A 56785-nucleotide genomic window follows, 5' to 3' on the forward strand; every position below is an offset into this window, starting at 1 on the left:
GGTTTCCTGGCCGGCGATCAGCAGGAAGTAGCCAAGCGAACACATCTCAGGCGTGGACAGGCCGTGTTCGGACAGCGATTTGAACAGGTTGCGTCCGGGGGCAGCCACGGATTCGGCGACGAGTTGGCGCAGCCAGACGTAGAAATCAGCAGCGCTGCGGGCCAGTTCCAGTTGCCGGTCCTCGCCGGGCCAGCCCCAGAACAGTTCCATGGAGTCAAGGCCCCACGTCTTGAGGGCTGGCAGGTCCCGGACGGGCAGCCCGAGGAGCTCAAGCATGATGACGGCTGGCGGGAAGGCCGCCACCGCCTGCACGAGGTCCACGTTGCCGGAATGGGTGAGCTGGTCGGCTGCGTTCCCTGCCGCTTCCCGTACGAGTTCCCGGATGCGCGGCTCCATGGCGGCGACCTTCGCCGGGGTGAAATAGCCCGCCACGATCTTCCGGATCCCGGCATGCGTGTCTGTGTCGTTGCTGGCGAGCACCGGAGGCAACGCGAAGCCCACGCGCTGCAGCACGCGCAGGGCCGGCCCCGCTAGAGGCGTTACGGCAATCAGGGCATTCGCGGGGCTGAAATCGGACGGTCGGTGCAGGGCTTCCCGGACAACCTCCGGGTCGCGGACCATCAGGTACGGGCACCGGGCCCGGCCGGTGCGTTCCGCCGCCTCCGGGCTATCAGCCAGCAGCTCCGCAGGTTCTGCGGTCGGGAAGGCCCGGCTCATGCGGACAGCCCGTTCAGCCATGTGCCTGCTGCGGTACGGAACGTGGCCGGGGAGAGCGCCGCGGCCCGCTCGGGAATGGCGCCGAGGAAGGGCACGCGCAGCGATCCGAGCACCTGCCGGTTGCTGATGTGTACAAAATCCGGGTCGACCGGCCAGCTGCCGAGCACGACGCCCAAGACCTGAAGGCTCCTGGACTCCAGCGCTTCGAGGGTCAGGTCGGTGTGGTTCAGCGTGCCAAGAGCCGGCCGGGCGACGAGCACGAAGGCCGCTGCAAGCAGCGCCCCGAGGTCCGTCAGGGTGCCGCCGTCGCTGTCCAGCTTCACCAGCAGGCCGCCCGCGCCCTCAACCAGGACGTGGTCGTGGCATGTGGCGAGGTCACGGACCTTCTCAGCGTGCGCAGCCACGCGGGGGAGCGGCGTTCCGTCGACGGCGGCAGCCGCCACGGGGGCCAGCGGCTCCTGCAGGACGACTCCGGTTTCCGCCGTCACGGCGCCGGCGAGGCGGACGATTTCGGCAGCGTCGGAATCGCCGTCAGCGGCGCCCGACTGGCACGGTTTGTAAACCGCGACGCTGCGCCCCGTGCCCTGGAGGACGGCGGCGAGGGCCGCCGTCGTCATGGTCTTGCCGACGCCGGTGTCCGTTCCGGTGACCAGCATGATGCGGGGCAGGTTCATGGAAGTTCCTCCAAAATGCTGCGCAGCACCGCGCAGCTGTCGTCGATTTCCCGAGGTGTTTGGGTGGCGCGGGCGGTCAGCCGCAGGCGCGAGACCCCGTCCGGAACGGACGGCGGACGGAAACAGCCGATGCGGACGCCGGCCGCTCGGGCGGCTTCGGCTGCTGCCAGGGCAGATTCGGCGGACGGCATGGCGATGGACTGGACGGCGCCCGCGGTCGGGAAGACGGTGGCGCCGAGGGCTGCCAGGGCCGGGGCGAGTCCGGCGGCAAGCGCCGCAGCGTTGCTGTGGACTGTTCCGGCCCTCCAGGGCTCGTCGCGGACGATCCGCACCGCGGCGAGGGCTGCCGCTGCGGAGGCGGGCGCCAGGCCGGTATCGAAAATGAAGCTCCGGGCACGGTTGATGAGGTGCTCCCGCAGCAGGGGGGACCCCAGGACGGCTCCGCCCTGGCTGCCCAGGGCCTTGGACAGCGTCGCGGTCACGATCACGTTCGGATGCCCGGCCAAGGCTGTCCCGGCCACCGAACCGCGCCCCTGAAAGTCACCGGTGCCGGTGACGCCAAGGCTGTGTGCCTCGTCCACCAGCAGCACCGCGTCATGCTGCTCGGCCAGTGCCAGCAGGTCCACGAGCGGGGCTTCGTCGCCCAGCACGCTGTACAGGGATTCGACGGCGATCAGCGCCCGAGGCTCCGTCCGGTCAGCCAGCAGGCGGCTGGCTTCCTCGAGGTCGTTGTGCGTGAACGATTCCATGCGTGAGCGGCTGAGCCGGAATCCGTCGATCATCGAGGCATGGCACTGTTCATCCGCCACGATCAGCGTCCCCGGGCCGCCGAGCGCGGTAATCACACCGATATTTGCCAGGTACCCGGAGGAGAACACCAGCGCCGTCTCCATGCCGGCCAGGCTGGCGAGCTCCTGCTCGAGGTCCAGGTGCAGCTGGGTGGTCCCGGCCACCAGCCGGGAGGAGGTGGCGCCACTGCCCCACCGCGACGCGGCCGCCGCGGCAGCATCCGTGAGCCGCGGGTCTGCGGACAGGCCAAGGTAGTCGTTGCTGGCCAGATCGATGAACTGTTCATCCGCGGCGCGGGGGAGCGGGCGGCGGACCAGGCCCCCGCGGTCCCGGACTGCGGCCTGCCGCTGGAGCCAGTGGGTCATCGAGGCGCTCATGCCGCACCTCCCAATCTTGTTGGGACGCACGTGCGTGCCGGGACGCGGTCATGGACTTCGGCGACGGCCGCCGTCATGCCTGCCGTGATCTGTTCAACGTCAGCCGCGGTGCTGATGTACGGGGGCATGGTGTAGACGAGGTTCCGGAAGGGGCGGACCCAGACACCCTGCCGGATGGCAGCGGCGGTGACCGCCGTGACGTCGACGGCGTCGTGCAGTTCAATGACCCCGACGGCGCCGATGGTGCGGACATCACGGACAGCCTCGAGTTCCCGGGCGGGGGCGAGCCCAGATTCCAGGCCGGCAGCGATCCGGCCGACGTCGGCACGCCAGCCGCCGCCGTTGATGATGCCGAGGCTGGCGTTGGCCACCGCACACGCCAGCGGGTTGCCCATGAACGTGGGGCCGTGCAGCAGCGCACCCGCTTGGCCGCCGGACACGGCCGCGGCTATGTCCTCGGTGCAGAGCATGGCGGCGAGGGTCAGGTACCCGCCGGTCAGGGCCTTGCCCACGCACATGATGTCCGGCACGACGCCGGCGTGATCGGCAGCGAACAGCTCGCCCGTGCGTCCAAAACCGGTGGCAATCTCATCGAAAATGAGCAGCAGGCCGTGCCGGTCCGCTTCCTGCCGCAGCACTGCCAGGCATTCGGCGGGGTAGGCGTGCATGCCGCCGGCGCCCTGGAGGAGCGGCTCGACGATGATCGCGGCCAGCTCACCGGAATGCGCCGCCGTGATGTCACGGAGCTCAGCTGCCCACGCTTGCACCGTTTCGGGAGTCGCGGAAGCAGCGGCCGGGGGACGGGGGGCAAATACGTTGCCGGCCAGCAGTCCTGGGAAGGCGGAGTGCATGCCGTCCACGGGATCGCAAACGCCCATCGCTGCAAAGGTGTCGCCGTGGTACCCGCCGCGAAGGCTGAGGAACCGCTGCCTTTGTGGGTGCCCGGACGCGGTCTGGAACTGCACCGCCAGCTTCAGGGCAACCTCCACGGCCACCGAACCGGAGTCTGCGAGGAACACCCGCTCCAGGCGGGACCGGCCGGGCGCGGAGGGCGCCATGTCGACCAGGCGCTCGGCGAGTTCCACGGCCGGGCCATGGGTGAGGCCGCCGAACATCACATGGCTGAAGCTGTCCAGTTGGCGCTTCGCGGCGGCGTCCAGCACAGGGTGGCGGTAGCCGTGGATCACCGACCACCACGAGGACATCGCGTCCACCACCTCGTGCTGCCTGCCGTCGTCACCGCGGAGCAGCAGCCGCACGCCGTCGGCCGACTCCACTTCCCACAGCGGAAGGTCCGGGGAAGCCGGCGCGTACGGGTGCCACAGCCGTGCGCGGTCGCGCTGGGTGAGGCCCCTCGGTGTCACGCCCGTCATGGGACAAGCACCCCGTGGCGGGAGCATTGCGCCGTCCAGCCAAGCGGCGTGACCTGGACCTTCATGCGGCGTCGGCAGGCGGCGCAGTAGCGCGGCGGCTCCATTGCGAGGCGCTCGCCGCAGCAGCGGTGAGCGTCCGACGTCGGGCCGGCGCCGCCGTCGGACGGTTCGCCGCAGTGCCCGCAAAACTCGCCGGCCGTTGAGTGCGTGGAAGCCCCGGTGGGTGGCTGCCTCCTCGATACCCCGGTGGTTGAGCTTGTCGAAACCCCGTTCACAGCGACTTCTGGAATTCCTTGATGGGCATGTTCAGCTCGACCAGCAGGTTGAGGTCGGCCGTGGCGGGGCGGCCCAGGGTGGTGAGGTAGTTGCCCACGATGACCGCATTGATGCCGCCGAGGAGGCCTTCGCGGGTGCCGAGATCGCCGAGTGTCAGTTCGCGCCCGCCCGCATAGCGGAGGACGGTGCGCGGCATGGCGAGCCGGAAGGCGGCGATGGCGCGGAGGGCATCCTTGCCGTCCATGATGCCCTGGTTCTCGAGCGGGGTCCCGGGCCGCGGGTTCAGGAAGTTCAGCGGAACCTCGTGCGGCTCGAGCGCGGCAAGCTGGACCGCGAGTTCGGCCCGCTGTTCCAGGGATTCGCCCATGCCGATCAGCGCGCCGCAGCACAGCTCCATGCCCGCGGCCTTGACCATGTTGCAGGTCTCGAGGCGCTCCTCGTAGGTGTGGGTGGTCACCACCTCCGGGAAGTAGCTGCGCGCCGTTTCCAGGTTGTGGTTGTAGCGGTGCACGCCCCACTCTGCCAGCTGGTCCACCTGGCGCTGGGTGAGCATGCCCAGTGAGCAGGCGATGTTGATGTCCACGGCTTCGTTGATGCGGTCGATCGCGAACTTGATCTGGTTCATGAGCTTGATGTCGGGGCCACGGACCGCTGCGACGATGCAGAACTCCGTGGCACCGGTGGCGGCCGTTTCCTTCGCCGCCTTGACCAGTTCGGGGATGTCCAGCCAGACCCCGCGGACGGGGGAGTCGAAGAGCCCGGACTGGCTGCAGAAGTGGCAGTCCTCGGGACAGCCGCCGGTCTTGATGGAGATGATGCCTTCCACCTCGACGTCCTCGCCGCAGTGGCGCAGCCGGACCTCGTGGGCGAGCTGCAGCGCCGCGGGGATGGCTTCATCCGGTAGGCGCAGGACGTCCACCAGCTGGTCCTGCGTCAGGCCCCGGCCCTCCTCGAGGACCTGTCTGCGGGCGGTTTCGAGGATTTCGTAATGTGCGGGGAGTGCTGCCTGAATCGTCATTGATGGTCCTTTGCGCTGGCTGGCTGCGGATATGCCTCACAGCAGACGCTAGTTTCCCCACGACGACGGGATTTTGTGGAGTGTCTACAAATGGGCGGCCCGGGCTTTGGCGGCGGCCGGGGCGCGTCCTCACGGCCCGCCTTATGTTGGCAGCCGATTCGGGCCGCCGAGCCAGTAGAGCGCGACGTCGACATCTCTGGCAGTCCAGGTGTGCCCCTGTCGCTTCGCGATCAACCGCAGATCTTCCACGAACTCCATGTAGCGCTTGTACCTGCCGGGCGCCGCGGAGAGCGTACGACCCAAAGACTCCAGCCCGGCGTTGGCGCGCCGATCATACACTGCCATCCGCAAAGGCGCTGCGGCCAGCAGAAGGGCTGACGCGTAGGCGTCTCCCTTTTCGAAGCCAGGCAAGGGCGACAGCGCGCCCCGACCGGCAGAGGCCGCTTTGGGTACGGAGAGCGAGAGGTCGTTCACGGCAGACACAGCCCCCGCCGTCACCGCCCGCACTTCCAGATCCTGCATTTTCATCAGGTCTCGGACCCACGGCGTATCCGCACGGAGCCGTTTCCAGAAAAGCAAGGCCCCCATGTCGGCCTTGCCGATGCTGGCGGTCGCCTGAATCCGATCAGCGACTTCGGTGAGCACCTCGTCGTATGCCGGCGAGGTTGCTGCCATATAGGCGGTGTGGGCTGCGCGTAGCTGTTCCCAGACCTGCGAGTCGTCCATAGCGCGAGGTGTTTCGTCCTGCATATCCATAGTTTGAAGCATGCCAGCCGGACCAAGACCTCTGGTGAAGCTATGGTGAACAGTTCAGCCGAGACAAGGGTCGGTGCGGCTGACGCTTGCGGGACCGATCGCCGTTGAGGTTTCGGCAGACGTGCCGTGGTCGGACAGTCTTTCCGCCGTGCCGGGGCGCCGTGTTCACTTCCGCGACGCCTTAGCTTCCCGTGCGTGTGGCCTGCTGCGGCTAGCTTCGCCCTCATCACCCCAACAAGATGTGACGGAGCATGCCATGCCACTGCCTACACCTGCCCGAATTCTGGGTGCCGCTGCTGCACTTTCTCTCCTGTCCTCCTCCGCTTTCGCCGGCGCTGCCGTTGCCGACGATCAGGGCCGCCAGCCGAACCCGGACTCCTTCTCCTTCGCCGTAATCGGCGATGTACCTTACGGTTCCGAGCAGGTTGACCGCTTTCCACAGATGGTCACCGAACTGAACACCCAGGACGAGCTGAGCTTCGTGGCACATTTGGGCGACATCAAGGCAGGATCGGCCGAGTGCAGCAACGACTACTTCGCCGCCATCAAGGCGCAGTTTGATCGCTTCGAGGCTCCGCTCGTCTACACGCCGGGCGACAACGAATGGGTTGACTGCCACCGCGTCAACAACGGTTCCTACAACCCCTTGGAGCGCCTGAATGAGCTGCGCGAGCTGTTCTTTGCCGAGCCTGGCAAAACGCTCGGCGGAAACATGCCCGTGAAAGCGGCTGACGCGGCGGGGCTGCCCGAGAATGTCACCTTTGCGGAGCAGCGTGTGGCCTTCTCCGTCGTCAATGTCCAGGGGTCGAACAACTCGCGGCTGCCGTGGACCGGGCTTGGACTTGCCGAACCCACCACCGAGCAGCTCGCGGAAGTCCAGTCCCGGACTGCGGCGGACGTCGCGCAGCTGAAGCAGACGTTTGCCGACGCCCAGCGGACCAACGCCCGTGCCGTCGTCGTGATGACGCAGGCCGACATGTTCGATCCCTACATGCTCTCCCAGGGAGTAACGGAAAATCCCGAGCTGGTCAGCGGCTTCCGGCCGATCGTCGAAGCCATCGTGCAAGGTTCCCGGCAGTTCGGCGGCCACGTCTACCTCTTCAACGGTGACTCCCATATCTACAATGACGACTCGCCCTTGGCTGCAGGATCGCCCTGGCTGGAGGTCTACGGCCAGGAAACCGTAGGCAACCTGCGCCGCGTGACGGTGGAAGGCGCGGCCACGTCCAACGAATGGCTGCGCGTCACCGTCGCTCCCAACGCGTCCACCGGAGAGGCGCTCAGCTGGGAGCGCGTGCCGTACAGCTCCTGAACGGAGCCGCCCTATAACGGCAAGCACACCACCAATTCGGGTGGGCCGGCCCGCGCATTTGGCGGCTACTCCAAGGTTTTCAGAAGCCCGCTGGCGCACTATGGGCTCTGTTCGACGGACAGCTAGTCGTGCAGGCTTGGAGGAAGACATGGCCGCCCGGACACTCTGGTACTACAGCCACATCATCGCCGCCGAGGGTATCTTTCAGCTCGAACCGTCAAAGATCACCCACTCCGTGGGGGCTGAACAATGAAAAATGGATCAAACCCGACTCTGCGTGATGTTGCCGTCAGGGCCAGGGTCTCGCTGACCGCGGTGTCCTACGTGCTCTCCGGAAGGCACGGCGGCACCACCAGGATCAGCCAAACTACCCACGACCGGGTGCTCGCTGCCGCTGCCGAGCTCGGCTACGTGCCGAACCAGGCGGCCCGCGGGATGCGCCTGGGCCGGACAGACCGGGTTGCCATTGCCATCGGCGACCTGGAATGGCCGCCGGACCGTGCGCTTGCCGCGGCGGCCGCGGCCATCCTTCCGAAGCACGGCTACCAGGCAGTCATCATCCTGGGCAGCGCATGGCGGCAGTTCATGCTTTCCGGCGGCGCGGACGGAATCATTGTGGGCGCACTGCCGCCCCATGCGGCGGACGACGGAACCGTCAGCGAACTCGCCAAGCGCGGGGTCGCGCAAGTAATCATTTCAGCGGTCATGCAGCCCGCCGGCTTTGACGTCCTGGTTCCCGGCGTTGCTGATCCCGCGGCATCTGCGGCGGGGGCGGAGTCGATTTCCGAACTGGCCGTGGGCATGCTCGTGGACCGGCTGGTCGGAAATGCGCCCGCACACGGTGTGCGCGTGGCCGCGCCAAGGAGGCTGACGATGCGTGGCGCCTCGCTCGACGCTTACCGTGAGGCGCCTTCCGGAAGTGGTGCCTTCTCACGGATTGCCCGCACCTAAGCGCGGACGGTTTTTCGGCCGCGGCCCGGCGTAACAATCGGAAGGCCGGCGCGGATTTTCCTGCCCGGCACCTTGCCGGGATGCCTTGTGACGTCTGCAGTCACACGCCGTAGCGTTCATTAACACCCGCGACCCAATGGCCCGGCACACGGCAGGAAATCGCCTTCTGATTCCCCTTTTGGGCGCTGCAGACGTCGCCATGTGAACCTCCTCTTACGGTCCGTTGCGCCGTGTGACCGGCCGGCGCACGCACGGTAGGGACGGCGCCCGGCCCGGCGCATTACGCCCGGTTTCCCCTCGTGACCAGGCCCTTCAGGCCCGGATTCAACTCTGCTCTGATGGTGGACACGAGCCAACCACCGGCAATACGACGAATCCAGACGACCTGCTGAAGGGAACCCCAGCCATGACCTCCGGTACCGGCCCCACACCGAAAATCAGCCTGCAGAACATCACCAAGAAATTCACCGTCAGGCCAACGAAAGAGATTCCGGAAGGCTCAGTGCTGACGGCCCTGGACGGAATTTCCCTGGACGTTTCCGCCGGGGAATTCATCACCCTCGTTGGCCCGAGCGGCTCAGGCAAAACCACGCTCCTCGACCTCCTTGCCGGGCTGACCAAACCGGACACCGGCAGGGTCCTCGTGGATGGCAGTGAGGTCACCGGACCGGGCCGGGACCGCGCCGTCGTTTTCCAGCAGTATGCCCTCTTCCCCTGGCGCACCGCGGCCGCGAATGTCTCCTTCGGCCTCGAAGGCCCGGGCAGCGACGGCAAGCGCCTCAGCCGGAGGGAACGCGCCCGCAAAGCCAGCGAATACCTGGAGCTCGTGGGCCTGGGCGGTTTTGAGGACCGGTACCCCCATGAGCTGTCCGGCGGAATGAAGCAGCGGGTGGCGATCGCCCGCAGCCTGGCCTATGAGCCGGACGTCCTGCTCATGGACGAGCCCTTTGCGGCGCTGGACGCCCAGACACGCGAACAACTCCAGGAAGAACTGCTGCGCATCTGGGCCACCACCGGCAAGACCATCATCTTCATCACCCACGGCATTGACGAAGCCGTCTACCTGGGGCAGCGCGTCGCCGTTCTCAGCTCCCGGCCGGGCCGGCTCAAACAGATTGTGGACATCGATCTTGGCGACCGCTCCGGGGACGAGGACGTCCGCTCCAACGCGGCGTTCGTCGAGCACCGGCACCAGGTCTGGTCGCTCCTGCACGATGAGGTCCGGCGCGCCCAGCAGGCCGGCCACGCGAAGATCCAGCCGGACGGTTCAGCCCCTGACGAAGCACCGGTCCTCTCCACCGGAAAGGCAGCATGATGAGCACCCCGACCCTGACCAAGAACCAGCAGACCCCGGCCGGGACCGCGGCCCCGGCCGCAGTCACCGCCGCCGCCAACCAAGGGAACGAACCGGTTGCCCGGACGCCCAAGGCCGGTGCCGCCAGGCTCCGCTCCGGCGCCCGACTAGCGGGGCGCGGCATCTGGGGTTCCGGCGCCATCATCCTGTTCCTGCTGCTGTGGGAACTCGGCCCTACCTACCTGGCGCCCGCCTCCACCCGGGTGTTCCTCCCGCCACTGCATGTGGTGCTCGAAGCCCTGGCATCGCTCGTCGAGAAGGGCCAGCTGCAGAGCCACCTGGCAGCGAGCCTGAGCCGCTCGGCCAGCGGCTTCGGCATCGCCGTGGTGGCCGCCGTGGCCCTGGGCCTGCTGGTTGCCTGGTACCGGTCCCTCGACAGCTTCCTGAATCCGCTCCTCGAAGTCTTCCGGAACACCGCCGCCCTGGCGCTGCTCCCGGTCTTCACGCTGCTCCTCGGCATCGGGGAAACCTCCAAGATCAGCATCGTGGCCTACGCGGCGTTCTTCCCCGTGCTGCTGAACACGATCGCCGGCGTCCGGACGGTGGATCCGCTGCTCATCCGGGCTGCCCGCTCGCTGGGACTGTCCAACTTCCAGCTCTTCCAGAAGGTCATCCTGCCGTCCGCCGTGCCCACCATCTTCACCGGAATCCGGATGGCCGGAACGTCCTCCATCCTCGTTCTCATTGCGGCTGAGATGGTCGGCGCCAAGGCAGGTCTTGGATACCTGATCGTGAACTCGCAAATGAGTTTCCTCATCCCGGACATGTACGCGGGAATCCTGACTGTTTCGCTGCTAGGCCTGCTGGTGAACTACCTGCTAGTTGCCGTCGAACGCCATTTCTCCCGCTGGCGCACCGCCGTCGGATCGCAAGCCGCCTAGCGGCGCCCACCCCTACACACGAAGGAACCAAGCAATGACTGCATCCAAGCGCGAAGCAGCCGACGGCGGACGCCGGCTGCACCTGAACGCCTTCCTCATGTCCACGGGACACCATGAGGCATCGTGGCGACTGCCCGAAACCGACAGCTTTGCGGGCACGCAGCTGGCGCACTTCCAGCGGCTGGCGCGGACGGCCGAACGGGGAACGTTCGATTCGATCTTCTTCGCCGACTCGCCCGTGCTGCACGGCGACGTGCGCCAGCGCCCTTACGGGACGCTCGAACCGACGCTGCTGCTGAGTGCCATCGCCGCCGTCACGGAGCGGATCGGGCTGATCGCCACGGCGTCCACCACGTACAACGATCCCTACAACCTCGCCCGGCGCTTCGCCTCGCTGGACCACATCAGCGGCGGGCGCGCCGGCTGGAACGTGGTGACCACCGCCGGTGAAGCCGCGGCGCGGAACTTCTCGCTGGAGGACCAGCCGGCGCACTGGCGGCGGTATGAGCGGGCCGCCGAATTCCTGGACGTGGCGCGGAAGCTCTGGGACAGCTGGGAGGACGGCGCCCCCGTCGGAGACAAGGCCGCAGGCCTCTGGGCAGACAGTTCCCGCGTCCACGCGGTGAACCACGCCGGCCGGTACTTCCGGATCCAGGGACCGCTGGACGTGCCGCGTCCGCCGCAGGGCCATCCGCTCATCGTCCAGGCCGGCTCCTCGGAGAGCGGCAAGGACTTCGCGGCCCGCTACGCCGACGCCGTGTTCACCGCGCAGCAGACCCTCCCGGAAGCCCAGCGGTTCTACGCTGACCTGAAAAAGAAGACTGCCGCCGTCGGACGCGATCCCGAGACCATCAAGGTCCTGCCGGGCATCGTCCCCATCATCGGATCCACGGAGCAGGAGGCCCGCCGCCTGGAACAGCGGCTCGACGAGCTCATCCACCCCGAGCATGCACGGAAGCAGCTGGCAAGCGTCCTGAGGGTTTCCCCCGAATCCCTCCCGCTGGACGCACAGCTGCCGGAGGACCTCCCCTCGGAGGACGCCATCGAGGGGGCCAAGAGCAGGTACACGCTGATCGTGGACCTCGCCCGGCGGGAACGCCTTACCGTGCGCCAGCTGATCGGGCGGCTCGGCGGCGGCCGCGGGCACCGGACGTTCTCAGGCACGCCCGAACAGGTTGCCGACGCGATCCAGGGCTGGTTTGAGAAAGGAGCAGCGGACGGCTTCAACATCATGCCGCCCGTGCTTCCGTCCGGACTGGACGCGTTCGTGGACCACGTCGTCCCCATCCTGCGCGCCAGGGGCCTCTTCCGCCGCAGCTACTCCGGGACGACGCTGCGTGACCACTATGGCCTGGCCCTGCCGGCGAACGCCTATGCGGAGAACGCGTATGCGGAAAACACCAACGCGGAAGACGCCGACGCAGCAGGCCCGACGAGAAGAGAACTCCTTGTATCTGAACCGTGAGTTATATCTGAACCGGGAGTCGGCGAACGCCGTCCTGGACCGTGACCTGGATCCGGCCGCCCTGCGGGAAGCCTTCGGGCACGTCCCGTCAGGCGTGGCAGCTCTGTGCACGCTCGTGGACGGGGCGCCGCAGGGACTTGTTGCATCCACCTTCACCGTGGGTGTCTCGCTGGATCCGCCGCTGGTGATGTTTGCCGTGCAGAACGTTTCGAGGACTTGGCCGCTGGTCCGGGCAGGCGGCCGGATCGGGGTCTCGGTCCTCGCCGCCTCGCAAAGCGGCGTGTGCCGGCAGATTGCGTCGAAGTCTGCGGACCGTTTTGCCGGCGTGGGGCTCACCGCCACAGAGCCCGGAGCCGTTTTCCTGAACGACGCCGGGCTCTGGCTGGACTGCTCGGTGGAGAGCGAAGTCCCGGCCGGCGACCACACAGTTGTCCTGCTCCGTGTCCACGGGACCTCGGTCCGGGACAACAGCGGCGACCCGCTCATCTTCCAGGGTTCGGAGTTCCGGAGCCTGGAGGTTCCGAGCTACGTGTGACCGCTGCTGCCGCCACCCGCCCCATGCGCAAGTGTCAGCTGGTCGCCAGCAAGTGTCAGCTGGCGATGGCGTAGTCGCGGACGGCGGCCTCGTCCATCGTGAAGCCGCACTGGCAGCGATACGTGACCGGCTGCTCCGCCGGCGCCTGCTGGGCCAAGGAAAGGCCGTCCACCTGCAGGGGCTGGCGCGGGGAAACCTCGTGCGGGTCCACCAGCTCCATGGGCCTGCGGCAGTGCACGCGGGAGCTGAAGGTGGCCATCAGCCCGGTGTCCAGGGCTGAAAGCGTCTCATCGCCGAGGCCGGCGGCAGCGCCGGCCCAGCTCGCCCGCGTAGTCTTCTTCGTTTCGTCCGGGCGTTCGTTCAGGGTAATCATGTTCATTCCTTTGGGCTTTTCACGGGGCTGCCGGCTTGGCGGGCCCCGCCGCGAACTGCTTGCGGGAGTAATGCTTACCCGGTAAGCAAAGCATGCTTACTATTCTCTGCGCAAAACGCTGCGCCGATCGGAGGGCCGCGAAAAGGCCCCGGGGCTAGGGGAAATCGATCCGCATCACGGCGCGCCGTGGGGTGGGCCGGCTGACCTCCGAGAACCCGGAGTCGGCGAAAATGCTGCCGCTGCCGACGTAGAGCTCGCCCCAGGAGTACTCCTGGCCGGGCCGGGTGACGATCGGGTAGCCCTCAATGGCCCGGGCGCCGCGCTCGCGGGCGAATTCGACGGCGGCGCTTGCCAGCGCCCGGCTGATGCCGCGGCGCCGGAAGCCGGTGCGGGTGACAAAGCAGGTCACTGCCCAGACGCCGTCGTCGGTCCTGTCTTCGTTCCGGTCCGCCCACGGGACGCGCATGCGAAGCATGCGGACATAGGCCGTGCGGGGCTCCACGGCGCACCAGCCCGCGGGCTCGCCTCCGAGGTAGGCGACCAGGCCGCTGGTCGTCGTGGCGGCGGGATCCCCGCATCCGGCCTGCGCGCGCAGGCGCCCGGCCAGTTCCTCGACCGGAACTGATTTCCAGTCCTTGTCCCGGATCTTGAACCACTGGCACATGCACCGGGATGCTTCGCCGCGTGTGCCCATGACGGCCTGCAGGTCCTCCCAGGACGCTTCGTTCGCGGGCACAATGCGGATCTCATCCGCCGGTCCTTGCCCCATCTCTCGGCACCGCCTCTCGGAATCCGGCCGCTGCATCGCGGCCGGTGGTCACGACGTTGCCAGCGCCGTCCCCGGACGTCAAGGGCAGTTTCACCTTGCCCGGCTGGGTAGTTTTCAGTGGCGTTGGCGGCGGGCTGAGCCGGACGCGGACTGCGGCACCTGCGCAGAGAATGACGGCGGCGCCTCCGATGATCGTGGTCCAGCCCAGGATTTCACCCAGCAGGAGTCCGGCCCAGCAGATGCTCAGCACGGGCTGGATTAGCTGAACCTGGCTGACGCTGGCCATGGGGCCAATGGCCAGGCCGCGGTACCACGCGAAAAATCCCAGGAACATGCTGACGACGCCAAGGTATGCAAAGGCCGCCCACTGGACTGGCGTTGCGGACGGAAGCTGCTGGGCTATGGAGACGATCGTCAGGAACACCATCAGCGGCGATGCCAGCACCAACGCCCAGGACACGGTCTGCCACGGGCCGAGCTCGCGGGCCAACAGGCCGCCCTCCGCATAGCCGATGGCCGCTGCCACCACTGCGCCGAGGAGCAGGAGGTCCGCCGAGTGCAGCTGTCCGAAGCCGCCGGATTGCATGGACGCGAAGGCAATAGCCGCCAGCGCGCCCGCGCCGGTGATAAGCCAGAACGCTACTGGGGGACGCTCATGCCCCCTCAGGACAGCGGCCGTCGCCGTCGCGGCCGGGAGCAGCGCGATGACCACCGCGCCGTGGCTGGCCGGCGTATTGGTGAGCGCAAAGGACGTCAGGAAGGGAAATCCAATCACGACGCCGGCGGCCACCACCGCGAGCCGGGCCCACTGCAGGCCACGGGGAAGGCGCTGCCGGGTGAGGGCGAGGGCGGAGGCGGCCAGGACCGCCGCCACGACCGCGCGGGCCGAACCGATGAACAACGGCGAGAGCCCTGCCACGGCCAGGCGCGTGAGCGGCACGGTGAACGAGAATGCCGCTACTCCGACGAGGCCCCACCACAGTCCACTGCGGTGCCGCGGGGGTAACACTGGGCTTGTAAGTACAGTAGCGCTACTATTATCTCTCATGAACAACGATAGCAGTTCCCGCATAGTGACACGGCTGAAGGAGTGGATGTCCGGTGCTGCGCCCGGCGCAAAGTTGCCGTCCACGCGGTCGTTGGTTGCTGAGTACCAGGCCAGCCCCGTCACTGTGCAGAAAGCCCTGCAGACCTTGGCCGGGCAGGGGCTGATCGAGAGCCGGCCCGGGGTAGGGACCTTCGTGCGGGCCGTCCGGACTGCGCGTCCCTCGGACTACGGCTGGCAGACGGCGGCCCTGCGGTCACCGCTGGCGCCGCTTCCGTCGGCCTCCACCACCATGCGCGACGTGGCGAACGACGCCATCGCCTTCCATGCCGGCTACCCGGACCGGGAACTCCTGCCCGAGCGGCTGGTGCGTGCCGCCCTCACCCGCGCAGCCCGGGGCGACGCTGCGGTGTCACGCCCGCCGGCTGCCGGCCTGCCGGAACTGCAATCGTGGTTTGCCCACGAACTCGGTGCCTCGACGCCGGCCGGAACCACGCCGCCGAACCCGAGTGACGTCGTCGTACTGCCGGGAAGCCAGAGCGGTCTCAGTTCCATTTTCAGCGCGCTCGCGGGCCGCGGGCAGCCGCTGCTCATGGAATCGCCGACATATTGGGGAGCCATTCTGGCTGCGGCGCAGGCCGGGGTGCGCGTTGTCCCGGTACCCAGCGGACCGGACGGCCCGGACCCGGCCGAACTGGCCCGGGCCTTTGACGAAACCGGCGCCCGCCTGTTCTACGCCCAACCGAACTACGCGAACCCCACCGGTGCGCAGTGGGCTGCAGGGCGGGGTGAAGAGGTCTTGGATGTGGTGCGCGCCAAGGGTGCGTTCCTGGTGGAGGACGACTGGGCGCACGACTTCGGCATTGCCACCAGTCCCGTGCCCGTTGCCGCCCGCGACGACTCAGGCCATGTGGTCTACCTTCGTTCCCTGACCAAGAGCGTGTCCCCGGCCATCCGTGTCGCCGCCGTCATCGCGCGCGGCCCGGCACGTGAGCGCATCCTCGCGGACCGGGCGGCCGAGTCGATGTATGTCAGTGGCCTGCTCCAGGCCGCAGCGCTCGACGTCGTGACGCAGCCTGGGTGGCAGACTCACCTGCGCAGCCTCCGCCACCAGCTGCAGTCGCGCCGTGACCTCCTGCTCACCAGCATGCGCGAGCATGCCCCGCAGGCGCATATCGAGCTGGTCCCCAAGGGCGGCCTGAACCTCTGGGCCCGCCTTCCCGACGGGACCGACCTCGAACGGCTGACCCGCGACTGCGAAGCCGCCGGGGTGATCATCGCCGCCGGGCGGGAGTGGTTCCCGGCCGAGCCGGCGGGCCCGTTCATCAGGCTCAACTATGCGGGACCGAACCCGGGCGCATTCCCGGAGGGCGCGCGCATCATCGGCCGGTCCATCGAACGCAACGGCCTCTAGGAACCAGGCAAAGAGAGGTGGCTTTGCCCGACTTTAGGAGTCGCTCAGCGGCTTTCGGGCGAGCCAGGCGGCGACGATCGCGCCGGAAATGTTGTGCCACAGCGAGAACACGGCAGAGGGCAGCGCAGCCAGCGGGCTGAAATGTGCCGTGGCCAGGGTCGCGGCCAGGCCCGAGTTCTGCATGCCCACCTCGAAGGCGAGAGCCCGGCGGGCCTTATCGTCCAGGCGGCCCAGCTTGCCGGCGAGGTACCCCAGCCCGAGTCCGAAGCCGTTGTGAAGCACCACGGCGAGGAACACGATGCCGCCGGCGGCAACGATCTTGCCGGCGCTGCCGGCCACGACCACTGCCACAATCAGGGAAATCACGACGGCGGAGGCCCACGGAAGTGCCGGAAGGGCCTTTGCGACGAGGTTCTTCAGGAAGAGGCGTGCGAGGAGCCCGCCGATGACCGGCAGGAGAACGGTCTTGACGATGTCCAGGACCATGGCGCCGGCGTCGATCGTCAGGAATGATCCTGCCAGGAAGAGCACCAGCACCGGCGTGACGATGGGGGCGATGAGCGTCGAGACGCTGGCCACGGCAACGGACAGCGCAACATCGCCCTTGGCCAGGAAGGCCATGACATTCGAGGCCGTGCCTGAGGGTGCGCAGCCAACAAGGATGAGGCCCACAGCCAGCGCCGGCTCGAGCTGGAGGGCGTTCGCAATCAGCCAGCCCGCACCCGGCATGATCACGTAGTGGGCCACGATGCCCAGCACCACAGCCCAGGGCCGCCTGGCCACCGCGGCGAAGTCCGGGGGCGTGAGGGTGAGCCCCATGCAGAACATGATGATGCCCAGCAGATACGGAACGCTGGGGCCGAGCGGCTTGAACGCGTCAGGGAGCAGAAAGCCAGCCAGGCCGGCGGCGAGCACCAGCAGCGGGAAAACGGTCACGGCCACGCGGGCAATCCTGGCCTCGGCGGCGAGTGCCGGGTTCAGGGGTGGTGCGGCGTCAGCGGCGACCGGGGAGGTCTCGGGATTTGTTGTTGCCTCAAGCATCTAAACATGCTGGCACTTCAGCCCGCTGGGAACCAATTCGTGAACAGATGTCAGACAAATGTGTCCGCGCGGCGGAACACCGAGGGAATTTGCATGAAGCTATCTGCTGTTTGCTTCGATGGGGATCCATAGCTGTCCGCGGCCTTGTGAACCGTCTGGCTCCGGTTGGACGCTCAGCAGTTGTGGCCCGGGCGCCCAGCGGTATGGATTGGCGGGGAACCACTCGGCCGCTGCGTCAGCCCATAGATGCTGCAGGGCCTCGGGGAACTTGCCTTCTGTCTCGAACACGACCCATAAGCCCGCCGGGACATCTGTGGAGTCGTATCCGTCCGGCGCCGTATGTGATGACGCCGCGGCGCGCCAGTAGTCCAATTCGCTTCCCTCTGTTCCCGGTTCCTCGATGTTCTCGGTGACAGCCAGCAGCCCAAATGGCTCCGTGTCTGATAGCTCTGCCAGCCGCGGCCTCACTCCCGGGCCCAGGCTCCGCTCGAACTCCTCGATGTCCGGATTCTGGCCCTCGTAGACGAGCCGGACAAGCGTCTTAAGCCCGATAAGGCGGAAGGCGTCCTTCTTCACTATGCGGTGCTTCATGTCAGCACTCCCTTCGATTCGAAGATGAAATCGTAATTGCGGCTGTGAGTGGAGCACGGCGCCCGGGCGTCGCGCCTGTGAGGGAGTGAGGCCGTGCATGGCCTTGAAGGCCCGGGTGAACGCCTCGGCCGAGCCATACCCGTATCGGATCGCTACGTCCAGTACCACCTGGCCGGCGACAATTTCCGCTGTCGCTGCTGTCAGCCGCCGACGCCTGATGTACTCAGACAACGGCAAGCCAGCAAGCGAGGCAAACATCCGCCGAAAGTGATACTCCGAGGTGAGGGCGACCTGTGCCAGACGTCCAACGTCGATCGGCGAGGCAAGGTCCGCCTCGATGAGTTCAATGGCCCGGTTCCATTCCTGCGCGGCTACCTCCTTGCTTCGCTAAGGTACGAAGACTCCGGCCCGTTTGACCCGACAATCCCTGCCCGAAAAGATCAGAACCCGGACGCAGCCGTCCTGTTCCCATTCCTAGGCCCTGTGCCGGGCAACCAACCTTCCGGTTGGTTGGTACAGTTGCGTCATGACTACGAGAGACGCGATCCTCAGCGGTGCACTGGAACTCCTCAATTCCGGGGGGACGGTCTCCCTGGAGTCGGCTGCCCGTCACGTGGGGTTGAGTAAGCCGGGCGTGATGCACCACTTCCGTACTAAGGAAGCGCTCATGCTCGCACTCGTGGACAGGGTGGCCGAGGGCTGGAACCTGGAGTTGTCCCGGCGTCTCGGGAGCCCGGTGGAGGACGCGCCGGTGGCGCTGCGCTTGCGCACGTACTTGGAGTGGTGCCTGACCGGGGACTTCGACGAGGCGGATCTGGTGATGCTCTCCGACCCGCGGCTGCGGAAGCCCCTGCTGGCCCGATGGGTGGAACGCATGGCGATGTGGGTTGAGGTTCCGGAGGATCTGCCCCTGGAGCAGCGGGCCTCCCTGACCGCAGCGCGGCTCATCGCGGAGGGAGCCTGGTTCGCGGCCGCTACCGACGTCTTTCCTCCCGAACCCGAGCTCAGGGCCGGCATCCGGGCCATCACCGAACGACTACTGAAAGACTGACCATGACGAAATGGCTATTGCTGGCTGGGGCGATCGCCAGTGAGGTGATCGCTTCGCTGTGCCTGAAAGCCGCTCTGGAGAATCCCGTTCTATTTGTCATCGTGGGCGCGGGGTATGTGACCGCCTTCGGTTTGCTGGGCGCTGTCCTGCGCCAGGGCCTGGCCCTGGGTGTGGCTTACGGCATCTGGGCCGCTGCGGGTGTGGCCCTGACTGCCCTGCTCGCCGCCGTGCTTTTCGGTGAGCCCCTGACCCCGGTGATGCTCGCCGGCATCACATTGGTCATCGGCGGAGTGCTGTGCGTCGAACTGGGATCCCGCGGAGCACCAGTGAAACGCGGAGCACCAGTGAAAGAGGAGACCGCCCGATGATGTGGCTGTTTTTGGCCGGAGCGATCCTTACCGAAGTCACAGCCACCTTGTCCCTTCGCCTCGTGTCGGAAGGGAAGAAGATCTGGTACGTGGCCGTGGGGGCCGGCTACCTGCTGGCATTCACCTTCCTGACCCTGACGCTGTCTCAGGGAATGAGCCTGGGAGTGGCCTACGGCATCTGGTCTGCCGCCGGCGTCGCCCTGACAGCCGTTGCCAGCAGGATCGTGTTCAAGGAACCGCTCACGCTGGTCATGATCCTTGGCCTGGGCCTCATCATGGGCGGTGTGCTGCTCATCGAACTCGGCGCCGCCCACTAAACACACAACCAGACAAAGGATTCCCACGCGCCCTGAGTGGTGAGCCGCCCGTCGGTGCGATACTGGTCAGCACAACGGGTGGGAATTCGGGGGTTGGGGAATGGTGCTGGACACGGCAACACTGCGGGTTGCCTTCGCGGTGCTGGCGTTCGCGTTGGGTCTCCTTTTCTACTTCTCCGCCTTCCGCAGCACCCGCTCTCCGTACAGCGCGTGGTGGTGCGTCGCCCTGCTCCTGTTTCTTTCCGGTTCCGCATGCTTTCTCCTCAACGGCACGCCGCACCAGTGGTGGGCCAACACGCTGGGAAATGTCCTGCTGGTTGCCGGGGCGGGGAGTGCCTGGGCCGGCGCCCGTTCGCTGCGGACGCCGCGATATAACTTCTGGCCGCTCATCACCACTCCCGCCGTGGCGGGCGTAGCTGCAGCCCTCGACGATCCCGGCTCCAACGTCTGGGCCGGGGGCGCCGTTTTCCTGGCGTCGATGTCACTGATGATTGGCCTAACGTCACGCGAACTGTGGCGGCTGGAGCCCGGGTACACGCGGGTCCGCATTCCGATGGCCACCGCCGCAGCCGGCGTTTCGCTGTTCTACCTGCTCCGCTTGATCGTCTTTATCGCTGCGGGCCCGGACAGCTCGACGTTCGTGACCTACTTCGGTTCCGCCGTGACCACACTGGTCACCATGGTGCTCCTGGCGGTGGTCTCATTCAGCATGGCCGGGCTCAGCACGGAACAGCACACCCGGGCGCTGACAACCGTCGCCAGCCAGGACGGGCTCACCGGCCTGCTCAACAGGTCCGCATTCATGGAAATGGCGTCCGAGCAGCTCCGCCGCGGCAGGGGCAACAGGAGCAGCGGAGCGCTGATCCTCGCGGACCTGGACCACTTCAAGGCCATCAATGACACCCATGGGCACGCTGCGGGCGACCTGGCGCTCCAGGCCTTCGCCGACGCCTGCCGCGCAACGGTGCGCTCCACGGACCTCGTGGGGAGGTACGGCGGCGAGGAGTTCATCGTTTTTGCTCCCGGCGCGAGCCCCTACTCCGCGGAGATCATCGTCAAAGAAATCAGCCGGCGGCTCGCCGAGGGATCGATTCCCGGTGTGCCGAAAATGCCCACCGTCAGCTACGGCATCGCTGTGGTGGACGCCGGGGTGCTCACCCTGGACGAGCCGATTGCCGCCGCTGACGCCGCGCTCTACGAGGCCAAATCCCTCGGGCGGAACCGGGCAGTTCTGGGCTAGCCAGCAAGAAACCGGTGCCCCGCTGCCCCCAAGGCAGCGGAACACCGGCTTCGGCGTTGTCAGGCTTCGGCGTTGTTAGGCGCCGGCGCGCACGAACGTGACGGGGCCCCTGGCGGTGAGCCAAGACAGCGGGTGAACCACGGTCTCGTTGACGCCGTTCATGCCGCCGCTGAGAACCTTGCCGTTGCCCACGAAGATTCCCACGTGGCCGGACTGGACAACCATGTCACCGGGCTGGGGGGTGGACACGACTTTGCCGTAGTTCATGAATTGCATCGGGGCAAGGTCGCCCACACGGATGCCGGAGGCGCCGAGCGCCTTTTCCACCATCGCGGTGCAGTCCTGGGTGATGCCCAGCTGGGCGTAGGCGGCCGAAACCATCGAGGCGTTGACGCCGCCGGCGGCCGCCGCGGGAGCCTTCGCGGGCGCCGGTGCGGACTGGACTGTGATCTTCGCGGCAGGCGCGGCCACGGGTGCCGGGGCGGCAACGGGAGCCTTGGCAGCCGCAGGCGCGGCAGCGGCCCGCGGGGCCGCCGGTGCAGCCGGCTTTTCGACGACGGGCGCCTCCACCACGGGGGCCGGGGTGGACTTCACAGCGGGGCGCTCGAAGGCGATCTTGACGCTGGAGCTGGCGCTCAGGGGAGCCTGCACCTGGCTGGCGGCCTGGGGTGCTGATGCCGGGGCGGCGGCCTTCTGGGCCGGAACGTTGGCCGCGTTCGCTGCCATGCTGCCGGTAAAGGCGAGTCCGGATGCCGCGAGGATCACGGCGGCCTGGCGTCCCAGTCCTCCGGCATTGGCCGTGTCGGCACGCGATGCGGAAACGAATGGATTCGAACGGCCAGCCGCTGCGCGGCGGGCACGGGTAAAGCGTGACGACATGAAGGAGCCTCTCCCATGCCTGCGAGGTGAGCTGTCGGATTCGGATGGGAGACACCCGGCCGCGTGCCCTGACCGGAATCAGGAACTGCGCGGCTTCACCCCAAGGCCCTTTCGTGTGGGCCAAAAATTGGTTTCCCCGTCTCTGCCGTGCATGGTCTGTTAGCGGATCCCGGGCCACGGCAGAGTTAGGCAATCAGCGCGGGAATGCCCTCCTCGGTGAGGAAGGCACGCTTTCCACGGTACGGGAGCCTGTCCCAAAAGTCACATTAAGGTAACGGAGGCGTGTCGCGCTGTGCGGTACGGGATGTTTCTGCTGGCCCCTGCCTGCCTTCCTACTTCTTGGTCTGGCGGTACCGCTCGATCTGTTTCAGCCGCCGCAGGAGGCTGTCGCGCCGCGGGTGCGGAACGGCGTCGGGCTCCTCGGCAGTGAGGTCGATGTGCTTCGTCCCGTACTGCCAGAGGAGGAGGTCATCCAGCAGCCGGTCCGGGCCGGGGGAGTAGCGGTGGTCCAGGGCTTTGCGGACCTCGGTGATCCTGTTGGCGCTGAGCAGCCCGGCGAGCTGGACCGTCTGGTTCAGCCCGTGGGCTGCCATGAGTTCAGCGGCCCATCCCCAGTCGTCATCCACTTTGCGGTCCACGTGCGGCAGCAGCGTCCGCCAGACGTCGCGGATCCGGTTGGGAGTGAGCGGGGCCGCCCCTTCACCGTCCATGTCCCAGTAGCCGCGGACCTCCTCGTAGCGCTCGTGCAGGTCCGCGAAGGCGCTCTCCACGGTTTCCAGCATGGCGGCCGTGGCGGTGAACTGGCGGTCGAAATGCGGGGTCCAGGCCCGCGGATCCTCCGCCTTGAAGCGGATATCGTGTTCGATCTCGCTCCATGCGTGCGCGAACACCGTGCGGATCTGGCATTCGAAAAAGTAGCTGCCGTTGGGCTGCGCCTCGGGGTTGAAGACCTGCTGGTACTCCTTGACCGCCTCATTCTGGATGGTCCGCAGGATCAGGTGGCGGCTGGAGTAGCCGTACGTCCCGGACTCGATGGAGCCGATGTCCTTCTCGCGGTCTCCGCGGCAGTCGAACAGCTGGCGCTGCCGCTTGATGAGGTTGGCCACCACCGCATTTTCCGCAGGGAGCTTGGTGATGACGCGGACGCCGACCATGTCATTGAGCGTGCGGAACGGGTCGGGGAACTTCAGGACCCGCGGGCCACCTGGTTCCAGAGGCTCCTCGGTCCGGGAGATTTTCTCCCGGAAGGAGTCCACGCTTTTGGTGCGGCCGGTCACGAACAGCGGCGTGACCTCCGTGTCCTTGAGCATGGTCCGGAGGATCTGCAGGACTTCCCGGGTGACAAGCTTCAGGGCAGGCCGGACTCGCTCATAGAGTTCCACGTTTTCCTGCACGGAGTCGCGCTGACCGACGTCCAGGCGATCCCAGTTGCTTGCCATGGTTCCAAACTATCAAGCGCGTGTGACAGCCGCCGGTGCGACACCGCCCGGCGCCACCTCGTCTCCTCCCTTCCGCCCGGCGGGAGCAGCGTCCCTGTAGGCTCGGCATATGGCTGATGTGCGCCGTCGCACCCTGCTGTCCTCTGGGCCGCTGGGCGCCGCGGCAGTGGTGATGCCGGAGGTGCTCGCTGCCTCCTGCCCACCCGGGACCTTAGGAGGATGCAGTGAAGCGGCAGAAGTACCAGTACGGCGACCACCCCAGCCAGTGGGGCGAGCTCTTCCTGCCGGAAACGCCGCCAGCATCCTCATCCCGGAACGGCAAGCGCCCGGCAACCCGGGGCGTGGTGGTGGTCATCCACGGCGGCTACTGGCGCTCGCAGTACGGAGCGGAGCTGGGCGAACCGCTGGCAAAGGACCTTGCGGCCCACGGAATGGCGGCCTGGAACCTGGAATACCGGCGGGCAGGCAACGGGGGCGGCTGGCCGCACACCTTTGAGGACGTGCTGGCCGGGATCGACAGGCTCCGCGGAGTCGCTGAAGAGCACGGTCTGGACCTGGCCCGGGTGGTGGCGCTGGGGCACTCCGCAGGCGGCCACCTCGCCGTCTGGGCGGCAGGACGGGACCGGCTGGCCGGCCTGGGAACCCCGGACGCTGACCGGCAAGTGGAACGGAACCTCAACGGCGAGGCCGTGCACCTGACAGGAGTGGTCAGCCAGTCCGGACTGCTCAACCTCGCCCAGGCAGACTGGCTGGACCTCAGCAACGGGGCGGTCAGCAACCTCATGGGCGGCTCGTCCGGGAAGTACCCCAAGCGCCACAAGTATGCGGACCCCATGAGCGCGGTTCCGCTGGATGTGCCGGTGTACGCGGTGCACGGACTCGAGGACAGCACCGTTCCCATGAGCCAGTCGGAGGCGTACGCCGCAGCGGCCCGGGCTGCCGGGGCGCCGGTCCAGGTCGTCAAGGTTCCAGGCGACCACTTCGCGCTGATCGACCCGAAGGCCTCGTCCTACCGGAAGTGCCGCGAGCTCGTGCAGGAGCTGCTGGCGACCTAGGGGGCAGCCCGCGTGAACCGCCGGCCCTCCACCCAGAACACGGGAACTCCATCGACGTCCGTTCGTTGCAAAGTCATGGGGTCGATAGTAAATCCGCTGCGGGGAGCCGCCGGGCAGCGGCACACGGTCCTGCCCAATCTGGTGCCATGGGTCCCGTGGCCCTCCGGAGGTAAGTACACTTACTATCAAGGCAGGGCCGGCTGATTGGCCGGCCAGCGGGTCGTTTTACGGCCCGTTCCGGTCTCCGGTTGCTACGGACTCCGGCATGCGGGACTCTAGTAGCTGGGGGTTGGGGTAGTTTTGTATATTACGATCACCGGTTTCACTAGGAGAAATATATGGGTGAATCCAACAGGTGGTGGACAACATGATTCGGCTCCGTAAATTGGCGCGCGCCGCGACGGTCCTAACCACCCCGTTGGCGCCGGAGGACATTCTCGCGCTTTTTAATCCCGTCTTTTCGGCCCGTCAGCTTCGCGGCGTGGTCACCAAGGTGGTCCCTGAAACGGCGGACTCCGCCACCATCCACTTCCGCCCGGGCCGCGGCTGGAAGGCGCACAAGGCCGGCCAGTGGGCACGGATCGGCGTGGAGCTCGACGGTGTGCGCCACTGGCGCTCGTATTCGCTCAGCGCTCCCGCCGGACAGGACCCTGCCATCACGGTCAGCGACGTCGGTGCTGTCTCCGGCGTCCTGGTCCGCAACACCAAGCCCGGCGACGTGCTGTTCCTGGCCCCGCCCCAGGGCGACTTCGTCCTGCCGGAGCATCCGCGGCCGCTGCTGATGCTCACCGCGGGAAGCGGCATCACGCCCGTGATGTCGATGATCCGCACCCTGGTGCCGCACCGCCCCGATGCCGACGTCGTGCTGATCCACTCGGCCCGTACGCCGCAGGACAGCATCTTCCACGAGGAACTGTCCGAGCTGGCGGACCAGTTCCCGAACTTCCGCGTCACCCACTGGTACACCGGTGAACGCGGCCGGCTGGACTTCAGCTCGGCCGCGGGGCTGGGTGAGCTTTGCCCGGACTGGCGGCAGCGCGCCGCCTACGCCTGCGGCCCGGAGGGTTTCCTGGATGACGCCGAGGCCCTGTGGTCCAGCGAAGCAGCCGCCCACAAGAAAGCCGGCCCCTTCGCGGCCGACCCCATCAACCTGATCATCGAACGCTTCAATACCAGCCTCGTGGGCGGAGCAGGGCACGACGGCGGACTGGTCACCTTTGAAGCCTCCGACCGCGAGATCGAAGCGGACGGAAACACCCCTTTGCTGGATGTGGGCGAGGACGCCGGCATCCTGATGCCCAGCGGCTGCCGCATGGGCATCTGCCACAGCTGCCTGACGCCGCTGCGCGCCGGCCACGTCCGTGACCTGCGCACCGGCGAGGTCCACGGTGAGCCGGGCCAACTAATCCAGACGTGCGTCTCGGCAGCCGCCGGGCCCGTTAACCTCGACATCTGAGGAGCAACACAGCATGACAGCAATATCTGACCGCAAAGCCGTGAAATCGACGTCGATCAGCGGACCGGCGGCAAAACCCCGTCCGGGTGCCCTTGCCACGTCTGGGAGCCCCTTGGTGCGCCCGCCGGCCGCCGCGCACCTCTCCGACGAGCAGGTGGCAGAGCTGGGCCGCGAACTGGACGCCATCAAGGACGACATCCTGGCCAAGCGCGGAGCGTCCGACGCCGCCTACATCCGGCGCGTCATTAAGATCCAGCGTGGCCTGGAACTCTCCGGCCGCGCCGCGCTCCTGATGGGCCGCAACAAGGCCGCCTGGGTCACCGGCACAGCCCTGCTGAGCGCCGCCAAGATCCTCGAGAACATGGAGATCGGCCACAACATCCTGCATGGCCAGTGGGACTGGATGCGTGACCCGGACATCCACTCGACCACCTGGGAATGGGACTTCGTCACGCCGGCCCGCTCGTGGCAGCACACCCACAATGACCTTCACCACCGCTGGACCAACGTCATCGGCAAGGACAACGACGTCGGATACAACCTGCTCCGCATGGACGGCGACCAGCCGTGGAAGCCGCACAACCTCGGCAACCCGCTCTACAACGCGATCCTGGCGCCCATCTTCGAATGGGGCATCGCCATCTACGACCTCGAGCTGGCGGATTACCAGGAGGGCAAGAAGAGCAAGGAGGCCCTGCAGAAGGACCTCAAGGCCCTGGGGATCAAGGCCATCAAGCAGTTCACCAAGGACTACGCCGCCACCCCGGCCGTGGCCATGCTCACCGGCTCCGGCAAGCAGGCGCTCTACGGAACCCTGACCGCCAACGCCGTGCGCAACGTCTGGGCCCATGCCGTCATATTCTGCGGCCACTTCCCCGAAGGGGCGGACACCTTCACCGAGGAGATGGTCGAAGGCGAGACCCGCGGTGACTGGTACGTGCGCCAGATGATCGGCTCGGCCAACATCTCAGGCTCCAAGTTCATGCACATCATGACCGGGAACCTGTCGCACCAGATCGAGCACCACCTCTTCCCGGACCTTCCCTCCAACCGGTACGCCGAGGTGGCGCCGAAGGTCCAGGAGATCTGCAAGCGCTACGGCCTCCCGTACACCACCGGTCCGCTGCTGAAGCAGGTGGGCTCCTCCTGGGCGAAGGTGTTCAAGCTAGCGCTGCCCGGCAAGACGAAGTCCTAGCCCCCGCCGAACTGCCGTGGAGCAGCGTGCCTGAGTGCACGCTGCTCCATGTCGCCTCCGGAATCCGGGCGCGCCGGGCCGCGTTCTCTGGCAGAGTATGACCATGCTCACTGTTATTGGCGAGGGCCTCGTGGACGTGGTCCAGCGCTCCTCCGGAATCGAAGCCCATGTGGGCGGCAGCCCGCTCAACGTCGCCGTGGGGCTGGCCCGGCTGGGCCATCCCGTCCAGTTCATTGGCCGCTACGGCCGCGACGCCTACGGAGACTCAGTGGCGGCGCACCTGCGGGCCAGCTCCGTCATGCTCCCGCAGGCGCCCGACGGCCTGCCTACCAGCGTGGCCACCGCCCTGGTGGACGACGACGGCGCCGCCACCTACACGTTCGACCTCGCCTGGGAGCTCCCCGGACTCGCGGAACGGCTGCCGTTCATGATGCAGGGCACCACCCTGCTGCACACCGGTTCGATCGCCACGATGCTGGCGCCGGGCGCCGCCGACGTGCTGGCCGCCGTCGAACATTCCCACCCGTCGGCGACCATCAGCTTTGATCCGAACTGCCGGCCCACCATCATCAGCGAGGTGGACTATGCCCGCCGCCAGGCGGAGAAGTTCGTGACCCTTTCGGACATCGTCAAGGCGTCCGATGAGGACCTTGCGTGGCTGTATCCGGGCGTCGACGTGCTCGATTCCGCGCGCCGCTGGCTGACGCTCGGTGGTTCGCAAGGGCCGGCCATGGTGGTGGTCACGCGCGGCGCGGAAGGGCCATGGGGCATTACGGCGGCCGGAGAGGCCGAGTTCGCCGCGCCCAAGGTGGAGGTGGCGGACACTGTCGGGGCCGGAGATTCCTTCATGGCGGCGCTGCTCTCCGGCGTGGTGGACCGCGGCCTTGACGGAGCCCAGAACCGTGCCGCCCTGCGTGCACTGCCCGCCGAGGGCCTCGCCGCGCTTCTCGCCCATGCCACGCGCGCGGCCGCCGTCACGGTCTCCCGCGCCGGCGCCAACCCGCCCACCAGGGCCGAACTCAACCGCATCGAAGAAGCGGCAGAAGCAGCAGCAAAGGAAGCAGAAGTTCCCACCATCTGAAAGGCAGCCATGACACCCTCGGGTCCGTTTGCAGACCTGCCGGACGTTCCGTCGTTCGAGCTCACCAGCCGGTCCTTCCAGGACGGCCAGACCTTGCAGCCTCCGCAGCGCAGTGGCAGGCTCCACGCGGGCGGCGCAGACGCTTCCCCGCAACTGAGCTGGAGCGGCGCACCCGCAGGGACCGGAAGCTTTGCCGTCACTCTTTTCGACCCCGACGCACCCGGAGCCGGGGGGTTCTGGCACTGGGCGGTCCTCAACATCCCGGCGGACGTCACCTCGTTGGCCGAGGACGCGGGAGCCGAGTCCGGCGCCCAGCTCCCGGCCAGCGCGGTGCAGCTGAAGAACGACGCCGGCTTCCGGGGCTACGTGGGGGCCGCGCCGCCGCCCGGGCACGGCCGGCACCGGTACGTCGTGACGGTCTACGCGCTGGACGTCGAGGAGCTTGACACACGCGCGGGCGCGCGTCCGGCCAGCCTGGGCTCCGAGCTCTCGAAGCACCTGCTCGGCACGGCAACACTGACCGGAATCTACGAACGCAAGCGCTGAGAACCGCTGTCCGGTCCACATTGCGGCTTCACTCGCGCGCCGGGGTTTACAGCGAGCCGTCGGGTGGTGATCTGAGGGTACTGGCTGCGCCACTCGGGCAGGCGCGCGCGGGATCACCATCTGGGAACAAGCTCGATCGTCCAGTAAGGGCTGCGTCGCCGTTCTCGTCCTGGCTCTTGGCCAGGTAGGCTTCAGACTCATCCGCTAATGACACGCGGCCGCTAGGGCGTTGTAGCGACCGCGAGGCCGTGCGGTCGGCGTGATGGGGGCGTGATGGGGTTGTAGCGGAGGGAGAGGCTGGGACTATCTCACGCGCACCACCATGGCGATCCCATTTACACAGTGGGACATTAGTAGACATCGAGTAGTTCACCGCATCTTAAGGAGGCTTTCGATGTCATCCTCGGCGCAGGTCCCTGCGGGCAGTGCAGCATCTCCCCCGGAGGCGAGGAAGAAGAAGGACAGGACCCATGTTCTGTACATGACGGTGATCGCAGCCGTCGTGCTGGGCGCTGTGCTCGGTCTGGTGGCGCCGGGCTTTGCACAGGCGCTTAAGCCGTTGGGCGACGGTTTCATTGCGCTGATTAAGATGATGATCGCCCCGATCATCTTCTGCACCATCGTGCTGGGCGTCGGGTCGATCGCCAAGGCGGCCACGGTGGGCAAAGTTGGCGGTCTGGCGCTCGGCTACTTCATACTAATGTCCACGTTCGCACTGGCCATCGGGCTCATTGTCGGCAACCTCGTTCAGCCGGGTGAAGGGCTCAACCTTCAGGGCGGCACCTTCGAAGCCGGAGGCGGTGACGGGGAGGCCGCGGGAACCACCGAGTTTATCTTGGGCATCATCCCGACCACGCTGCTGTCCTCGCTGACCTCCGGAAGCATCCTGCAGACACTGTTTGTGGCACTGCTGGTCGGTTTCGCCCTCCAGCGAATGGGCCGGTCGGGTGTGCCGATCCTCAAAGCGATTGGTTCCGTCCAGACGCTCGTGTTCCGGATCCTGGCGATGATCATGTGGCTGGCGCCCATCGGTGCTTTCGGCGCCATCGCCGCCGTAGTCGGGCAGACTGGCATTCAGGCGATTATCAGCCTGGCGACCCTTATGCTCGCCTTCTACATCACCTGCGCTGTCTTCATCGTCGTGGTGCTGGGGACTCTGTTGAAGTTCGTCACCGGGGTCAATATCTTCCGGTTGATGAGGTATCTGGCCCGTGAATATCTGCTCATTTTCTCCACTTCATCCTCCGAGGTGGCGCTGCCGCGGCTGATCGCCAAGATGGAGCACCTGGGTGTCGCGAAGCCGGTGGTCGGTATCACGGTGCCGACGGGGTATTCCTTCAACCTGGACGGCACGGCCATTTATCTGACCATGGCCGCGTTGTTCGTTGCTGAAGCTCTGGGCACGCCGTTGTCCATCGGTGAGCAGATTTCGCTGCTGGTGTTCATGATCATTGCCTCCAAGGGCGCCGCTGGGGTCACCGGGGCTGGACTGGCCACCTTGGCCGGCGGTCTGCAGTCGCACCGGCCGGACCTGGTGGAGGGTGTGGGACTCATCGTGGGGATCGACCGGTTCATGTCCGAGGCCCGGGCGCTGACCAATTTTACCGGCAACGCCGTAGCCACGGTGCTGATCGGCACCTGGACCCGGGAAATTGACAAAGACCAGGTGGAGCAGGTCCTGTCCGGTGCCTTCCCGTTCGACGAAGTCACGATGGACGAAGACCACGGATATGAGGGTCCTCCGGAAGGCGTCCCGGAAAACGAGGAGCACGAACGGGAGGCTGCCGGTGCGGCGGCGCCGCGCAAGGAGGAACGATGAAAGAACGGTCGCGCGTGACGGTGTGGTCATCGCGGGTAGACACAACGAAACAGGTGCCGCCTCCGGCGCCGATGGGGCAGGGGATGGGCTTTGCCGGTGCCCGGGGGGTTAGGCGGTGGCCAGTGACCCCACGGAGTTGCGTTCCACGGTAGGGCAGTGGATTTTTGTGGGGGTGGCGGCCTGTGCATCTTCGAGGCCCAGGAGCATTCTCACTCCGGCTGCGCCCAGTTCGTAGTGGGGGAGAGAGACGGTCGACAGTGGGGGCCGGAGGTGGGCGGCGATGACTTCCTGGTTGTCGAATCCCACCACTGCTATGTCGTCTGGGATGGAGAGCCCGTGCTCGCGCAGCCCGTCGTACAGCCCCATCGCCATCCGGTCGTTGTAACAGTACACGGCTGTGGCGTCGCGGTTGAGGAGCTCCTCGGTCGCTCCGTACCCGCCTTCCTGATCGGGATAGGCCTCAAGGACCAGGCTCCCGTCGAACGGAATGCCTTCGGCCTCCAGTGCCTCCTTATAGCCCTGGAGGCGTCCGTCTTTCGCCGGGGCGGGGATGGTGGCGTTGATGAAGGCGATCCGGCGGTGGCCATGCTTCAGCAGGATCTCTGTGGCTGAACGTCCGCCTTGTACTTCATCCGGGACGACAGCCCTGGTGCCGGGTTCCGCAGAAAAGCAGTTGACGAGGACGAAGTCCGATTCCCGCAGGGGGGCCGGAAGGTCGGTGGCCCGGTGAAACCAGGTCGAATAAAGGATGCCGCGGACCTTGTATTCGAGCATCATGGCAATCGCATCCGTCTCAAGCTCGCGGTTGCCTTCGGTATTGGCGATGAGAAGGGCGTAGCCGTGCTTCCAGGCCTCATCCTGGGCGCCGTGGATGATCTGGCCGGCGAAAGGGGTGGTGGCAATGGCGTCGGCGACGAGGCCGATGAACCGGGAACTGCCGCTGACCAGGGTTTGCGCCATGGCATTTGGTCGGTAGCCCAGGTCCCGGATCGCGTCCCGTACCCGCTTGCGGGTCTCATCGGAGATGCGGGCGGCCTTTTTCTTGTTCACGACCAGCGAGACGGTGGCTGTGGAGACACCGGCGGCCTCGGCAACCTGCCGGAGGGTGACGGGTTGGCGGCGCTGGGTCTGCTTTGCGGGGGCAGCCGCATCCAGTGGCGTGCCAGAACTGTTCTCCTGCGAAATCATGTGCCCTCCTTCAGGAGTATATCCGCCAGATATAGCCGTCATCCCTTAGTCGCCCCGCTTTCCAGGCCTTGGATCATTGCCTTATTGAGCACGAGGAAGACCAGCAGCAGCGGCGTGATAGTGACACAGACGGCGGCGAACGTGGCCGTCCAGTCCGTTTTTCCCATCGCCCCGATGTAGTTCTGCAGGCCTAGCGGGATGGTCTTCAGCCCCTCGGAAAGGACGAAGGTGTTGGCGAAGATGAAGTCGTTCCAGATGAAGATGCTGTTGACCAGAACGACCGTCACGACAGTATTTACCGAGAGGGGGAGGGTGATAAGTCCGAAGATGCGGTACGGTCCGGCTCCGTCCAGGGAGGCCGCCTCGTACGTTTCCCGGGGGATGTACTCAAAGAACGAGGAAAAGAGGTATATCGACATCGGAAGGGCGAACCCAGCCAGCGGGATGATCATCGACGGATAGGTGTCGAGCAGGTTGATCGTGGAGTAGTCGATGAAGAGCGGTACGAGCGCGATCTGGACGGGCACGATGATGCCGATCAGGAACAGGCCGCGGACGAACTTGCTGAAGCGGAAACCCAGGACCTGGAGCGCGTAGGCGGCCATCATTCCCAGGAGCACGATCAGGAAGTTCGCGCCCATTGTGACGATGAAGCTGTTGAGGATGTTCATCCCCAGGTTGCCGGTCTCGAAAGCGCGGGCGTAGTTCTCCCACGTGAGCGATGTGGGCAGGGCGAAGGGGTCCCCGGTCGCGAAATCGTGCTCGGTGCGCAGGCTGGTGATGAACAGCCAGGCCAGGGGGTAGACCTGCACGATGACGATGAGGGCAATGAGCACTCGTGACAGAGTGCTGTACAGGTCGGGCTGGCGCCGCCTGCGGACAGGAGGCCTGCTGTCGGGCAAAGCGGTGGTGGGCCGTGTCATCGGGGCTGCTGGCGCGGTCATGCGTCCGCCTTTCGTTTGAGCATGAAGAGGATGAGTCCTACGGCGACCAGGCATTCGACGACGATGAAGACGGCGATGGTGCTGGCGTATCCGAAGTCGGTGCTCGTGAAGGCCGTCTTGTACATGTACGTGGTCAGCAGCTCCGAGGACTGCCCGGGGCCGCCGTTAGTCATCAGGTAGGGAATGTCGAATCCGCGCAGGCCGTAGGTAGTTGCCATGATCGTGGTGGTGATCCAGACAGGCATGATGTGGGGAAAGCGGATCTTGGTGAACAGCTGCCACCGCGATGCGCCGTCGAGCCGGGCCGCTTCCTCCAGCTCCTTTGGAACGGACAGCAGTGCCGCGTAGATGATGAGCATGTAGAGCCCGGTGAACCGCCATCCTTCCGGCGCGGATACTGCGGCGAGCACGGTGTTGATGTCAGAGAGCCAGGGGCGTTCCAGGGCGCCGAGGCCGATCCAGTGCAGGAGCTGGTTGAGGAGGCCCACCGGTTCGATCGAGTAGATCCGCACGAAGAGGAACGCGATGGCCACCGTGGAGATCACAGCCGGCAGGAGGTAGAGGGTCTTAATGAGCTCGCGGCCGCGCCGCATTGAGGTGAGGAGGCTGGCGACGAGCAGGGCGCCGCCGAGCTGCAGCACCAGGCAGATCGCGAGATAGCCGAGGGCGTTGAAGAACGAGCGCCAGAAGATGTCGTCTGCGGTAAGCATCCGTACGTAGTTGGCGAGCCCCACGAACTCCATGTCGCTGATGCCGTTCCAGGAGAAGAAGCTCAGGAACAGCGACTGCATGATGGGGAAGAGGACGGCGATGCCGTACAGCAGCAAGGGTGGGAGCAGGAACACCAGGACTGAGAGTCGTGACCTGTTGGGGAGCATGGCTGGGCCTTTCGGGTGGGGGCCGTAGCCCCCACCGCTGTGATTACTTGAAGAACTTCGGGGCGTTCTGCGCGATGGTGCTGTCCATGGTGGTGGTGAACTGTTCGGGCGTGATGTTGCCCTGGACGAGGAGCACGAGCTCCTGCTGCAGCCTGCCGTTGGTGGTGGGGTCGAGCTGGGTGTCCCACGGCATGGCCTGCTTGTCCCCGAGGTCGTTGGCCATTTCAAGGGCCTTCTTGTACAGCGGGGTTGCATTGGCCGGAACGGCCGTCTCAACGTTGGTAGTCGGCGAAAGCGCACCGGTGGCCGCGTACTCGGACGGGTACTTCGTCAACGCAAACTTCAGGAAGTCGCTCACCAGCGGGTCGTACGTCTTGGCGTTGACGGCCATGCCAATGCCAGACGGGGAGACGAATTCGTTGGCGGCGGTGACGGATCCCTCGGTGGTGGGCAGGGTGAGGAAGTCGATGTCAGCTCGCACTGTCGGGTTCAGCTTGTCAGTTGCCAGGCTGGGCAGTTCCCAGGTGCCGATGTTGTACATCGCTGCCTGCCCCGAGGTGAACTGGTTCTGCGCGTCGGAGTAGCCCTGTGAGGAGAATCCATCCTGGAAGCACTTGGCCTTGCCGAGCGAAGCCAGCCATTCGACGGTCTTCTGGCCGGCGGGGTCAGCGAACTTCGCTTCGCCCTTCTTGAGCTTCTGGATGAACTCCGGTCCGGCTTCACGGAAGGGCTGGTAGGCGACATACCGCTCCAGGGGCCATTGGTCCTGGCCGTCGATGGCGATGGGCGTGATGCCGGCTGCGCGCAGGGCGGTGCACATGGCGGGAATGTCATCCAGGGACTTCGGAGCGGCGACGCCGGCCTTCTGCAGCAGGGCCTTGTTGTACCAAATGAATTCCAGCTCGAACTGGAACGGAATCATGTGCAGGGAGCCGTCGTCGAAGCGCTGGTAGTCCAATGCGCTGGGTCGGTAGTCGTCGTAGACATCCAGGGACTTCAGCAGTTTTTCGGCGTCGACCATCTTGCCCTGTTTGGCCAGCTGCTGGGCAAAGGGTGTGGCGTCGGTGTCGAAGAGCTCGGGAAGCTTGTTCGCGGCGGCTAGGGTCTCAAGCTTCTGGATATAGGAGGGCCTGTCCGGGGTGGTGATCAGGTTGAGCGAGAAGCCCGGGTGGTCCTTGGCGTAGTCCTCGGCGAGCTTCTTCATGATGTTGATGACAGCCCCGTCGGCCGGCCGGGACAGCAGCCACGAAATTTCACGGGCTTTCACCTCCCCGGTGGGGCTGACGTTGGAAGGGTCACTGGCTCCTCCGCTGCCGCATCCGGCGAGGGCGAGGGCTGCGGCCGTAGCGACGGCGGCTGTTCGGAATAACTTTTTCATGGGGACAATCTCCTTTGATTTGAGCCGAAAATGGTGTGTGTTTAGTTGTCTGTGCGCTGACGTATCTGAAGTTCGGTAAGGGCTGCGGACCCCTCGCCGGTGAAGACGCCGATCCGCCCCGCCGGCAAGTCGTAGATCCTGGTGCTGAGAGCGACCTGCCGGTCCAGAACGGCGACGCACAGGTCACCGTCAACGACGAGTTCGAGAGTGTGCTCTCCCGGAGTCAGTTCGCAGGGGCGTTCCAGTTCGATGTCGAACGGAATGTCCCCGGAGACGTGCCATTGCGCGTCACCGGTGACCTTCCTCGGCCACCGGTCGAACACCATGCGGCCGCGCTTCGGTTCCAGGCGCAGAACGTAGGACCGGTCCCCGTCCTGGCTTGAGCGCAGCAACAGCCCGCATTCAGTGGTGTTGGGTCCGATGTCCAGGACTGCCGTGGCGTAGAACTGGCTCGGCAGCTCTTCGTCGGAGACGATGGCGGCGTACCCGTCCGGAACTTCCAGCCGCGCTGGCAACTCGGTCGTCAGGGATACCGGGACGTCCTCCCAGAAGCTGTCAACGAGTTCGTCGGCGAAGGCGAATCCCAGGGTTCCGTCGGGATTTTGCCGGGCCTCCAGGACGGACATCGTGCCGGCCCACTGCCAGGGCCCGTCGTCGGCGTTCCCTTCCTTGCTGGCGATCCATCCGAAAAAGAAGCGGCGTCCATCGCGCTCCGCGGTCTTGGAGGCGTAGAAGGCGCGCCCGTCGACGCTGTCCAGGTTCGGTACGCTCCATGGGCCGTCGGGGCTCTTGGCCATGCGGTACCGGGTCGTGAAGGATTCGGAGAACTCCGAGTAGACCATGTACCACCAGTCGCCCCAAGAGAAGACGTCCGGGCATTCATGGGTGATATAGCGGCGTGGATCCCAGAACGGTTCGGTGTGCTGCCAGGTCATCAAGTCACTGGAGACGCACTGGGCTATGACACCGCGCCGGCGTTCCGGCCCGGTGGAGTGCCGGGCGGCCAGCAGCATCCGCCACTGGCCCGCGGCCTCGTCCCGGAAGACGAACGGATCCCGCCAGTCGCCGGACTCGTAGCCGTCCGGGGCGCCGAAGGTGAGTTCCGGGTGCTTCACCCAGGTCTGCATTCCATCTGTGCTCGTGGCGTGCATGACTAGCTGAAGCGGCGCACCGTCCGGTCCAAGGTTGCGCGGGTTTTGGCCAGTGTAGAACAGATGCTGGACGCCGGTTTCATCGACGACGACGCTGCCCGTGTAGGCGTTGAAGTCCAGGTCCGTTTCACTTCCGTGCTTGAGGGAAACGCCCTGGTCCTCAAACTGGGTGAGGTCTTTGGTGGTGACAAGGTTCCACGAGGTTCCCGGCTTTGGATCACCGCGGACCTCGTGAAGGTAGAAGAGCCAGAACTCCCCGTCCTTCTCGAAGGGGATAAGGTCTCCGACCCATCCATCGGAGGGCTGAAAGAAGACTGAGCGGTTCATCGGCGTCGATCCATTCTGCTAAAGCGTTTGATCACCTGTAATCTAGCGCCAATCCGAAGCCTGATCAAGCGTTTTAGCAACTTCCGGTGCATTCTTTTCTGGGCAGCATTACAGTGTGGCGGAGCGCCCACGCCGGGTGTTCGGCCGGCGTGGTTCGGTGGCGGACACCTGGCAAGGATCTGGCCCTGCCGAAACTGCGCCAGGAATGGCAGGACACCCCTCATTCGGCTACCGACGCCGTCGCCGAGTGGGGTGCCGCCGCACGTGCGGCCACCGCAGAACCGCGTGACTGGTACGCCGCTGCGGCCGTCCAGTACGGGTGGTCCCGCAACGTAATGCTGATGATGAACCGCTCGATGGAGCGCACCGGCGTGGCGCCATCAAACTTCAACCGCCAGCTGGCTGCCCAGGGTTCCGAACTGGCCCAGCAAATGGCCAAAGACCACTACAACGTTGAGTTCCTAGGCCTCTCCGGCGAAGTCGCCGAACGCGAACTCGAGAACGCCCTGACCAGCAGGATCACCGAGACTCTCCAAGAGTTGGGACCCGGCTTTTCGTTCGTCGGCCGGCAGATCCACTTCGACGTCGACGGCGATGACTATTACGTCGATCTGCTCTTCTTCCACATCGAACAGCTCCGCCACGTCGTGGTCGGACTCAAGGCCGGAAAATTCAAACCCGAACATCTAGGGCAGCTGAACTTTTAGGAGTCGGTCGTCAACGGCAAGATGAGTCTTCCTCGGCAGCGCCCCGCCGTGGGCATCCTCGTCTGCGGATCCAAGAACGGGCACACTGTGCGCTATGCCTTGGACGGCGCAGCACAGCCGCTGGCGGGTGACTTCCTACACCTATGATGCGCTGCCGGAAGCTGAGCGGCAGGCCCTACCTTCACCCGAAGCGATCGTCACAGCCCTAGAACTGGACGACGACTGACCGATGCCGTCGAATTGTGCGGACAGTGTCTGCACAATTGCCGAAGCACTGGATATATGAGGCCTGCTGTCCGCGCGGCCACGGGCTGTGGGACACCAACGGGTCCGACTCCGGTCAACGGGCTACGTCGTCGTTGAGCTCAAGACCGGCAAGTTCCAGCCAGAATATGCCGGTAATGCGCAACTGCTCATAATCTGGCAAGCTCAACTTCTACATCGCCCTCGTCGACGACATGCTCCGCCGACTACCACAACGAAACCGTCTGCATCCTGATCTGCGACACGAAAAACGACCGCAGCGTCCGCTACAGCCTCGGCCGCTCCACGTCCCCCATGGGGGAAGCCGCCACCTACGACAAGCTTCCCGAAGCCGAACAACAAGCTCTCCCAAACGAGGCGCACCTTGTCGCCGCCCTGGAGTGGGCTGAACCCGGCCCTGAGGCCGAGGAGACCAACTACTGGCTCCACCGCGGGGGCCGATAAGCACCTTTCTGTCATGTCCCCGTTGTGGAACTCATGGCAAAGTCGACACCGGCACTCCGATGGGCAGCATAGTGTTCACCGCCATGGCCCGCGTTGACGTAGATGGAGCTGGCGATCAGGCGGGAACGGATCAACGACAACCGGAGGAAACAGCGTGCCGCCGGCAAGGACCTGGGTCGCCGATGGCAACAGACAGCGGACAACAGGCCACACGAGTAGCCAAAGACCCGGGAATGTCGTGCGCCACCCTGTACAGGGAGCACACATGAACTGTCATGAAACCAAGACAGAGTCGCTGACTTCCGAGGCGATTGCCTCGTAGGCAGCGGTGGCGATGGCTAGATCTTGCCAGGGCATGCCGGTGGTCTTTAGCACGGCGGGTCGCCCATGTGGGATGCGCTTATGGCCGGACACGATGTCAGCCAGTGTGATGAGGCTTTCCGGGCCTTCGATTGCGCCAGACTCCATCGCCTGGATGATGTCGCCTGCTTCGAGCTGTGAAGTGCGTAGTGATTCGACGCAGATGCTCGCGTGTGCCATGAGGGCGTCATCCAGTTCGCGTCGTGCCGGTTCATGTGAGCCTATGGCGATGACGACTGCGGTGTCTTTTACCTGTGAACCGTCAAAGAGTGGCTCGGCTGAGCCGGTGCAACAGATGATGAGATCGGCATTCGCGACCTCTTCGGTGCTGCAGACCCTGGACTTTAGCCCGAGTCCGGCTGCGCGGGCAGACAATGACTTTGCAGCATCTGGGTTCCGCCCTACGATGCCGACACGGTTCAGTGTTAGTACGGTGCTGAAGGCCTTGATGTGTTCCCAAGCTTGTGGTCCGGTACCGAAAATCAGGAGATTCTTGGGTCCTGGTGAGGTCAGTCGTAATGCGCCTAAGGCAGATACGGCGGGAGTGCGAAGATTTGTCAGTGCCGTACCATCAAGGACCGCCAGCGGGCGCTGGTCCGGGCCGCCGAAAAGTGCGTAGAGGCCTTGAATCACGGGCAGGTTGGAGGATGCATTTTCGGGGCTTAAGGTGAGCAGCTTCGTTCCTGTGTAGTTTCCCGCGGTGGAGGGCATCTGTAGGAAAAGCCCCCGGTCGGTCTTTAGTGTCGAACGCAGGCCATCACGTTCAGGATCAAAGCCTGCCAAGAGGAAACTCTCGAGCAATTTGACGGCATCCGGGAAGGGAACAGCCCTTTGGATGTCACAGCTGCTGATAAAAACCGGAGCAGGAAAGGATGAAGACTGGGGACTCATTGGCGTTCCTGGTTCTATTTTGTTTGCAAGCTCTGGTTGGCGTTGTGGGGGCTTCGATGACGGGGTGTGCGCCGCCATCGAAGCCCTTCCGGTTTACAGCGATTTGCTGCTCCCTGTGGATGCTCCGACGTTCGTGGGATCTGCCACCGGCGTCGGCGTTAGCGGAGCGCTGCCTGGGCAGTTCTTGCCGAGGACATGGCCTTGTTGCCTTAAGCGAAGCTGGGTCGGGAGGGGCTGCTTATGAGGCCGTCGACGCGAAGTTCATCGATCTCGGCGGATGAGTAGCCGAGCTCAGCCAGGATTTCCTCCGAATGTTGTCCGAGCAGGGGTGCGGGGGAGTACTCCCTGCTGCCTGCGGCGGACAGGCGGATCGGGTTGTCGATGACTTTGATGGGCCCGGCAGTTGGGTGGTCCACTGTCCGGATGATGTCGTTGTTTATGACTTGGGGGTGGGCCAGTACTTCGTCGTAGTCCAGCACCGGTGCGCAGAGGACGCTGCGGGCGCTGAGTTTCTGGACGGCTTCGTCGGTAGTGAACCTGCTCAGTTCGTGGTCCAAAATCGACCACAGGGCTTCCCTGTTTTCCATCTGGAGTTCCGAGGTTGCAAATTGGGGTCGGGTGGCGAGGTTTTCGATGCCCAGAGCATCACATACTGCTTCGAGGGGGTCCGGGCGGAAGAGGCCGACGATGTTGACCCATCCGTCGGAGGTTTTGAAGGAGCCGACGAGGTTGTCCCTTTCCCAGTTGATCTCGAAGCGCCTCATCATCCACTGTGTGTATTCGTTCATTTGGGCGAACAGAGCGGTGTCCAGCAGGGATACGTCGACTCGTTGCCCTTTGCCCGAGGCTGATCGCTCGACGAGGGCCATCAGGATCCCCTGTACCAGGGCCATGCCTGCTCCGAAATCGATGAAGGGGATCGGGAATATTCCCGGGCGGCCCGTGTCGTCTCTGTTGTGCCAGGTGGATCCGCTGAAGGACTGGAGCGCCATGTCCTGTCCGCCCATGTTTTTCATTGGACCGCTCTCGCCGAAGCCTGTGCCGGAGGCGTAGATCAGGCCTGGGTACTTCTCCTGCAGGGAGTCGTAGCCGAGGCCCATGCGTTCCGCCACGCCTGCGCGGAAGTTCATGACGATGACATCTGTTTTTTCTAGCAGCTCGTGAACGATGCCCATGGCGCGTGGGTTCTTCATGTCTAGGACGAGCGAGCGTTTGTTACGGTTGACTGCCAGAAAGCTGGCACTGTCTTCAATGCCGCTGGATCGGACGTCGATGGTGCGGCTGATGTCACCGAGCTTCGGACGCTCGACCTTTGTTACCTCGGCGCCGAAGTCGGCGAGGATCTGTGTTGCCATCGGGCCGAACTGCACTTGGCTGAAGTCCAGTATGCGGATGCCTGCCAGCGGGAGTGATCGGATAGCGGTCATGGTGGTTCTGCTCCTGTGCCTGGGTTTCGGGGCGGGACTATATGCGGCCGGCGGGTATTGACCCGGCGAGAACGGCCAACGATTCGAACAGGAAGTAGCTGCCGAAGATGAGTTCAACGTCGGTTGCGGCGTCTACGCTTCTGACTGTGCTTCTGCGGGTGAAGCATCCTCCGGTCAGGATGCCGCTGGGCCGGGTGTCGTTCGGGCGGCAGGGCGTCAGGTAGCCGGAGACGAGTGCTGATGCCGTCTCGCGGGCCATTTGTGCGTAGCGTGAGCCGTCCCTTGCCCCCAGGGCATGACTGAGCCGGAGTAAGGCCGCAGTGGCGATGGCGCTGGCAGCCGTGTCGCGGCTTGTGTCCGGTATGGCCGGGTCCGCGAAATCCCAGAAGGAAATTCTGTCCGCCGGAACGTTGGCGATCCACCAGTCAGCCGTGCGACGTGCGTATTCGCGCCACATGGGTTCAGTGGGGCGCACGACCGCAGCGTGGGCGCTGAAAATCATGGCCCACGCTTGGGCGCGGCCCCAGGTGCTGGTGTCGCTGTAGCCCTTGTGGGTGTGGGTTTTCAGGACTGCACCTGTCGAGGGGTCTAGGGTGGATGACTGGACGACCGATCCGTCCTCCCTCACGTGATTCTCGAGCACTCTTTGAGTGTGGCGGATGGCCACTTCCTCCAAGCGGTCATCGCTCAGTTCGGACGCCGCCCAGAACAGGAGGGGGCTGGCCAGAAGAGAGTCGATGCTGCTTTCAGCCGCACCGGTCGAGGATGCCTCCTCGGCATCCTCGCCCAAGGGTATGAGTCCGAGTCGTTCATCGAACATCTCTGCGAGGGACTTTGCCGCCTGCAGGGCTTTTTCGCGGGCGTGCGGATCGCCGGTGAGGAGGTCTCCTATTGCGGCACCGCAGTAGAAGCCGTACCCCTTAAAGACGGTCTGCTTGAACATCCGTGGTGTGATCAGCTCAAGGGCGCGGCGAGCGTCAGTGAGGCTGAATCTGGCCGGGTCGATGCTGTGGGCCAGCCACAGCTGTCCAACCCAGCCGCCACCGGTCCAGTCGCCGTCGGGGGTGGTGGTCCATTCTCCGGTCTCCGTGTCGGCCCAGTGCGGAACACCGGGAAGCCCGGCGTCTATGGTGGCCTGAATGCGTGTGAGCATCCGCGACTGAGCTTCCAAAAACTGTGACGTCGACATGCAACTCCTTTGTCCAGTCGGTTAGATCGTGTCTGGTACCGTCTGTTGGTTGTGAAACGGGTGTACGATTATGTCTGATACTTCAGACGGTGTCCGATATTTGTAAAGCTTACTGTTTGGCCGGTGCGGCGTCTACCGGCCGGCGGTGCCTGACTCAGGATTGGGGAGAACATGAACCGCACCACTGCCCCCGCGCTTCGGCGGGGCTTGGATATTCTCGAGTTGTTTTTGGAGCCGAATAATGGTCTCCGTGTTCCCGAGATCACCGAGAAACTCGGTATTCCCCGGGCCAGCGCCCACGAGCTGGTGGGTGCCCTGGCGGATCGTGGCTACCTCCAGGCGGTTTCGGAACCACCGAGCCGTTACGTCCTCGGGGTCCGGGCGTTCCGCCTGGGCGGTGCGTACGAACGTGGACTGGACTTGGCCGCCCTGGGTCGGGACAGTGCCCGCAAGGTCGCCGCGGAGTGCGGAGAGACCGTGCAGATCGTCGTCAGGGAGGGACGATTTGCCGTGTTCATCGTGCGGATCGACAGCACGCATTCCATTCGCCTTGTCTCCGATGTTGGGAGTAGTCTCCCCGCCCACTGCACCGCCGGAGGAAAGATGCTGCTGTCGTCATTGCCTCCCGAAGAGCTGGACGCCCTGTTTCCTGATGATGCGGCCCTTCCTGCCATGACTGCGCAAAGCATCAATAGCCGTGAGCGGCTGCTGGCCGAGCTGGCGACGGCGCGGGAACGGGGATGGGCCGAGGAGAACAGCGAATCCAATGAGAATGTCGCCTGTGTCGCTGCCCCCATCTTTGACCGCTCCGGCGCCTGCGTTGCTGCCATGAGCATCTCCACCCCCACTCTGCGGTGGGGCGAGAAGCAGAGGGAGGACTACGTCAAGCTGGTCGTCAGGGGGGCCCGGGAGATTTCGACGAACCTGGGGTCGCTGTCCACACGATAGTCCGGAGCGTCGGCTGAGGGCAGGATGACGGCGCGTCCCGTGGCTCCGGTGGACAGCGCTTCGTACGCTTCGTTGATCTGCGAAAGGTCGAACCTGTCGCCGACCAGCCGCTCCAGCGGCAGCTTGCCCGCCGTGAATAGCTCGAGGATCTTCGGTACCTGCACCAGGGTGTTGGAGGAGCCGTAGAGGCTTCCTATGATGCGCTTTTCCTGCTGGACGAGGGCGTTGACGGGAACCTCGAAGGATGTTCCTGCCCGGCCCAGGCCCACGGCCACTACGGTGCCGGAGGTTCCGACGTTGTTCACTGCCTGGGCGAGAGTGGCGGGGATTCCCACCGCATCCAGCGCCCATTTGAGCCCCCTCGGGCATATCCGTGCGATCTCCGCTTCCAGATCTTGCGTCACAGAGTTGATCGTGTGCGTAGCGCCGACCTCGCGGGCAAGGTCGAGCCGGGCGTCGACGGTGTCCACCGCGATAATAGGATGCGCACCGATAAGGTTCAGGCCCATGATGGCGCTCAGTCCGACTCCGCCGGCTCCGATGACGAGGGCCGCCTCCCCAGTGGAGTCCTTCATCAGATTCAGTGCTGCTCCAACGCCGGTAATGACGGCGCATCCGGTAATGGCGGCGATTTCCGGCGGTATCTCCGATGAAATTCGGATCACGGAGCGCTCGGAGACCACACATTCTTCAGCGAAACACGAAACGCCCATAAGGTGGTGGACCTTCTGCCCGTCCAGACTCAGGCGCGAAGTTCCGTCCACGAGCCCGCCCGTGGTTGCCTGCACCTTGCCGGCCACGCACAATGCGGGGCGCCCGCTGGTGCAGAATTCACAGTCGCCGCAGCGGGGACGCCAGGTAGTGATGACAGAATCCCCCGGGGAAACGCGTGTCACGCCTTCACCGACGCTCACCACAATGCCAGCCCCCTCATGCCCCAGGACGGCAGGAAGCTTCCCGTTCAGGTCCCCGTTCATATAGTGAAGGTCGCTGTGGCACACCCCCGCCGCCTGAATGCGGATCCTGACTTCGCCTCGGCGGGGAGGCTCCAGATCTACGTCTACGATGCGGAGCGGGGTCCTGGCCTCAAATAGGACGGCTGCTTTCATGGTGGTCTCCTCGTGGTGTGGATCGTTCCGGCGGCCAGAGTGGCACCGCTTTTGGGGTTCAGGCTTCTGGCCCCTCAGGTGCGTGCCTACGCTGTGGTTAGTTGGTTCCGCAACTCTGCGTCCCCAGCCACAATCGCCCGGTTCAATCGGGGCCCTTCCCGATTGTGTACGAAATTTCAGACAGTGTCTGGAATAACAAACAGCCTAGTAATCATTCCCGGTGCCGTCAAGCACTTGGGAGGTCGGCATAATTCTTCCTGCCCACTCACCTCGGGCCCGCCCGGCGCTTCCATGTCGCCGCTTACCGACAAGCAAGACGAGGGGGTTGACCTCGCGACTCACCCCGTGCAACGATTTGTCCATATACCAGAACCCGTCTGAAATATTAGACGAGCGATTCGGTGGACTTTTCGGGAACGCAGATTTCTAAGCCTTCCCACCCAAATGGCAAGGAGGCCATCGCATGTCCAGAATGTCCCAAATGCAGAAAGTCGGTTTGGCCAGTGGTGTGGGCACCACGGTCGAATGGTACGACTTCTTTATCTACGGCACGGCCGCAGGGCTTGTGTTCAATAAGATCTTTTTCCCCGACTTCGACCCGCTGGTGGGGACGCTGCTGGCGTTCGCCACGTTCTCCGCGGCATTTATCGCCCGACCACTGGGCGGAATCCTGTTCGGCCATTTCGGCGACCGGATCGGCCGGAAGTCCATGCTTATCATCACACTGACGCTGATGGGCCTCACCACCCTGGCCATCGGCCTTCTTCCCACCTACCAGACCATCGGCGTCGCGGCGCCCATTATCTTGGTCACCTTGCGCTTCGTGCAGGGACTTGCGCTGGGCGGCGAGGTCGGCGGTGCCATCCTGATGACCGTGGAGCACGCCCCTGCCAACAAGCGCGGCTACTACGGCAGCTGGGTGCAGATGGGCGTTCCCGCAGGCCTGATGCTGGGCAACGCAGTCTTCCTTCTCATGGCAGGTCTCTCGTCCGAGGCCTTCCTCGCCTGGGGATGGCGCGTCCCGTTCCTGGTTGGCGGCGTCTTCGTCGTGATCGGCCTGGTTGTTCGGCTGAAGGTCGTGGAAAGCCCGGTATTTGATCAACTGAAACAGCAGGAAAAGACCGAGAAGATGCCCATCTTGGTCGTTCTTCGCCACTACCCGAAGCAGATTCTCCTGATCTGTGGCTCCTACTTTGCAATCGGCGTCACCTTCTACGGAGCCACGGTGTTCGGCCTCAGCTACGGCGTCCAGACCGTGGGTTTCTCGCGCAACGAGATGCTGGGCATCGTCCTGATTTCAATGGGCGTCACGTTCTTCGCCCTGCCGCTGTTCGGAAAGCTCTCGGACAAACTCGGCCGCAAACCCGTCTTTCTCGGCGGCGTCATCGCCATGCTGCTCTTTACCTTCCCGTGGTTCTGGCTGGTCAACACCGGATCCTACGTCCTGGCACTGCTCGGGTTCGTGGTCTTCTGCCTCGCATTCGCCACCTCCTACGGGCCGCTGGCGGCGTTCTTCGCCGAAGCTTTCGAGACGAAAATCCGCTACACCGGCATCTCCTTCGGCTACACGATCGGCACCCTGGCCGCCAGCGCCCCGACACCCATTGTGGCCGCATGGGTAATTGCCGAGACCGGATCCTACGAGGGTGTGGCCCTGTTCATGATCGCTATGTGCGTCATCTCGGTGATCTGCGTGATCGCCATGAAGGAAACCAACCGGCTGGATCTCTCCGAACTCGGCAAGAAATACGACCAGGAGCCCCCGGCCGGCGACGAGGACAGCACGCCCTACGCCGACACAACCAGCCAGCGGCTAAAGACCACCAGCTAGAAACCACCGCGGCACCAAAACCCGGCACAGACGACCAAGCAGCCAGCGCATGCGCGGGTAGGGCATCCGCGCCCGCATTCAGACGTCGCATGAACAAGGAGTAACCACGTGATTGAAGCATCTACACAAGCAGCGGATAGTCCGCAGATTAGCGGCGCAGAAATCAGCGACCCGGCAGGCCCCCTGGCCGGAATCCGGGTGCTGGACATGACCCGCCTCGCGCCCGGGCCCTACGCGAGCATGCTTCTGGCCGACCTGGGCGCTGAAGTTATAGTCATCGGCGGGGGCCGCTCCGGCCTCCCGGTACCGTCACTGTCACGGGGAAAAGAATTCATCGCCCTTGACCTCAAGAGCGACGACGGCCGGCACGCCTTGCGCCAGTTGGTCTCAGAGGCCGATGTCTTCATGGAGGGCTTCCGTCCAGGGGTGGCGGAGAGGTTGGGCGCAGGCTACGAGGAGCTGTCCAAAATAAATCCCGGCCTCGTCTATTGCAGCGTCACGGGTTACGGCCAGACCGGACCCCTTGCCCAGCGCGCCGGTCATGACATCAACTACCTTGCCGCTGCCGGAGCCCTGGGCACGTTTGGGCCGGCCGACCAGCCGCCGGTTCCGCCGCTGAATCTTGTCGCCGATCTGGGCGGCGGAGGCATGCTCTCAGCCTTCGGCATCGTCAGCGCCCTTTACGAACGGTCCAAGACGGGCAAAGGACGCTATATCGACTCGGCCATGGTGGACGGTGTCCTGTCCATGATGGCGATGAACTTTGCTGACTGGCACACCCCGACCCTGCCCCGCCGGGGCGAGGGTGTCCTGACAGGCACCACACCGTTCTACCGGTGCTACAGCTGTTCAGACAACCGCTATGTAGCAGTCGGAGCCCTCGAAACGGCCTTCTTCGCAGAACTGTGGAACACCCTTGACCTGGGGGCAGTACCGGACCATTTCGACCGGGCAACGTGGCCGTCCATCGAAGAGTCACTCACTGACGCATTCGGAACAAAACCGATGGGGGAGTGGGCCCGAATCTTCGCCGAGGTCGACGCCTGCGTCACCCCCGTTCTAGAACCACATGAACTGGCCTCGTTTGAGCAGATCATCAGCCGGGATCCCGGCTTCACCCTGGAATCGGTACCCGTGATTCCGGCGTTCCAGGACGGTCCGGAACGCCGCCAAACCGACATGGAGCCGCGCACCGAAAAGGTGCTGGTCCGTCAGGGGCTTGACCCTGAACTGGCAGCCAGGGTCGCGGCCCAAAGCGAACGCACAGCCGTCACCGGCCTCAGCTGGCCGCCTCTGTAAACAGGAACCGGCAATCTAACCACTCCAATTCCCCGGTGAGCGCCGTGCATTGCGGCACGCCCACTCTCGCCAATGACCATCGAGGAACCGATGACACTGACCAGCACCACACCCGCCCCCACCAGCACCGACAAGCTCAACAGCATTCTTGCCCAGGCAGCAGACGCGGCCGTCATCTGGGCTGAGACCACTCCCCAAGAGCGCGCCGCAGTACTCCTGTCCGTCGCCGACCACCTGGACAGCGCGGCGGACGAGCTCATCGAGGTCGCCCGCGAGGAGACCCACCTCTCCGAGGCCCGGCTGAAAGGGGAACTGAAACGCACCACCTTCCAGCTCCGCCTATTCGGCGAAGTCCTGGATGAAGGAAGCTACCTGGACGCACGCATCGATCATGCCGATCCGGCCTGGGGCATGGGCCCGCGCCCCGAGATCCGGCGCACCCTGGAGCCCCTGGGTCCTGTGCTGGTGTTTTCCGCCAGCAACTTTCCGTTTGCCTTCAGCGTCGCAGGCGGCGACACCGCTTCTGCTCTGGCAGCAGGCTGCCCCGTCATCGTCAAAGCACATTCGGGTCACCCCCGGCTCTCGGAGCGAACGGGAGACATTATGGCCGCCGCCCTCGCTCACGCTGGCGCCCCCGCAGGGCTCTTCGACGTCATCTTCGGCACCCAAGCCGGACGCGATGCGCTCCTTGATCCAAGGGTGAAGGCCAGCTCATTTACCGGCTCCATCCCTGGCGGGCGGGCACTGTTCGACCTGGCCAACTCCAGGCCTGACCCGATTCCCTTCTACGGAGAACTCGGCAGCGTCAACCCCACCTTTGTCACCCGGGCCGCCGCCCAAAAGCGGAGCGGACAAATCGTGACCGACTTCGTAAACTCCTACACGCTCGGAGCGGGCCAGTTCTGCACAAAACCAGGCATCCTGTTCGTACCTGCCGAATCAGACATCGCCGGCAGCCTTGCTACCGCCTCGCACCCCGCCGCCGCCATGCTGCTGAACGAGCGCATCCAGTCCGGCTACGTCGAAGCCCTGCAGACACTCAGCGGACATCAAGAAGTAGAGCCCCTGGTCCTGGAGCCGGCAGCGTATGAGAACCCGCCGACGCCGACCCTCCTGCACACAACCGCAGCCCATGTACTGGCCGAACCCGAGAAACTCCTCGCAGAGTGCTTTGGCCCGGCAGCCCTCGTGGTCACCTACGAGGACGAATCCGAACTGCTCCAGATCGCCCGGATCATCGACGGACAGCTGACGTCCACCGTGCACGGGGAAGACGACGATGACATCGCCCCGCAATTGGTTCGCTCGCTCGCCCGCAAATCCGGGCGCATCCTATGGAACCAATGGCCGACCGGCGTGTCGGTCACCCACGCCCAGCAACACGGCGGCCCCTACCCGGCGACCACCTCAGTGACATCGACGTCCGTCGGAACCGCCTCCATCTTCCGCTTCCTGCGACCCGTCGCCTACCAGGGCCTGCCCCAGCACCTCCTGCCAGGCCAGCTGCAGGACACCAACCCCCTGCGCATCCCCCGCAGGGTAGACGGCCGACTCCAGAACCCAGACAACAAAGTCTGACACCAGCGAGGCCCGCCGGTCGGTGACTTCCCGGACCCAGATTCCTGCCGTGAGGATCGGACGCCACTTGCGACGTGATCCAGCCCACGCTAGCGTTCTACATATCAAGCACTGATCGATATGTCGGACGCAGCGAGGAAATCTATTTTCGAGCACTCTGATTTCACGACTATTTGCAGTTCAGGCGCGATCAACGCGACCAGTGTTCCGCATTCAGAAAAGGTTCCACATGATGACTGAGCAGCGCTGCCGGCCGACGGCAGCCGAACCTGTTGCACGGCGCGATATAGACGCTTACTCGCCACCCTGGGCGGATTTTGCGGCGTTCTTCCGCAGCCGAAAAGACGATGACCGGACGTTCCTGATCGCTGTTAGCCGAGGCCAGGGAACGCGGGCGGAATGGAGCGTGGGTCAGTGGCGGAATGCGGTCTACAACGTGGCCGACCAACTGACCCGACATGGCGTTAGGGCCGGTGACAGTGTGGCCGTTCTGGCTCACAACTCGGCCGAAACGCTGGCCCTGACCTTCGCGGTCTGGCTGCTCGGCGGCTGCCTGGTACCTCTTGACCCGCGGGACGGCGACGAGAGACACGATGAAATCCTGCAGGAGTGCGGGGCGCGATGGATAGGCGTGGATTCTGGTGTGGAATCGGTTGCCAGGGCGCGTCGTCATGCGTCTGCGGATGCGATCGTTGTTGGCGGTCTGATGTCCACTCAGCGGCGGGAACGTCCCTCGGTGATCGGAGGACCGCTGGACGCTCCGGCCCTGCGCATGCACAGCAGCGGAACAAGTGGCCGCCCCAAAGCAATCATCATCCCGATGCGCAGCATTCTGCTCAATTGCCATGCAATGCAGGAAGCGTTCGGCTGGACGCAGGAAACGAGGGTGCTGACCGTGCTGCCCATAAGCCACGCCAACGGTTTGCTCATCAACAGCTTCCTGCCCTGGTTTGTCGGGGGATCGACGGTGCTGGTCGACAAGTTCCGAGGAAGCACGTTCTGGCCCATCGCCGCCGAAACACGGACCACGACAAGCAGCATCGTGCCGACCGTGCTGGAATATCTGCTCGCCAGTGAGGCCGGGGACCACCCTGCGCCGCTGATGAAGGAAGTGATCTCCGGAAGCGGTCCGCTGCGCTCCACTGCCGCATCCGAATTCGAGCAGCGCTTCGGGATACCGGTTCGGCAGCTGTACGGCCTGTCGGAGACCACAGCCGTCTTGACCGCCACACCGCCACGGACGGGCGGATATCTTGAGCCCGGGCTTCGGAAATCCATCGGCACGGCCGTTCCTCACGCCCAGGTGGACGTCGTAGACTCCAACGGGATCCCGTGCGATCAAGGCGTGCGGGGGGAAATAGTGGCACGCGGCGGCATGCTCATGAACGGCTACGCCAACAATGACACCGCGAACGCCGAAGCATTCAGCGGCGGCTGGTTCCACACCGGCGACCGGGGATACTGGGAACGCGCGGCCGATGGAAAGATCTGGTATTTCCTGGAAGGACGTCTGAAGGAAAGTATCGTCCGTGGAGGCCTGAATATCGCGCCCCAGCTGATCGACGAGGTCGTCGCAACTCACCCGCTGGTCCAGAGCGCCGCAGCGGTTCCCTTCGCCAACCGCTGGCAGGGCGAGGAAATCGCCGTGTTCGTGATCGCCAGCGGGGACCTGACCGAAGCAGAGCTTCTTGCCTGGTGCGCCGAACGGCTCGAGCCGCACATGTGCCCGAAAGTTGTCATCTTCGGATCCGAGATGCCCTCGACAAGCGTGGGAAAAATCCGCCGCAGTGTTTTGACCCAGCAGTTGGCCGGAGAGCTTGCCCGCTTCTGGGAAACGTCCTTCCGCACCGAAAGCCGGAGCCACAGCCCGGCGGCCATCATCCCTGAGCGCAGGGCGGACCCGCAGAGCCATGGACCTGCCGCCCAATGACCAACCTGACCACGCATCCGGGACCCACCACGGGCCCGGCCATCACATAAATCGAACCATCCAGGAGAGAGACAAATGACAACGATCACCACCGTAACCCCCGGTACCCGCAGCATCGGAGCAGGCGCATGAGTATCGCGACCGCCTTCGCCCCCGAGCAGGTCCTGGCCGACGTGGAACACTTCGCCACCAAGTTGGCCGAGCGTGCCGAGATCATGGATAGAAACGCCAAATTCGACAAGCAGATTCTGGACGAAGGCGCAGCGCTGGGTCTCGTGAAACTGATCTTTGACGAGAATCTGGACCTGGACCTCTCGCGGATGCCGCTGGTTCATGACGTGACGGAGCGCATCGCCAGTGTCTGCCCCCCTGTAGCCATGGAACTTGGCGTCATGCGGCTCGTGGCCTATCTGCTCTCGCGGTATGGGGCTCCGGCCGTCAAAGAACGCTGGCTGCAGCCCACCATCGAAGGCCGCGCCTACGGCTCCTTCGCCCTTACGGAGCCGCAGGCAGGAACGGACCTTCGGGGCATGCTGACGGTGGCGCGCAGGGACGGTGACAATTACATCCTCAGCGGCCAGAAATGCTGGGTCGGGTTCGCTCCGGTAGCGTCCTACGCCATCGTTCTGTGCAAGCTGGAGTCCACAGACAGAGACGCCCCCACAATCGCGCTCGTGGTCGACATGTCCAGCAAGGGAGCCGCGGGCGAGCCGGGTCCCGAGCTCTCGGGTTTCCGCGGCCTGACCAACGGCACCCTCCGCTTCGACAACGTCGTGGTCCCCGCGGGGAATGCCCTCCAGGTGGATGGCTTCGCCGGCATGATGGACGGCCTGAACATGGCACGCATTGACGCCGCCTCCTATGCCTGCGGTCTGCTGCGCGGCGCCCTGGAAGTCAGCGTGGAACGAGCGGCTACACGTACTGCATTCGGCAAGCGCATCGGCGACCTGCCCAGCATCCAGATCAAGCTCGGCCGTATGCGCGCTGCCTATCACACCGCCAGGGAACTCGCGATGCGCGCCACCGAAACCTACATGCAGGGCACCGGGGGAGACCAGGACATCATCTCGATTGCCAAGATGACCGCCAGCGACCTCGCCCGCGAACACACAGACCAGGCCATGCAGATCTTCGGCGCTTCGGGCCTCATCGCCTATTCCCGGGTCGAACGGCTGCACCGGGACGCCAAAGCAACCCAGATCTTCGACGGCACCAGCGAAATCCACGAAACAATGCTCGGACGCCGGCTGGTCAACGCATTCGCCAAGGACGGCCACGGCGGCTCCTACATGCCCTCCTGGAAGACCGTGCAGGCAGCCGAAACCCTTACCGGCGCGTAGCCGCCCCCTAAAATCCTGCCAACCCTCAGTGCAACCGGGCTCGGGGTCGGACCTCCGCTGCGAACGCTCCCGGCGGCGGCCCGGTCCCGGGCCCGCTAGCAACCCAAAATAGCTTCCACACACCCCAATGGTGCCATTCGCGCGGCACCCGGCAGCGTCTCGACAACCGATCCACCCGCGGCCGCGGCCCCGGGACGCAAACAATCACCAGCAGATTCCAGCCCGGATCCGCGCAACAATCCGTACTGCACGCCCACAGGTCCAAGAAAGACGAAATGAACCGCACGGAAAACCCTCTTGAGGAGGTCGTCGACGAAAAGGGCAGGCTGTCCATGAGGGTACTCATGACGCCGGACATGGTTAATTTTTCAGGGAAAGTCCACGGCGGAGTCCTGCTCAAGTACCTCGACCAGGTCGCATACATCTGCGGGACCCGCTACGCCGGCACCTACGTCGTCACTCTTTCCGTGGACCGCGTGGACTTCATCGCACCCATCCAGGTCGGTGAACTCGTAACGTTCCAGGCCTCCGTCAACTACACCGGACGAACGTCAATGGAAGTCGGAATCCGCGTTCTCAGCGAAAGTCTCCACGAGCAAAGCGTCAGGCACACGAACAGCTCGTACTTCACCATGGTGGCCATCGGCGACAACAATCAACCGACGCCCGTGCCCGAATTCAAGCCCTCCGACACCATCGAAAGGAGGCGCTTCCGGGAAGCGCACCAACGACGGAACGACAGGATGCGCCGAGCACGGATCAGGCGGGATCGGAGGGAACGGAACCCTCTGGATCTGCTGCCCGCCTGACCCACGGTGCCCCCGGACCGTGGGTGGTCCGTACCGTTAAACCTTCTAAACCCTCAACAAGATGCCCACCCAAAACGGGGCGAGCCAGAGACTCAGCCCGAGAAGGCAGACAAGAATGCGTGCAGTCTATGCAACATCGCTCGCCCCTGACGATCCACTTGCCGGACTCGCGATCGGGGACGTGCCGGACACAGAAGCTCCAGCCACGGGCTGGGAGAAGATCACGCTCAAAGCCTCCGCCCTGAATCACCACGACCTGTTCTCCCTCAAAGGCGTACTCGACAAAGAGGATCTGCCGATGGTGCTGGGCTGTGACGGCGCGGGAGTGGATGCGGCCGGCAACGAGGTGATTATCCATCCCGTCGTTGCGAGCCTTGGGTGGCGTGGCGACGAAACGCTGGACCCTGAACGCACAGTCCTCTCGGAACGGTATCCGGGAACCATGGCCGACCACGTATGGGTGCCCGCAGGAAGCACAGTCCCCAAACCAGCGGAACTGAGCTGGGAAGAAGCCGCCTGCCTGCCCACCTCCTGGCTGACTGCCTACAAAATGCTGTTCTCTGTCTCGCCAGCAGCGCCCGGATCCACCATCCTGATCCAAGGAGCCGGTGGAGGGGTCTCCACAGCATTGACATCGTTGGCATCAGCTAGCGGGTTCCGGGTGTGGGTTACCAGCCGCAGCCAGGAAAAACGGCTCCACGCATTGACTCTCGGGGCGGAGCAGGCCTTTGATAGCGGTGCGCGGCTCCCGAACCGGGTGGACGCCGTCTTTGATTCTGTGGGGCAGGCAACATGGGCACATAGCCTCAAGGCGCTGCGACCCGGCGGGGCCGTCATCACGTGCGGGGCAACTTCAGGCAGCACTGCAGCAACCGACTTGAATCGGCTCTTTTTCACCCAACTGAAGATCCTTGGCTCCACCATGGGCACCAGGGACGAACTCGAAAGACTCACCCGATTCCTTGTGGGAACCGGGATACGCCCAACGATCGACACAGTACTGCCACTTGGCGAAGCCATCAAAGGCTTCACCAAGATGCTTGAAGGCAACCTGATCGGAAAGATCGTCTTCATACATTGACCTGGGCGAACCGGCGCGAGCCACGTCCGAGAGGCGACGAACGGTTGAGCCACGGAGTACGTAATGTCTTCGCGGAACTACGTCGCCCTCGTCGATGACCTACTTCGGCGCGGGCATCACAACGAAACCATAGGGATCCTCATCTGCGGTACCAAGAATGACCGCAGCGTCCGGTACAGTCTCGGACGCTCCACCTCACCATGGCCGTCGCCGCATACACCTATGACAGAGTTCCCCCAGACGAACAGCAGGCACTGCCCAACGAAGGGCATATCGTTGCAGCGCTTGAATGGGCTGAACCCAACGCGAATGTCGAAGCCGGCCCGGGAAATTCCTGACCGAACTTGGGTGGACCGAACGTGGAACGGTCGGAAACGGTCAAGGAGCATTGGGACAGTATCGACCCAGCCCCGCAGAAGTGGCCCATCGACAAACCGGGATGCCAGATACTTCCCCGGACCGTCCGGACGCCGTAATGCAGCGCTATGTCGGCTGCTGCGAGCGAGGGAATTATTGGTACCGTCAGGTTGCGATCTAAGAGTTCCTCGAGCGGTTGCCCGAAAAGTCAGAATCGGACTCTACTCTGACAACTTTTCGCCTACTTGCCTGACGTCAGTTTGGGTGTGCTTGAACCGGTTCCGGCAGCCGCGTTCCCTCAACCAGTTGGTGGGCCGGGTCATACCTGTCCGCCGGATGCTCGAGGTGTCTGCTAGCCGCCCAGAGGATCAGGGCGCCTTCTTGGAGTAGTCGGACTCACGCTCGAGCGCAGGGAAGTATTCCAGCAAGGTGGCACGGAACTAGTTGTTCGTCCGGACCCACTCACAGATCAGATCCGTGTGGCGGGCCGTCAGGAGCCGCAAGTCCACGCTGATAATGGCCACGGCGACTGGACGGAAAAATAGCGAAATTGGTGCCGATGCCGTCCTACGTTACACCGCAGGGGATAGCGACTGTCCTGCTGGACTCTTACTGTCCCTCACCCTGGCGCGCACTGGCCGGTCCATGCCGAAGGAGGCGCAGGTGCTCGTGGATCATTGCCACTGCCGTTGAGCCTTCACCGGCCGCAGCCGTTACGCGTTTCACCGATCCATGCCGAACATCACCGGCCGCGAACATGCCGGGGACGCTGGTTTCCAAGGGTAGCCGGCTGCGGCCCAGATGGCTGAACTCAGAAGGAAGCTCCTCGAGATCAGCCCCGGTGAGAACAAAGCCGTGGTCATCCAGGGAGAGCGTACCCTGCAGCCATTCTGTGTGCGGCTTGGCCCCGATGAAGATGAAGAGGTACCGGGAGTCGAAGGTGCGGTGTTCGCTTGTGGCTCCCAGTTCCACGACGATCCGTTCAAGGGCGTCTGAACCGGCTACGCCGACGATGTTGGCCCCGAGCAGCACCTCAATGCCGGCGTGCTCTTCAATCCGTTCCGCGAGGTACCCCGACATGTCCGCGCGGAGGTCTTCCCCGCGGACCACCAGCCGCACTGGTGCTCCCGTTCCGGCCAGGAAAAGCGCGGCCTGTGCCGCGGAGTTTCCACCTCCGACGACGGCCACCGGCTGCGATCCGCAGAGCCTGGCCTCATGGACAGTGGCGGCGTAGAAGACACTGGTCCCCTCGAATTCGTCCAGCCCGGGTACTGGCAGTCGGCGGTAACGCACCCCGGTGGCGAGCAGCGCTGCCCGTGACACGGCGGGTCCGCTTTCGTTGAACTCGGCGCGGAATTCGCCGTCCCTCAACGCGACAGTGTTTGCTCGGCAGGCGACGTTGATCTGGACTCTGAACTTTCGGGCCTGAATGATCGCTCTTTCAGTGAGTTCCCCACCGGAGATTCCGGCGGGAAAGCCCAGGAAGTTCTCGATCCGCGGGGAGGTGGCGGCCTGCCCACCTATCGCAAGGGCTTCCTTGAGGACGACCGACAACCCGTCCGACGCCGCGTAGACGGCGGCCGCCAGCCCGGCCGGGCCGGCCCCGATCACCATGAGATCGTACGAGGCAGAATGCTCTTTCACCACCCGCAGGCCCATGGCGAGGGCCAGATCTGTGTTGGAGGGGTTTCTGAGGACCTGTGAGGCGTTTAGCGCCACTGCGGGCAGGTCACCCGCGAGGATCCCGGCCCGGTTCAGGATTGCCTGTGTCTGCTCGTCGTCCTCCAGATCGACCAGCCGGTGAGGCAGGCGGTTGGCGGCTGCAAATTCCAAGAGGCGAAGCGTGTCACGGCTGAAGCGGGATCCAACGATGCGGATGCCCGCGCCCGCGCTGATCAGCTGGATTCGTCGCTGCAGATATGCTCGCAGGATGGTCTCGCCCACCGCGGCGTCCGCCAGAACCACACGGCGCAGATCGTCCCCGCTGATCTGGAGCACTTCACCTGCCTCTGCGGTTACAGTGCTGACGAAGGCCGGTTGCCCCTCGACCAGGCCCAGTTCCCCGAGGAACCGTCCGGGACCGTGAACTTCGAGGATCCGCGTGCCGGGCGCCGGCTCAGCAGGCTGTCTGCCACCGGCGGCGTGCAGCCCCTCCACGACCAGTACCGTGCCTTGGAGTATGACGAAGAAGTCAGTGTCGAGGTTTCCCTCGTGTATGAGGATTTCACCGGCCGGAGTGGCCCGCCTGGTGCCGGCACGGCCTAACAATTCGATCTGGGCCTGGCCGAGCCGTGGATAGGCGCCGGAGACATCCGGCGTTTCGGTCAGCGTCGAGCGTGCGACAGGTTCCATCAGTTGGTCCCGCCAGCCAGAATCCTAGACGAATGTCTCATGGGGATAGCACCAGCGCCAATCCTCGCCGGGCTCCAGGGAACGAACGATTGGATGCAACTCGGTGGCGTGAGCCCGGGCGTGCCGCATGGGTGAGGAGTCACAACACCCGACATGGCCGCAGGTAAGACACAAACGCAAATGAACCCAGGCAGTGCCCAACGACAGGCATTCCTCGCAACCCTGCGGTGTGCGCACCGGAACCGGACGAATCCGCGCCAGATGCGGATCACGAATTCCAGGAATCATGTCGGCTCCTATGTCGGTCCGGCCCTGGAAACGGGCTCAGGCAGATGGCGGATCAGGTTTTTCATGCAAGCCGGAAGGCCTTGCGCTCGTTGGCAGGCTTTTAGCCCATCGAGAGCCTTGTATCGGGGCTTTCGCCCAGCCTGCGCAGTCCGACCCCGGAGGCGATCAGAAGTATTCCGAAGAGAATTGCGAAGGATGAGAGCAGGCCCAGGAGGCTCAGGATGCCTGGGCCGGGGAAGATGACCAGGAAAAGGCCGAAAAGAGTGGTGACGATGCCTGTGATCAGCCAGAGCCACCACAGCCCGACGGTCCTTTTGACTTCAAAGGCGAGAGCCATCTGGGAGATACCGAGAATAACCGCCCACACACCGATTACGAGTGCGAGCGAAAGGGCGGTGATGCCCGGCCAGACGAAGGCGACGAGTCCGGCGAGCACAGAGATGATGCCGCCCACTAGTTGCCAGATGGACCGGCGCCTCTTGCGCGTGACGTAGTGCACGATGTTGGTGAGGCCGTCAAAGACAGCGTAGATTCCGAAGAGGATCACCAGTGCAAGTA

Annotated in this window: 51 protein-coding genes, 2 pseudogenes and 1 riboswitch (2 of these 54 running past the window's edge); of the genes and pseudogenes, 26 read left to right on the forward strand and 27 right to left on the reverse strand. The window is 64.8% G+C overall.

The window, feature by feature from the left end; all coding sequences use genetic code 11:
• The 7 genes from JYA52_RS19215 to JYA52_RS19245 all read right to left on the reverse strand — a co-directional run.
• A protein-coding gene (locus JYA52_RS19215; protein ID WP_307869457.1) for a cytochrome P450 crosses the window boundary here: on the reverse strand, positions 1-738 show its 5' portion. It extends 489 nt beyond the left edge of the window; the window shows 738 of its 1227 coding nt (coding positions 1-738); it begins with the start codon at positions 736-738; its stop codon lies off the left edge, out of view.
• Entirely contained in the window at positions 714-1391 is a 678-nt protein-coding gene (bioD, locus tag JYA52_RS19220) for a dethiobiotin synthase (RefSeq protein WP_205654866.1), read from the reverse strand. Before bioD ends, JYA52_RS19215 begins: the two co-directional genes overlap by 25 nt.
• A complete protein-coding gene (locus JYA52_RS19225; RefSeq protein WP_205655278.1) occupies positions 1388-2545 on the reverse strand; it encodes an 8-amino-7-oxononanoate synthase in 1158 nt (385 codons plus the stop codon). Before JYA52_RS19225 ends, bioD begins: the two co-directional genes overlap by 4 nt.
• 8 nt (positions 2546-2553) lie before the next feature.
• A complete protein-coding gene (locus tag JYA52_RS19230) occupies positions 2554-3930 on the reverse strand; it encodes an adenosylmethionine--8-amino-7-oxononanoate transaminase (RefSeq protein ID WP_205654867.1) in 1377 nt (458 codons plus the stop codon).
• The gene (gene bsaP, locus JYA52_RS23155; RefSeq protein ID WP_443623173.1) at positions 3927-4205 is read right to left on the reverse strand and encodes a biotin synthase auxiliary protein BsaP; all 279 of its coding nucleotides are present in this window, start codon (positions 4203-4205) and stop codon (positions 3927-3929) included. Before bsaP ends, JYA52_RS19230 begins: the two co-directional genes overlap by 4 nt.
• Entirely contained in the window at positions 4202-5224 is a 1023-nt protein-coding gene (bioB, locus tag JYA52_RS19240; RefSeq protein ID WP_205654870.1) for a biotin synthase BioB, read from the reverse strand. Before bioB ends, bsaP begins: the two co-directional genes overlap by 4 nt.
• Positions 5225-5365: 141 nt before the next feature.
• Positions 5366-5974, reverse strand: a complete 609-nt coding sequence (locus tag JYA52_RS19245; RefSeq protein ID WP_240460544.1) for a hypothetical protein — start codon at positions 5972-5974, stop codon at positions 5366-5368.
• Between the two features lie 262 nt (positions 5975-6236).
• Between JYA52_RS19245 and JYA52_RS19250 the strand changes: the two genes are divergently transcribed.
• The 6 genes from JYA52_RS19250 (at position 6237) to JYA52_RS19275 (ending at position 12478) form a co-directional block, all read left to right on the forward strand.
• Positions 6237-7292 (forward strand): metallophosphoesterase family protein, encoded by a 1056-nt coding sequence (locus JYA52_RS19250; protein WP_205654872.1) that lies wholly within the window; start codon positions 6237-6239, stop codon positions 7290-7292.
• Positions 7293-7541: 249 nt separating this feature from the next.
• Entirely contained in the window at positions 7542-8243 is a 702-nt protein-coding gene (locus tag JYA52_RS19255; RefSeq protein ID WP_205654874.1) for a LacI family DNA-binding transcriptional regulator, read from the forward strand.
• Between the two features lie 406 nt (positions 8244-8649).
• Entirely contained in the window at positions 8650-9558 is a 909-nt protein-coding gene (locus JYA52_RS19260) for an ABC transporter ATP-binding protein (RefSeq protein ID WP_205654876.1), read from the forward strand.
• Positions 9555-10478 (forward strand): ABC transporter permease, encoded by a 924-nt coding sequence (locus JYA52_RS19265; RefSeq protein WP_205654877.1) that lies wholly within the window; start codon positions 9555-9557, stop codon positions 10476-10478. Before JYA52_RS19260 ends, JYA52_RS19265 begins: the two co-directional genes overlap by 4 nt.
• A 34-nt stretch (positions 10479-10512) precedes the next feature.
• A complete protein-coding gene (locus JYA52_RS19270; RefSeq protein ID WP_205654879.1) occupies positions 10513-11943 on the forward strand; it encodes an LLM class flavin-dependent oxidoreductase in 1431 nt (476 codons plus the stop codon).
• Entirely contained in the window at positions 11927-12478 is a 552-nt protein-coding gene (locus JYA52_RS19275) for a flavin reductase family protein (RefSeq protein ID WP_240460545.1), read from the forward strand. Before JYA52_RS19270 ends, JYA52_RS19275 begins: the two co-directional genes overlap by 17 nt.
• Before the next feature lie 55 nt (positions 12479-12533).
• Here JYA52_RS19275 and JYA52_RS19280 read toward each other — a convergent pair whose 3' ends face one another.
• From JYA52_RS19280 to JYA52_RS19290, 3 genes and pseudogenes are all read right to left on the reverse strand, one after another.
• The gene (locus tag JYA52_RS19280) at positions 12534-12851 is read right to left on the reverse strand and encodes a hypothetical protein (protein WP_205654882.1); all 318 of its coding nucleotides are present in this window, start codon (positions 12849-12851) and stop codon (positions 12534-12536) included.
• Between the two features lie 154 nt (positions 12852-13005).
• Positions 13006-13620, reverse strand: coding sequence for a GNAT family N-acetyltransferase (locus JYA52_RS19285; protein ID WP_205654883.1), 615 nt, complete (start codon positions 13618-13620; stop codon positions 13006-13008).
• A 127-nt stretch (positions 13621-13747) separates the two neighbouring features.
• Positions 13748-14668: pseudogene (locus JYA52_RS19290) on the reverse strand (DMT family transporter); the annotation flags it as partial.
• Between JYA52_RS19290 and JYA52_RS19295 the strand changes: the two are divergent.
• On the forward strand, positions 14667-16079 hold the full coding sequence (locus JYA52_RS19295; protein ID WP_205654885.1) for an aminotransferase-like domain-containing protein: 1413 nt from the start codon (positions 14667-14669) through the stop codon (positions 16077-16079). The pseudogene JYA52_RS19290 and the gene JYA52_RS19295 overlap by 2 nt on opposite strands.
• Before the next feature lie 33 nt (positions 16080-16112).
• Here JYA52_RS19295 and JYA52_RS19300 read toward each other — a convergent pair whose 3' ends face one another.
• The 3 genes and pseudogenes from JYA52_RS19300 to JYA52_RS22835 form a co-directional block, all read right to left on the reverse strand.
• A complete protein-coding gene (locus JYA52_RS19300) occupies positions 16113-17120 on the reverse strand; it encodes a bile acid:sodium symporter family protein (RefSeq protein ID WP_205654886.1) in 1008 nt (335 codons plus the stop codon).
• A gap of 99 nt (positions 17121-17219) precedes the next feature.
• Complete coding sequence (locus tag JYA52_RS22580) at positions 17220-17711, reverse strand: GyrI-like domain-containing protein (RefSeq protein WP_240460609.1); 492 nt, start codon at positions 17709-17711, stop codon at positions 17220-17222.
• Between the two features lie 78 nt (positions 17712-17789).
• Positions 17790-18059: pseudogene (locus tag JYA52_RS22835) on the reverse strand (helix-turn-helix transcriptional regulator); the annotation flags it as partial.
• A gap of 178 nt (positions 18060-18237) precedes the next feature.
• On the opposite strand from JYA52_RS22835, the gene JYA52_RS19310 reads away from it, so the two are divergent.
• The 4 genes from JYA52_RS19310 to JYA52_RS19325 all read left to right on the forward strand — a co-directional run bounded on the left by JYA52_RS19310 (position 18238) and on the right by JYA52_RS19325 (position 20687).
• Positions 18238-18762 carry a TetR/AcrR family transcriptional regulator gene (locus tag JYA52_RS19310; protein WP_205654888.1) on the forward strand — a complete coding sequence of 175 codons (525 nt, stop codon included), beginning with the start codon at positions 18238-18240 and terminating at the stop codon, positions 18760-18762.
• Between the two features lie 2 nt (positions 18763-18764).
• Positions 18765-19130 carry a DMT family transporter gene (locus tag JYA52_RS19315; RefSeq protein WP_205654890.1) on the forward strand — a complete coding sequence of 122 codons (366 nt, stop codon included), beginning with the start codon at positions 18765-18767 and terminating at the stop codon, positions 19128-19130.
• On the forward strand, positions 19127-19447 hold the full coding sequence (locus JYA52_RS19320; protein WP_205654891.1) for a DMT family transporter: 321 nt from the start codon (positions 19127-19129) through the stop codon (positions 19445-19447). Before JYA52_RS19315 ends, JYA52_RS19320 begins: the two co-directional genes overlap by 4 nt.
• A gap of 100 nt (positions 19448-19547) precedes the next feature.
• The gene (locus tag JYA52_RS19325) at positions 19548-20687 is read left to right on the forward strand and encodes a GGDEF domain-containing protein (protein WP_205654892.1); all 1140 of its coding nucleotides are present in this window, start codon (positions 19548-19550) and stop codon (positions 20685-20687) included.
• Between the two features lie 75 nt (positions 20688-20762).
• Here the strand turns inward: JYA52_RS19325 and JYA52_RS19330 are convergent, their stop codons facing one another.
• Together JYA52_RS19330 and JYA52_RS19335 are read right to left on the reverse strand one after the other, a co-directional pair.
• Complete coding sequence (locus JYA52_RS19330) at positions 20763-21566, reverse strand: NlpC/P60 family protein (protein ID WP_205654894.1); 804 nt, start codon at positions 21564-21566, stop codon at positions 20763-20765.
• A gap of 8 nt (positions 21567-21574) precedes the next feature.
• Positions 21575-21758: riboswitch (cyclic di-AMP (ydaO/yuaA leader) on the reverse strand.
• 140 nt (positions 21759-21898) lie between these two features.
• The gene (locus tag JYA52_RS19335; RefSeq protein WP_205654896.1) at positions 21899-23005 is read right to left on the reverse strand and encodes a GTP pyrophosphokinase; all 1107 of its coding nucleotides are present in this window, start codon (positions 23003-23005) and stop codon (positions 21899-21901) included.
• Between the two features lie 224 nt (positions 23006-23229).
• Here JYA52_RS19335 and JYA52_RS19340 point away from each other — a divergent pair, with 224 nt between their 5' ends.
• The 6 genes from JYA52_RS19340 (at position 23230) to JYA52_RS19365 (ending at position 30157) form a co-directional block, all read left to right on the forward strand.
• The gene (locus tag JYA52_RS19340; RefSeq protein WP_205654897.1) at positions 23230-24060 is read left to right on the forward strand and encodes an alpha/beta hydrolase; all 831 of its coding nucleotides are present in this window, start codon (positions 23230-23232) and stop codon (positions 24058-24060) included.
• Positions 24061-24427: 367 nt separating this feature from the next.
• On the forward strand, positions 24428-25516 hold the full coding sequence (locus JYA52_RS19345) for a ferredoxin reductase (protein ID WP_205655281.1): 1089 nt from the start codon (positions 24428-24430) through the stop codon (positions 25514-25516).
• Between the two features lie 13 nt (positions 25517-25529).
• A complete protein-coding gene (locus JYA52_RS19350; RefSeq protein ID WP_205654899.1) occupies positions 25530-26711 on the forward strand; it encodes a fatty acid desaturase family protein in 1182 nt (393 codons plus the stop codon).
• A 103-nt stretch (positions 26712-26814) separates the two neighbouring features.
• A complete protein-coding gene (locus JYA52_RS19355) occupies positions 26815-27792 on the forward strand; it encodes a carbohydrate kinase family protein (protein WP_205654901.1) in 978 nt (325 codons plus the stop codon).
• A 9-nt stretch (positions 27793-27801) separates the two neighbouring features.
• A complete protein-coding gene (locus JYA52_RS19360) occupies positions 27802-28338 on the forward strand; it encodes a YbhB/YbcL family Raf kinase inhibitor-like protein (RefSeq protein WP_205654902.1) in 537 nt (178 codons plus the stop codon).
• 394 nt (positions 28339-28732) lie between these two features.
• A complete protein-coding gene (locus JYA52_RS19365; RefSeq protein ID WP_205654904.1) occupies positions 28733-30157 on the forward strand; it encodes a cation:dicarboxylate symporter family transporter in 1425 nt (474 codons plus the stop codon).
• A gap of 108 nt (positions 30158-30265) precedes the next feature.
• Here the strand turns inward: JYA52_RS19365 and JYA52_RS19370 are convergent, their stop codons facing one another.
• Genes JYA52_RS19370 through JYA52_RS19390 form a run of 5 tightly spaced genes read right to left on the reverse strand, consistent with a single transcriptional unit; the run spans position 30266 to position 36023 of the window.
• Entirely contained in the window at positions 30266-31345 is a 1080-nt protein-coding gene (locus JYA52_RS19370; protein WP_205654906.1) for a LacI family DNA-binding transcriptional regulator, read from the reverse strand.
• Positions 31346-31383: 38 nt separating this feature from the next.
• On the reverse strand, positions 31384-32289 hold the full coding sequence (locus tag JYA52_RS19375; protein WP_372433947.1) for a carbohydrate ABC transporter permease: 906 nt from the start codon (positions 32287-32289) through the stop codon (positions 31384-31386).
• Positions 32286-33167: a carbohydrate ABC transporter permease gene (locus JYA52_RS19380; protein ID WP_205654908.1), complete on the reverse strand. Its 882-nt coding sequence runs from the start codon at positions 33165-33167 to the stop codon at positions 32286-32288. Before JYA52_RS19380 ends, JYA52_RS19375 begins: the two co-directional genes overlap by 4 nt.
• 43 nt (positions 33168-33210) lie before the next feature.
• Positions 33211-34545 carry an ABC transporter substrate-binding protein gene (locus JYA52_RS19385; protein WP_205654910.1) on the reverse strand — a complete coding sequence of 445 codons (1335 nt, stop codon included), beginning with the start codon at positions 34543-34545 and terminating at the stop codon, positions 33211-33213.
• 41 nt (positions 34546-34586) lie between these two features.
• Positions 34587-36023, reverse strand: coding sequence for a glycoside hydrolase family protein (locus JYA52_RS19390; protein ID WP_205654912.1), 1437 nt, complete (start codon positions 36021-36023; stop codon positions 34587-34589).
• 86 nt (positions 36024-36109) lie between these two features.
• Here JYA52_RS19390 and JYA52_RS22590 point away from each other — a divergent pair, with 86 nt between their 5' ends.
• Positions 36110-36730, forward strand: coding sequence for a PDDEXK nuclease domain-containing protein (locus JYA52_RS22590; protein ID WP_307869460.1), 621 nt, complete (start codon positions 36110-36112; stop codon positions 36728-36730).
• Positions 36731-37711: 981 nt separating this feature from the next.
• On the opposite strand, the gene JYA52_RS19405 is transcribed toward JYA52_RS22590, so the two are convergent.
• The 3 genes from JYA52_RS19405 to JYA52_RS19415 form a co-directional block, all read right to left on the reverse strand.
• Positions 37712-38689 (reverse strand): ornithine cyclodeaminase family protein, encoded by a 978-nt coding sequence (locus JYA52_RS19405; protein ID WP_205654913.1) that lies wholly within the window; start codon positions 38687-38689, stop codon positions 37712-37714.
• Between the two features lie 209 nt (positions 38690-38898).
• Positions 38899-40116, reverse strand: a complete 1218-nt coding sequence (locus JYA52_RS19410; RefSeq protein ID WP_205654914.1) for a CaiB/BaiF CoA transferase family protein — start codon at positions 40114-40116, stop codon at positions 38899-38901.
• A 37-nt stretch (positions 40117-40153) separates the two neighbouring features.
• Positions 40154-41305: a glycoside hydrolase family 88 protein gene (locus JYA52_RS19415; RefSeq protein WP_205654916.1), complete on the reverse strand. Its 1152-nt coding sequence runs from the start codon at positions 41303-41305 to the stop codon at positions 40154-40156.
• A 171-nt stretch (positions 41306-41476) separates the two neighbouring features.
• Here JYA52_RS19415 and JYA52_RS19420 point away from each other — a divergent pair, with 171 nt between their 5' ends.
• A complete protein-coding gene (locus JYA52_RS19420; RefSeq protein WP_205654918.1) occupies positions 41477-42253 on the forward strand; it encodes an IclR family transcriptional regulator in 777 nt (258 codons plus the stop codon).
• Here the strand turns inward: JYA52_RS19420 and JYA52_RS19425 are convergent.
• Positions 42184-43362, reverse strand: coding sequence for an alcohol dehydrogenase catalytic domain-containing protein (locus JYA52_RS19425; RefSeq protein WP_205654919.1), 1179 nt, complete (start codon positions 43360-43362; stop codon positions 42184-42186). The genes JYA52_RS19420 and JYA52_RS19425 overlap by 70 nt on opposite strands.
• 463 nt (positions 43363-43825) lie before the next feature.
• Between JYA52_RS19425 and JYA52_RS19430 the strand changes: the two genes are divergently transcribed.
• From JYA52_RS19430 to JYA52_RS19460, 7 genes are all read left to right on the forward strand, one after another.
• On the forward strand, positions 43826-45193 hold the full coding sequence (locus JYA52_RS19430) for an MFS transporter (protein ID WP_205654921.1): 1368 nt from the start codon (positions 43826-43828) through the stop codon (positions 45191-45193).
• A gap of 108 nt (positions 45194-45301) precedes the next feature.
• On the forward strand, positions 45302-46492 hold the full coding sequence (locus JYA52_RS19435; protein WP_205654923.1) for a CaiB/BaiF CoA transferase family protein: 1191 nt from the start codon (positions 45302-45304) through the stop codon (positions 46490-46492).
• A 72-nt stretch (positions 46493-46564) separates the two neighbouring features.
• On the forward strand, positions 46565-48070 hold the full coding sequence (locus JYA52_RS19440) for an aldehyde dehydrogenase (NADP(+)) (RefSeq protein ID WP_240460546.1): 1506 nt from the start codon (positions 46565-46567) through the stop codon (positions 48068-48070).
• A gap of 232 nt (positions 48071-48302) precedes the next feature.
• Positions 48303-50000 carry a class I adenylate-forming enzyme family protein gene (locus JYA52_RS19445; protein WP_205654925.1) on the forward strand — a complete coding sequence of 566 codons (1698 nt, stop codon included), beginning with the start codon at positions 48303-48305 and terminating at the stop codon, positions 49998-50000.
• Positions 50001-50128: 128 nt separating this feature from the next.
• Positions 50129-51340 carry an acyl-CoA dehydrogenase family protein gene (locus tag JYA52_RS19450; RefSeq protein WP_205654927.1) on the forward strand — a complete coding sequence of 404 codons (1212 nt, stop codon included), beginning with the start codon at positions 50129-50131 and terminating at the stop codon, positions 51338-51340.
• 275 nt (positions 51341-51615) lie between these two features.
• Positions 51616-52149 (forward strand): acyl-CoA thioesterase, encoded by a 534-nt coding sequence (locus tag JYA52_RS19455; protein ID WP_205654928.1) that lies wholly within the window; start codon positions 51616-51618, stop codon positions 52147-52149.
• Positions 52150-52264: 115 nt separating this feature from the next.
• A complete protein-coding gene (locus tag JYA52_RS19460) occupies positions 52265-53230 on the forward strand; it encodes a zinc-binding dehydrogenase (protein WP_205654929.1) in 966 nt (321 codons plus the stop codon).
• 966 nt (positions 53231-54196) lie between these two features.
• Here the strand turns inward: JYA52_RS19460 and JYA52_RS19470 are convergent.
• The 3 genes from JYA52_RS19470 to JYA52_RS19480 form a co-directional block, all read right to left on the reverse strand.
• Entirely contained in the window at positions 54197-55939 is a 1743-nt protein-coding gene (locus JYA52_RS19470) for an FAD-dependent oxidoreductase (RefSeq protein ID WP_205654931.1), read from the reverse strand.
• A 24-nt stretch (positions 55940-55963) separates the two neighbouring features.
• A complete protein-coding gene (locus JYA52_RS19475; protein WP_205654933.1) occupies positions 55964-56227 on the reverse strand; it encodes a UBP-type zinc finger domain-containing protein in 264 nt (87 codons plus the stop codon).
• Between the two features lie 100 nt (positions 56228-56327).
• Positions 56328-56785 carry the 3' portion of an HdeD family acid-resistance protein gene (locus JYA52_RS19480; protein WP_205654934.1) on the reverse strand. 115 nt of this gene lie beyond the right edge of the window, so the window shows 458 of its 573 coding nt (coding positions 116-573); its start codon lies beyond the right edge, outside the window — the gene reads right to left on this strand; the stop codon is at positions 56328-56330.

The sequence above is a fragment of the Arthrobacter pascens genome (assembly GCF_017052465.1).
GTDB classification, from domain to species: Bacteria; Actinomycetota; Actinomycetes; order Actinomycetales; family Micrococcaceae; genus Arthrobacter; species Arthrobacter pascens.

What these genes read in the sequence shown, in the direction of transcription:
- JYA52_RS19345 (WP_205655281.1), top strand. Translation starts at nt 24,428, where the DNA reads ATGATTCGGCTCCGTAAATTGGCGCGCGCCGCGACGGTCCTAACCACC.
- JYA52_RS19430 (WP_205654921.1), top strand. Translation starts at nt 43,826, where the DNA reads ATGTCCAGAATGTCCCAAATGCAGAAAGTCGGTTTGGCCAGTGGTGTG.
- JYA52_RS19410 (WP_205654914.1), bottom strand. Translation starts at nt 40,116, where the DNA reads ATGACCGCTATCCGATCACTCCCGCTGGCAGGCATCCGCATACTGGAC.
- JYA52_RS19265 (WP_205654877.1), top strand. Translation starts at nt 9,555, where the DNA reads ATGATGAGCACCCCGACCCTGACCAAGAACCAGCAGACCCCGGCCGGG.
- JYA52_RS19375 (WP_372433947.1), bottom strand. Translation starts at nt 32,289, where the DNA reads ATGACCGCGCCAGCAGCCCCGATGACACGGCCCACCACCGCTTTGCCC.
- JYA52_RS19310 (WP_205654888.1), top strand. Translation starts at nt 18,238, where the DNA reads ATGACTACGAGAGACGCGATCCTCAGCGGTGCACTGGAACTCCTCAAT.
- JYA52_RS19335 (WP_205654896.1), bottom strand. Translation starts at nt 23,005, where the DNA reads ATGGCAAGCAACTGGGATCGCCTGGACGTCGGTCAGCGCGACTCCGTG.
- JYA52_RS19415 (WP_205654916.1), bottom strand. Translation starts at nt 41,305, where the DNA reads ATGTCGACGTCACAGTTTTTGGAAGCTCAGTCGCGGATGCTCACACGC.
- JYA52_RS19450 (WP_205654927.1), top strand. Translation starts at nt 50,129, where the DNA reads ATGAGTATCGCGACCGCCTTCGCCCCCGAGCAGGTCCTGGCCGACGTG.
- JYA52_RS19475 (WP_205654933.1), bottom strand. Translation starts at nt 56,227, where the DNA reads ATGATTCCTGGAATTCGTGATCCGCATCTGGCGCGGATTCGTCCGGTT.
- JYA52_RS19255 (WP_205654874.1), top strand. Translation starts at nt 7,542, where the DNA reads ATGAAAAATGGATCAAACCCGACTCTGCGTGATGTTGCCGTCAGGGCC.
- JYA52_RS19385 (WP_205654910.1), bottom strand. Translation starts at nt 34,545, where the DNA reads ATGAAAAAGTTATTCCGAACAGCCGCCGTCGCTACGGCCGCAGCCCTC.
- JYA52_RS19380 (WP_205654908.1), bottom strand. Translation starts at nt 33,167, where the DNA reads ATGCTCCCCAACAGGTCACGACTCTCAGTCCTGGTGTTCCTGCTCCCA.
- JYA52_RS19425 (WP_205654919.1), bottom strand. Translation starts at nt 43,362, where the DNA reads ATGAAAGCAGCCGTCCTATTTGAGGCCAGGACCCCGCTCCGCATCGTA.
- bioD (WP_205654866.1), bottom strand. Translation starts at nt 1,391, where the DNA reads ATGAACCTGCCCCGCATCATGCTGGTCACCGGAACGGACACCGGCGTC.
- JYA52_RS19365 (WP_205654904.1), top strand. Translation starts at nt 28,733, where the DNA reads ATGTCATCCTCGGCGCAGGTCCCTGCGGGCAGTGCAGCATCTCCCCCG.
- JYA52_RS19245 (WP_240460544.1), bottom strand. Translation starts at nt 5,974, where the DNA reads ATGCAGGACGAAACACCTCGCGCTATGGACGACTCGCAGGTCTGGGAA.
- JYA52_RS19230 (WP_205654867.1), bottom strand. Translation starts at nt 3,930, where the DNA reads ATGACGGGCGTGACACCGAGGGGCCTCACCCAGCGCGACCGCGCACGG.
- JYA52_RS19330 (WP_205654894.1), bottom strand. Translation starts at nt 21,566, where the DNA reads ATGTCGTCACGCTTTACCCGTGCCCGCCGCGCAGCGGCTGGCCGTTCG.
- JYA52_RS19440 (WP_240460546.1), top strand. Translation starts at nt 46,565, where the DNA reads ATGACCATCGAGGAACCGATGACACTGACCAGCACCACACCCGCCCCC.
- JYA52_RS19295 (WP_205654885.1), top strand. Translation starts at nt 14,667, where the DNA reads ATGAACAACGATAGCAGTTCCCGCATAGTGACACGGCTGAAGGAGTGG.
- JYA52_RS19445 (WP_205654925.1), top strand. Translation starts at nt 48,303, where the DNA reads ATGACTGAGCAGCGCTGCCGGCCGACGGCAGCCGAACCTGTTGCACGG.
- JYA52_RS19355 (WP_205654901.1), top strand. Translation starts at nt 26,815, where the DNA reads ATGCTCACTGTTATTGGCGAGGGCCTCGTGGACGTGGTCCAGCGCTCC.
- JYA52_RS19350 (WP_205654899.1), top strand. Translation starts at nt 25,530, where the DNA reads ATGACAGCAATATCTGACCGCAAAGCCGTGAAATCGACGTCGATCAGC.
- JYA52_RS19300 (WP_205654886.1), bottom strand. Translation starts at nt 17,120, where the DNA reads ATGCTTGAGGCAACAACAAATCCCGAGACCTCCCCGGTCGCCGCTGAC.
- JYA52_RS19260 (WP_205654876.1), top strand. Translation starts at nt 8,650, where the DNA reads ATGACCTCCGGTACCGGCCCCACACCGAAAATCAGCCTGCAGAACATC.
- JYA52_RS19455 (WP_205654928.1), top strand. Translation starts at nt 51,616, where the DNA reads ATGAACCGCACGGAAAACCCTCTTGAGGAGGTCGTCGACGAAAAGGGC.
- JYA52_RS19325 (WP_205654892.1), top strand. Translation starts at nt 19,548, where the DNA reads ATGGTGCTGGACACGGCAACACTGCGGGTTGCCTTCGCGGTGCTGGCG.
- JYA52_RS19390 (WP_205654912.1), bottom strand. Translation starts at nt 36,023, where the DNA reads ATGAACCGCTCAGTCTTCTTTCAGCCCTCCGATGGATGGGTCGGAGAC.
- JYA52_RS19420 (WP_205654918.1), top strand. Translation starts at nt 41,477, where the DNA reads ATGAACCGCACCACTGCCCCCGCGCTTCGGCGGGGCTTGGATATTCTC.
- JYA52_RS19225 (WP_205655278.1), bottom strand. Translation starts at nt 2,545, where the DNA reads ATGACCCACTGGCTCCAGCGGCAGGCCGCAGTCCGGGACCGCGGGGGC.
- JYA52_RS19280 (WP_205654882.1), bottom strand. Translation starts at nt 12,851, where the DNA reads ATGATTACCCTGAACGAACGCCCGGACGAAACGAAGAAGACTACGCGG.
- JYA52_RS19370 (WP_205654906.1), bottom strand. Translation starts at nt 31,345, where the DNA reads ATGATTTCGCAGGAGAACAGTTCTGGCACGCCACTGGATGCGGCTGCC.
- JYA52_RS19405 (WP_205654913.1), bottom strand. Translation starts at nt 38,689, where the DNA reads ATGAGTCCCCAGTCTTCATCCTTTCCTGCTCCGGTTTTTATCAGCAGC.
- JYA52_RS19460 (WP_205654929.1), top strand. Translation starts at nt 52,265, where the DNA reads ATGCGTGCAGTCTATGCAACATCGCTCGCCCCTGACGATCCACTTGCC.
- JYA52_RS19315 (WP_205654890.1), top strand. Translation starts at nt 18,765, where the DNA reads ATGACGAAATGGCTATTGCTGGCTGGGGCGATCGCCAGTGAGGTGATC.
- JYA52_RS19470 (WP_205654931.1), bottom strand. Translation starts at nt 55,939, where the DNA reads ATGGAACCTGTCGCACGCTCGACGCTGACCGAAACGCCGGATGTCTCC.
- JYA52_RS19360 (WP_205654902.1), top strand. Translation starts at nt 27,802, where the DNA reads ATGACACCCTCGGGTCCGTTTGCAGACCTGCCGGACGTTCCGTCGTTC.
- JYA52_RS19285 (WP_205654883.1), bottom strand. Translation starts at nt 13,620, where the DNA reads ATGGGGCAAGGACCGGCGGATGAGATCCGCATTGTGCCCGCGAACGAA.
- JYA52_RS19250 (WP_205654872.1), top strand. Translation starts at nt 6,237, where the DNA reads ATGCCACTGCCTACACCTGCCCGAATTCTGGGTGCCGCTGCTGCACTT.
- JYA52_RS19270 (WP_205654879.1), top strand. Translation starts at nt 10,513, where the DNA reads ATGACTGCATCCAAGCGCGAAGCAGCCGACGGCGGACGCCGGCTGCAC.
- JYA52_RS22580 (WP_240460609.1), bottom strand. Translation starts at nt 17,711, where the DNA reads ATGAAGCACCGCATAGTGAAGAAGGACGCCTTCCGCCTTATCGGGCTT.
- bioB (WP_205654870.1), bottom strand. Translation starts at nt 5,224, where the DNA reads ATGACGATTCAGGCAGCACTCCCCGCACATTACGAAATCCTCGAAACC.
- JYA52_RS19320 (WP_205654891.1), top strand. Translation starts at nt 19,127, where the DNA reads ATGATGTGGCTGTTTTTGGCCGGAGCGATCCTTACCGAAGTCACAGCC.